The sequence below is a fragment of the Sphingobium sp. KCTC 72723 genome, assembly GCF_014280435.1.
Classification (GTDB): domain Bacteria; phylum Pseudomonadota; class Alphaproteobacteria; order Sphingomonadales; family Sphingomonadaceae; genus Sphingobium.
Genome location: NZ_CP060388.1, coordinates 3,690,001 through 3,746,323 on the forward strand (window position 1 = coordinate 3,690,001; position 56,323 = coordinate 3,746,323).

A 56,323-nucleotide genomic window follows, 5' to 3' on the forward strand; every position below is an offset into this window, starting at 1 on the left:
CGCTGCCGCGCCGGGTCTGGGTTGCGCCATATTGATGGCGGGCGTGGTGTTCATGGTGGGCAAAATCCTGCCGCCGATGCCCGCACCGGCACGCCTTGGCCTGCTGGTGCCGGTGGGGGGAATCGCGTTTCTGGCAGCACTGACATTGTGCGCGCGCGGGACGCTGATGGAACTGATCGGGTTGGTGGTGCGACGTAGGGCGCCGGTGCAGGCAGCCACCTGAACCGGCGCGACGGCGGGGTCAGGCCGTCTGGATATAGTCGCGGAGCGAACTGGCTTCCGATTCGATGGCGTCTATGCGGAATTTCACCAGATCGCCGATCGAGATCAGCCCGACCAGCGCGCCATCGACCACCACGGGCAGATGACGGATGCGCCGCTTGGTCATGAGTGACAGGCCGTGGATCACCGGCGTCTGATCGTCGATCGTGATCGGCGGGGTAGTCATCACATCGCCGACGCTATGGTCGAGCGCGGCTGCGCCATCGGTGGCCACGCGGTAGACGAGGTCGCGTTCGGAAAAAATGCCCACGACCTGCCCGTCGTCGACCACCGGCACGCAGCCGATTCGCTTGTCCGCCAGCAATTTGACCGCCGACAATATGCTGTCGGTCGATCGCACCTGAACGACTTGCCCCCCCTTGCCCTGCAATATCGCTGCAATGCTCATGGTCGCTCTCCTGTGTTGGACATTATGGCCTGGGCCTTGATGATCCCACTTTCGCGGCCCAAAGAAAAGGGATGACACGCAAACAAGCCCTAGACGATCCGCAGATTGCCGCAACCGCATGGGGCCGGTTCCGCCGCATCATGGCATGGATGGCCGTGGGGGGGGCGTTGTGCGTCATCCTGGCGCTGGGCTTCCTGCGATGGTGGGCCGGGCCGATGCCGATCCACATGATCATAGCGACTGTCATTGGCGTGTGGTTGACGTTCATGTTGGGAACGGGCCTGATGGCGCTGGTATTTTTGTCGAGCGGCACGGGGCATGACGAACAGGTGATGGACCGATTGAAGGACGAGGTGACGATAGATGACTGATCCGCGCGGTGACGTGGTGTTGCGGGTTGCCCCGCGTCCGGCCGACATCAACAGCAATGGCCATATTTTTGGCGGATGGGTGCTGAGCCAGATGGATATTGCCGGTGGCATCGTCGCCGGGCGAATCGCGCAGGGTGCGGTTGCGACAGTCGCGATCGAGGGGATGAAATTCATCACGCCCATCCTGTTGGGCGATGTCGTGTCCGTTTATGCCCAGGCGGAACGGCGTGGGCGCACGTCGGTAGCGATCCGTATCGACGTGGTGGCGACGCGCGGCGGGGGCGAGGAGCAGGTGGACCTGACCAGCGGGCTGTTTACTTTCGTGGCACTGGACGAGCATCACCGGCCGCGCCCGCTGCCCTGATAGCTTTTATTTGCGGGGCGCGCGCAGGCGATAGTCGAGGCGGGCCGTGCCGTTCGCCGGGACCGTGACGGTCCATAGCCACTGGCCATCGCGGCGGGTGAGGCGACGCGACGGCGACTTGATAGGCGCTGCCGGATCATCGGCAAGGGCGATTTCCGCCATCATTGGCGTGTCGGCAGCGTTGGTCAGGATGATATGTCGCCCTGCCCCATCCCCCGCCAGTTCGTAGCGCCGCTGCGGGCTGTCGCCTGCGGGCAATTCGACCTTTTCCCCTACCGCATGATCGCGCAGGCGAGCTTGGGCGAGCAGCAATTGTTCCACGCCATGATCGGCGAAAAGCGAGACGGCTCCGGCAGGCAGCGGCACGCCTGCGCCCGATTCGCGGCGGTTGGCAAAACGGATGATGCGGGTGAGCGCGCCGCTCTGCACGCCACTGGCCGCGACGCGCGCCCGATAATGAGTCGTCGTGGCGATCGATGCCTGATGCAGCAGCGCGACCTGCTTCTGTCCGCTGGCGCGGATGTCGACGGCCATGGGCACGCGGTAGAGTTTGACGTCGCCCAGTTCTTCCTGCTGCGCGATGCGGTGCGCCGTTACGACAATGTCCTGCCGCGCCATCATCGCCATCGGCGCGGGCGGCGGCGGTGGGGGCGGGGGTGGAGGAGGCGGCGCACCGGCATAATCGCCACCCTCCCCTTCATAGGTCGGGAGCGGCCAGCATTGCAGATAGAGCGGTGGCGCCTGGGGCGCCTGCGCCAGTGCGGCATAGTTGGACGTGCGGTTGATCCGTCCTGCCACCGCCGCCAGCCGGGCGTCGGAGAAGGAGATGCTGTTGGCGTTCGCGACGGTGAGCCAGCCGAACAGGTCCAGCCGGTCCGCGCCAAGATGCGCGACATAGCTGGCGCCCCAGTCGAACCCGGTGGCAAGATAAGTGAGCGTGACTGAAGCGCTGACCGCCCGGTCGCTGCGAGTCGTGACCGATAGGACGGGCGTGACCGACAGGTCGGGCGGCACGGCGTCCTGCAATATGGTTTCGGGCAGGCCCGAACAGCGCAGCGCCTCCACCCCTTGCGCGCTTTCGATCACCAGTGCGCCGTCGGGCGAGGAGCGGACGATGGCATCCTGTTCGATCACCTTGCCCGTCGCGGGGTTGGTGCGGCGCAGATGGACCGACTGGCCCAGCGCACTGAGCGCCAGCGATGCAGGGGAAAGCAGGCGGGCGTCGCGGTTTTTCTGGACGACACCGCCCGGCAGGCCCGTGACGACGGCGCTGACCGCGATCATGCCGTCGGCGACCCCTTCGAACCGGATCGTGGATTCGCCAGCGGGCAAGGCGATGCGCCGGGTTTCGGTGATGAGGGCAAAGCCGCGCGGAAAGCGGGGATTGATCGCGCCTTCCCCCCGGTCGGGATCGCGATAGACAGTGACAGACAGGCTGTCAGGCGCGGGCGATGTTACGACGCTTTGTGCCGACGCCGGAACGGGCGCGAGCGCGAGCAGCAGGATCAGCCAGCGGGGCATGGCAGGGCCGTCAGTAACGGGTTTCGAAAATGGCGGTCAGGGTCGCCGTTCCGTTGGCAGGGACCGTTACCGACCAGCGCGCCGCTGCGCTGTCCACCCGTTGCGAGGGCAGGCTTTCGCTGACGATGCGGGTGTCGTCATAGGCGAAATCGAGGCCCGCCTGCGTCAGTTCGACCGTGACTGGCTCCGCCTTTGCATTGGTGAGGTCGTAGCGCATGTGGCTGCGCCACTTTGCGCTCGACACCCGTTCGCGCTGTTCGACGACAGGCTTGACCTTCACATCGAAGGCATCGCCGGTAGCGAGCGCCAGATCGCTGCCCATCGGGGTATGATCGACGGCATTTTCGCCGATGAATTGCGGCGCGCCGGATGCATCCTTCATATAGAAGCGCACGGTGCCAGCGGGGAGCGCATCGCCCAGCCCCCCTGCCCGCGATGTCGAAAAACGGACGACGCTTTTGGCGCTTTGCGGTTCTTCGCTGCTGGCCAGCCAGCCATTGCGATAGGCATAGGCCGCCATGGCAGGCACGCCTTGCACGTCGAGGAAGCTGACCTGTTTGGTCTGGCGTTGCGCGATCGTGGTGCGGGCGGGCAAGGGATAGAGATAGAAGTCGCCCAATTGTTCGCGCGGCGCGGTTTCGGTGCCGGCGCGGCGAATATTCGCCGGGCGCGGCGGGGCATAGCCGCCACCATTGTTCTGGTTGACGCTGCCCGCCACCAGCAGGGTGCGGGCATTGCCATAGGTCGTGCCGCTATTGTTGGTCAGCGTTACCCAGCCCTGCACGTCGATTCGCCCGGCCTTTGCATCGAACAGAGCGACATAGTCGGCTGCCCAGCCAAGGCCCGGCGTCAAATAGCGGATCGCGGCGGCGCGGGTGCCTGCACGAGCGCTGTCGACCGTGACCGACAGGGTGGGGCGGGCGCGCAGATTGGCCGGCACCTTGTCGAAGATCACGCGCACGGGCAGGCCATCGTCGCGCAGCACTTCGATCCGCTGGCCGATTTGCAGCACGACGCCACCATTGACGCTCAACACCTTCGCCTGTTCGCGCAGTTCCGCGCCGGTCGCAGGGTTGGTGCGGACGATGGTGACGGTGCGCCCTATCGCCTTTTCCATCAGTTTGGCAGGCGACAGCAGGTCGAAGTCGAAATTCTGTTCGACGATCGAGGCGGCATCGGCAGCAAAGGACAGGGTTTCAGGGCGAATCTGCGCCGATACGTCGGGAAATTCGATGCGGCTGATCCCGGCGGAAATCGCTACCTGCCGCACATCCTGCACCAAAGCGAGATTGTCGTTGTAGATGGTTACGGCCACATCGCCCTGCGCCGATGCGCCGGTCGGATCGGCCACGCCCTGCGCCAGAGCGAGGGCGGGCAGCGCGCAGAGCAGGGTCGGCAGCAGGCGAAGCGCGATCATCAACCAGTCTCTCCCGTCATTTCGCCAGCCTTGTGCCGGATCGCGCCGGGATTGGGAAGCGGGCATGAAGAAGGGGACGGCGCACCGGGCGCCGTCCCCTTCTTCATGCAGCCGATGCCGGAGCGCTTATTCAGCCGCTTCGGTGGCAGGACGTGCGCGACGGGTGCGCTTCTTGGGCGCTTCCCCGGCAGTTTCGCCGCCCGCTTCGCTGTCATTGTCGGCGCGGGCAATCGACGGCGGCAGCAGGGATAGGTCAAGACCTTCGCTCGGTTCGGCAGCGGGAGCGGCATCCACCTTGCGCGGGCGGCCACGGCGCGGACGGGGCGCTTCGGCCTCGACCTGCGGAGCGGGCGCTTCGACCTGTGGCGCGGGCGCTGCTTGCGCGACGGGCGACGGCGGCGTCACGTCGGCCTGGGGCCGCGCTTCGTTTTCAGCATAGACCGGACGATCCGACTGGACGGGACGATCGCGACGCGGGCGGTCGCGGCGGATGCCCCGATCGTCCCGGCCTTCGCGCGGTTCGTCCTGCCGGCGATTCTGGTCGCGCGCGTTCTGGTCCCGACCATTTTGCTCACGGCCATTCTGTTCACGAGGCGCGCGATCATTATAGTCGCGGGGTGCGCGATCGCCCTGTTCACGCGGCGCACGGTCGTTTTGCTCACGGGGCGCACGGTCGGCCTGATCGCGCGGGGCGCGGTCATTATAGTCGCGCTGGGGGCGATCATATTGCGGCTGTTCGGCGCGGGGGGCTTCGTTGCCGCTGTCGTCATTGCCGTCGAAATCGTCGCTGCCATCATAGTCGAGCGATTCGTCGTTGCGGCGGAAGCGGGGCTGCTGACCCTGGGTCTGGCCCTGTTCTTCCTGACGGGCGCGATTGTCAGCCAGTACGCGGAAATAATGATCGGCGAACTGAAGATAATATTCGGCGTTCACCCGGTCGCCCGCCATCTGGGCATCGCGCGCCATGTTCCTGTATTTCTCAAGAAGCTGGGTCGCGTTGCCGCGTGCGCGGCTGTCGATACGGTTGCCGTTGTCGCCACCGCCCCGATTATTGCCGCTGGGACGTCCGTTGTTGTTATTGTTCCGGCCGCGATTGCGGCGACCGGCCTGCCGGTTGTTGATCAAGAGGTGATCCTTGCGTTCGCTGTCATCAAATTGGCTGAAAACACTGTTCCGTCGCCATCCCCAAGCACGGCCCGCACGTCAGGCCGGATACGGCTCCGCCGGGGATGGCCCTTAAAGAGCCATCGCCTCTAGCTGCCAGCGGCGTCTGCGCAGCAGCGCCGTCGTGACTTTCAGGAGCGTAGAAAACAGCCTTTTCCTCCAATGATCTAACCGATCATGTCGTCAGAGAGTGCCGTTCCTGCTGTCGATGTAGTGGCTTTCACAGGATAAACCAAGCCATTTTCGCTTATGGGCCAGCATTTCGCCGCTTTGGCCGGGTTCAGGCCAAAGTTGCGACCAGGCAACGATCATGCCCGGCCAGATCGCGCAGCACCCGGACGGCCAGTCCCGCATCATGCAGCAGGGCCGATACCGATGCCCTTTGGTCGTAGCCAATCTCTATCGCCGCCATGCCGCCCGGCGCGATCAGGCGCGGCAGATCCGGCGCGATGCGGCGATAATCGTCCAGTCCTTCGGCCCCGGCGAACAGCGCGCTGCCCGGTTCGGACAGCACATCGCCCGAAAGGGGTGCGGTGCTGGCGATATAGGGTGGGTTGATGAGCAGCAGGTCGAACTGGCCGTCGACCCCCTGCGCCCAATCGCCGGATTGAAAGGCCGCGCGGTCGGCCAAGCCAAGCCGCACGGCGTTGCCGCGTGCCACCGCCAGCGCGCCCGGCGACGCATCGACGCCAAGGCCGCGCGCATCGGGCCACTGGTCGAGCGCGGCGAGCAGCAGCGCGCCGGAGCCAGTGCCAAGGTCCAGCACAGTCGCGGGTGCGCGGTCGGCGAAATGGGCAAGCGCCGCTTCGATCAGCGTTTCGCTGTCGGGGCGGGGGATGAGGACGTCCGGCGTGACATCCAGGGCGATCGTCCAGAAATCGCGGGTGCCGGTGATATAGGCGACGGGTTCTCCGCCACGGCGACGGTCGAGCAGCGCAGCGAAGGCTGGCGGCACGGTCAGGTCGCGCTGGCGCAGGAGGAGGTCGTTGCGGGTCAGGCCCAGCGCATGGGCCATGAGCAATTCGGCGTCGAGGCGCGGCGTGTCGCTGGCGACAGCGAGATGGACAGTCGCGGCGCGTAATGCGTCGGCGATGGTCATGGCCATCGCCGCCGGATTTTCGCTCACCCTACCCCGTCCAGTTGGGCGAGGCGAGCGGCTTCGTCTTCGGCGATCAGAGCGTCTATGACTTCGGCCAGGCCCGGTCCTTCGAGGATTTCGGGCAGGCGGTGCAGGGTCAGGTTGATGCGATGATCGGTGACGCGGCCTTGTGGAAAATTATAGGTGCGGATGCGTTCGGAACGGTCGCCCGAACCCACCATCGCCTTGCGCGCGCCCGCCTGTTCGCTGTGGGTGCGTTGCCGTTCGGCTTCGTAGAGGCGGGCGCGCAGCACCTGCATCGCCTTGGCCTTGTTCTTGTGCTGCGAGCGTTCGTCCTGCTGGATCACCACCAGGCCGCTGGGCAGATGGGTGATGCGGACGGCGGAATCGGTTGTGTTGACGTGCTGGCCGCCAGCGCCGGACGCGCGATAAATATCGATCTTGAGGTCGCCATCGGCGATCTGGACGTCGACTTCCTCCGGTTCGGGGAGGACGGCTACAGTCGCGGCGCTGGTGTGGATGCGGCCGCCGCTTTCGGTGACGGGGACGCGCTGGACGCGGTGGACGCCGCTTTCGAATTTGAGTTTGGCGAACACGCCGGTGCCGGTGATCGAAGCGACGATTTCCTTGAAACCGCCCGCTTCGGACGCATTGGCCGACAGCGCCTCCAGCTTCCATCCGAGCGTGTCGGCATAGCGTTGGTACATGCGGAACAGGTCGCCTGCGAACAGAGCCGCTTCGTCGCCGCCGGTGCCAGCGCGGATTTCCAGCATGGCGGGGCGCGCGTCGGCGGAATCGCGGGGCAGCAATTGCAGCGCCAGCGCGCGTTCGGCGGCGGGCAACTGGCTCTTGAGGTGCTGCATTTCCTCCTGCGCCATTTCGCGCATGAGGGGGTCTGCTTCTTCGCCCCCGGTCATGGTTTCTAACGCGGACAGTTCCTGCCGCAGGCGGCGCACTTCATGCGCGGCGCGGGCGACCGGTTCGATCTCGGCATATTCCTTCGACAGGCGCACGAACATGTCGGGCGCCAGATCGGCGCGCGTCATCGACGCCTGCACCTCATCCCGGCGCGCTTCGATCTGCGCAATGCGTTCGGGGGAGATGTGCATTAGGCGTTTGGCAACTTTATCACTGCGTCAAACTGGCTCCCTTGCGGTTTCAGCAAATGACTATCTATTACGAAATTATCCTTAAGGATTTCTAGGAGCTTAAGCACTATGCCATCACCAGCTTCATGATCTTGATTAGCTCTGATGGATATACCAACATTTAAGCCGCCATCTCCTAGCTGTCGTTCGGCAGTAACAACAATCCGGCTTCTAGACCTAGTCCTAGTAGCCAACTCAAAGCGTCTTTTAGTATTCCCCCTGAATGCCATATCAGAACGCAAGCCGGCACGCCTTAAAGCTGCGATAATCCCTGTTGCATATGCCTCTGCCCCGATATTTTCAGGAATGATCGTGACATCTGGCCGCTCTACCTCCGGCGCATCCACCAGCATCGCCAGCCGTTCGATCCCCGCTGCCCAGCCGACCGCAGGCGTGGCGGGGCCGCCGAGATTTTCGATCAGGCCGTCGTAGCGGCCACCGCCCAGCACGGTGCCTTGCGCGCCGAGGCGGTCGGTGATGAATTCAAAGGCGGTGTGGCGGTAATAATCGAGGCCGCGCACCAGCCTGTCATTGCGGTGATAATCGACGCCAGCCGCCCTGAGGCCGCTCGTCACCTTGTCGAAGAACAGGTGCGCTTCGTCGGTCAGATATGCGTCGATGCCGGGCGCGCTGTCCGCGATGGGGCGGTCGCGGGGATCCTTGCTGTCGAGGATGCGGAGCGGGTTGCGGTCGAGTCGGGCGCGGCTATCTTCGCTAAGTTCGTCCATATGGGCCGTGAAATGTTGGATCAGCGCGGCGCGCCAGGCGTCGCGGCTGGCGGCGTCGCCCAGCGTGTTGAGCGTCAGCGTCACGCCGTCATTGATGCCCAGTTCGCGCAGTAATTGGTCAGCAAAAACAAGGAGTTCCACATCCGCGCTCGGCTCGCCCGCGCCGATGATCTCCGCGTCGAGCTGATGGAATTGGCGGAAGCGGCCCTTTTGCGGGCGCTCGTACCGGAACAGCGGGCCGTGGGTCGCCACTTTCAGCGGCGCATATTGCTGCCAGCCTTCGGTAATGTAGGCGCGGCTGATACCGGCGGTAAATTCGGGGCGCAGGGTCAGCGAATCCCCGCCGCGATCCTCGAACGTGTACATTTCCTTGGACACGACATCGGTGGATTCGCCCAGCGAACGGGCGAACACGGCGGTGGATTCGAACACGGGGACTTCGACCCGCTGAAAGCCGTAGAGTTTGCGCACCCTGTCGAAGGTTGCCACTACATGCGCGAAGCGTTCCGCAAACGCATCGGGCGTGCCGCCCAGCATATCCTGCGTGCCGCGAACAGGACGCGGCGTTTCGATTTTGGCCATGGGGTTGGGCCTTTAGCGATGTTTGTTCCCTAAGGAAACGCGCTTTTTACGGGCGTGCATCAAGGGGTGGACGCGCGCCGTGCATCGCGCCATGCTGAACCCATGCGGGCCGTCCGGCCCAGACCAAATTTTCGGAGACGTTCATGATCCGCAGCCTTGCTGCCGCCCTTTTCCTGTCCACCGCGATTGCCAGCCCGTTGCTGGCGCAGGAGGCCATCCGGTCCAGGCCCACCGCCCTGCCCGTCAATGACGCGACCCCCGCGCCACAGGACGCGCCCTATCCCGGCGGCACGATAAAGCTGGAGGTCGATGCGAGCGACACGACCCAGCGCATCTTCCGCGTGAAGGAGACGATCCCGGTCGCAACGAGTGGTCCGATGACGCTGCTGATGCCGCAATGGCTGCCGGGCAATCATGCGCCGCGCGGGCAGATCGAGAAGCTGACGGGATTGACGATCACCGCCAATGGCCAGAGCGTGCCGTGGAAGCGCGATCCCCTGAACGTCTTTGGCTTTGTCATCGACGTGCCGCAGGGGGCGAAGAATATCGTCGCACAGTTCCAGTTTCTGTCGGCGACTCAGCCCAATCAGGGCCGGGTCGTGGTGACGCCCAAGATGCTGAACATTCAGTGGGAAAGCGTCTCGCTCTATCCGGCGGGCTATTATACGCGGCAGATTCCGGTGCAGGCGACCGTGACCTATCCCGCCGGGTGGCAGGCCGCGACCGCGCTGCGTGGGCGTCGGATGGGCAATGCGATCGCCTATGACGTGATCGATTATGAAGCGTTGCAGGATTCGCCGGTCTTTGCGGGCAGCCATTTCAAGGCGGTCGATCTGGGCCATAATGTCACGCTGAACATCGTGGCGGACGATGCCGATGAGCTGGATTACAAGCCGGAGCAGATGGCAAAGCACAAGAAGCTGGTCGATGAAGCCGGCGCTTTGTTCGGCGCCTATCATTTCGACCATTATGATTTCCTGCTGGCGCTGACCGACGAGATGGGCGGCATTGGCCTGGAGCATCACCGCAGTTCGGAAAATCAGGTCGAGCCGGGCTATTTCAAGAAATGGGAGTCGGGCGAGGCGTTGCTGCACCGCAACCTGTTGCCGCATGAATTCACCCATAGCTGGGACGGCAAGTTCCGCCGCCCCGATTTGCTGTGGACGCCCGATTTCAACGTGCCGATGCAGGATAATCTGTTGTGGGTGTATGAAGGGCAGACGCAGTTCTGGGGCTATGTGCTGGGCGCGCGGTCGGGCCTGTTTTCCAAGGCGGAGACGCTGGACGCCTATGCGCAGATCGCCGCCAAGCTGGACACGGCGGTCGGTCGCCAGTGGCGCGCGATGGAGGACACCACCCATGACCCGATCATGTCGGCGCGGCGACCCAAGGGATGGAGCAGCCAGCAGCGGTCGGAGGATTATTATAATGAAGGGCTGATGATCTGGCTGGAGGCCGACGCGATCATCGCCAAAGCGACGGCGGGCAAGAAGGGTCTGGACGATTTCGCCAAGGCTTTCTTTGGCGTGAAGCCGGGCGATTGGGGCCAGATGATCTATAATCGTCAGGATGTGATCGACACGCTGAACGGCGTTGCGCCCTATGACTGGGCAGGATTTTTCCGCACCTATGTCGACAGCCCGACCAAGGAAACGCCCAAGGGCGGCTTCACCATGGGCGGATACAAGCTGGTCTATGGCGACACGCCCAATGCCATCACCAAGGCAGCCGAGGGCGCGAACAAGATGGTCGACCAGAGTTTCGGCCTGGGCCTGATCGTCAAGAATGACGGCGAGATTTCGGGCGTCGTGTGGGACAGTGCGGCGTTCAAGGCAGGGTTGGCCGTTGGATCCAAGATTTTGGCGATCAACGGCGACGAATATTCGGGCGATGTTCTTAAAGCGGCGGTCACGCAGGCCAAGGAAGCCAAGAAGCCGATGCAGATCATCCTAAAGCAGGATAAATATTACCGCACTTTGACTCTCGATTATTCCGGCGGGCTGCGCTATCCGCGCCTTGAAAAGACGGGAGAGGGTGAAGGCAGCCTCGATAAGCTGCTCAAGCCAAGAACATAATCACCCATAGCGTAACGTGTAGCAAAAGGCGTTTCCATGAATATCGAACTGATCCCGGTCGGCGACGATCCGCCAAACAGCCTGAACGTCATCATCGAAGTGCCGGTCGGTGGCGAACCTGTGAAATATGAGTTCGACAAGGCGTCCGGCGCGCTGTTCGTGGACCGCATTTTGCACACGCCGATGCGCTACCCGGCCAATTATGGATTTGTGCCGCACACGCTGTCGCCCGATGGCGATCCGCTGGACGCGCTGGTCATCGCGCGTTCGCCCTTCGTCCCCGGCTCCGTCGTGCGCGCGCGCCCGATCGCGGTGCTGAACCTGGAAGACGAAGCGGGCGGCGATGAAAAGCTGGTCTGCGTGCCGGACAACAAGACCTTCCCTTATTATGCCGACATCAGCGAGAAGGACGACCTGCCCGGCATCGTGATGGAGCAGATCGAGCATTTCTTCACCCACTATAAGGATCTGGAAAAGACCAAGTGGGTGCGCGTCGGAACGTGGGGCGGGGCGGAAGACGCCAAGCAGATCACGCTGGAAGCGATTGCCCGCTATCAGGCGAGCAAGAAGGCCTGAAGCCAGGCGTTCGAACGAATCAGGAGGCCGCGCAGGGTGACTTGCGCGGCCTTCTTTGTTGGGCCGCACCGGCCCGCACCCCCACCCCTTTTAAGATTGCCATTCGTTGAACAGGATGTGTTCCCGCGCAGGCGGGAACCCAGTTCGGAGCGTGGGACTGGATTCCCGCCTGCGCGGGAACACGGTGCATAAACTCAGATCAGCCGATCGGCTTCCAGCGCGAAGGCGAGCGAATCGCGGCCGCGCGGGTTGCGGGCGTGGAGTTGGGCGTCGGCCTGGGCGAGGCGCTCCACCCCCATGGTCAGTTGTTCCTCCGGCAGCGTGAAAGGCAGGCGCAGGAAGCGTTCGAACGCCCCGGATACGCCGAAACGCGGGCCGGGAGCGACGCGCACGCCCAGGCTTTCGGCGAGCGCCGCCAGCGCAGTCGCTTCCCCGCGTGGCAGTTGCGCCCAGAGCGACAGGCCCCCGGTCGGCGATTCGACATGCCAGTGGGGCAGGTGGGTTTCGATAAGGCCCAGCAAATGGTCGCGCCGCCCCCGCAGCATGTCCGCACGCGCGCCAAGCCCCTCCCCTGCCTCGATCAGCCGGGCGACGGCGAGTTGTTCGAGGACCGGGCTGGCCATGTCCATCGTGGTGCGCAGGCGACCGAGCGCGGCGACCGTCTGCGGATCGGCGCGAATCCAGCCGGAGCGCAGGCCGCCCCAGTAGATTTTGCTGGCCGATCCCAGCGTGATGACCTGCCGCCCCGACGGGTCGTGCAGCGCGACCGGCGGCGGCGAGGCGAAATCCAGCCCCATAGCCACCATGGTTTCGTCGATCACCAGCGGCGTGTGGCTGCGCGTGGCGGCAGCGACCAGCGCGCGCCGTGTCGCCGGGTCCATGCTGCGCCCGGTGGGATTGTGGAAATCGGCGATGACATAGGCAAAGCGCGGGGACGTCTGGCGGAAGGCCGCGTCCATGGCGTCGATGTCCCAGCCATGGGTCGGCAGGCCGACGGGGACAGGGACGACATGGGCGCGCTGCAACGCCTGAATCGCGTTATGATAGGTCGGGTGATCGATCACGACCCGGTCGCCCGGCCCGGCCAGCAGCTTGAGCAGGAGCGAAAAGCCCTGCTGCGCGCCATTGGTGACGATGATCTGGTCGGGACTGGTGGGACAGCCGCGCCGTTCATAATGGACGGCGATGGCGCGGCGCAGGACAGGCAGGCCCAGCGGATCATAGCCAAGGTCGCCCAGATAGGAGGGCAGCGCATCCACCGCCGCCGCGATGGCGGGGGCGACGCCGGGTGCGGCGGGCAGCGCGGCATGGGTCCAGTTGAGGAGGTTGCCGCCGGGCGTCATGTCCAGGTCCGCCGGTGCCGACGCAGCGCCGCCGGGCGGCAGGCGCGTGACGCTGCCCGAACCCTGACGGCTTTCCAGATAGCCTTCGTCCCGCAGCCGGTCGAACGCAGCAGCAATGGTGGTGCGCGACAGGCCGAGCGCGGCGGCCAGTTCCCGTTCCCCCGGCAAGCGCACGTCCAGGCCGATCCGCCCGTCCAGCACCAGCATCCGTAGCGCCTGCGCCAGCTGGCGATAGGCGGGCTGCGCGCTGTCCTGCGCGCGCCATGCGCCCAGCAGGCGGAGAAGCGAAGGGGGACGAAGCAGGGAAGTGGACATGGGCATGGCATCCGCATTGGGGCAAGATACAGGCCAGTTAGCCGATATTGGTCCTTTTGGAAAAGGCCAGTTGCGCCGCAAAAGCCCTGTCATGATGAAGATGACGCACCGCCGCCTGTTCCAGTTGTTCTGGGGTCTTTGCCTCTATGGCTTTTCCATGGCGCTGATGTTGCGCGCACAATTGGGGCTGGACCCGTGGGATGTGCTGCATCAGGGGCTGGCCCCGCGCCTGGGGCTGAGTTTCGGCATGACGGTCAATGTCATCGGCGCGGTCGTGTTGCTGCTGTGGTGGCCATTGCGACAGCGGCCGGGGGTCGGCACGCTGGCCAATATCGTAGTGATCGGGACGGCGGTGGACGTGAGCCTGGCGTTGCTGCCGACGCCGGAGGGGTTTGCGATGCAGGCCACATGGCTGATGGCGGGGATTGTCCTGAATGGTATTGCCGGGGGTGCCTATATCGGCGCGGGGCTGGGTCCGGGGCCGCGCGACGGGTTGATGACCGGGCTGTGCCGCCGCACGGGGTGGCCGGTCAAATGGGTGCGCATGGGGATTGAGATTGGCGTGCTGGCGATCGGGTGGATGCTGGGCGGGACCGTAGGGGTCGGCACCATCCTCTACGCTGCGAGCATCGGGTGGATCGTGCATCATGCTTTGCCTTTCTTTCGCATCGTAACGGTTGAAAAGGCAGCGTAAAGATTGACCCGGCGGGGCAGACGGGCATGATCGGACGATCCGTTCGATCCGTCCGTTTCAGGAGCCTGTTCCCATGCGCCCCTTCCTTGCCGCCGCCCTGTTTGCGACGCTGACTGCTGCTGCCGAGCCGCCGGCTTTGGCCCCGCTCGCTTTCGAGCAGATTGCCCCTGCCGGCACGAAGATGCCGCGTTTCAAGGTGGACGCGGCCTGGCCGCAGATGCCCGGCGACCTGCTGCTGGGGCAGGTCAGCGGCGTGGCGGTGGGACCGGACGATAGCGTGTGGGCAGTCCACCGGCCCCATTCGCTGACCGGGACCGACACGGGATTGGCCGAAACACCGCCAAGCGCGGTCTGTTGCAAGCCCGCGCCGCCGGTCGTGCATTTCGCCAGCGATGGCCACTATCTGGGCGGCTGGGGCGGCGCGGCGAGCGCGCCCAAGGTGGATGACGTGACGCAATGGCCATCCAGCCTACATGGCATCTTCGTCGACAAGGCAGGCACCGTCTGGTTCGGCGGCAATGGCAAGGACGATCATGTCGTGCTGAACTACAGCGCGGACGGCACCTATCTGCGCGGCTTTGGCAAGCGGGGCGAGACGAAGGGCAATGACGCGACCGACCGGCTGGGCAATCCGTCCGACGTCAATCATAGCGACGGCATGGTGCTGGTGTCCGACGGCTATGTGAACCGGCGCGTGATCGGTTTCGACGCGAAAACCAATGCGTATAAGGGCCGCTGGGGTGCCTATGCCAAGCCGCCGATCGCGCCCACCCGCGCCGGAGCTTTCGACCAGAGCCATGCAGTCGATCCCAGCAAGGTCGCCAATCCCAAGTCCGATATATTTGCCGACATCGTCCATTGCGTGGTGCCGACGAAGGACGGCCATGTCTATGTGTGCGACCGCAACAACAACCGGGCGCAGCTGTTCAAACGCCGCAAGGACGGATCGCTCAGCTTCGTGCGCGACCTGGTGATCGCGGGCGAGACGGGCGGCACGCACACGGTGACGGACATCGCCTTTTCCCCCGACCCGGACCAGACCTACCTCTATGTCGCGGACATGATGAACGGGCGGATATGGATCTTGCGGCGCAAGACGCATGAAATATTGGGCGCAGTCGGGCGGATCGGGCGGCAGGCGGGGCAATTTACCTGGCTGCACAGCATTGATACCGACAGCCAAGGCAATATCTATACGACCGAGGTCAATACCGGCCGTCGCATACAAAAGCTGGTCTTTACCGGCGTCGAATGAGGAAATGGCCGATGGCGACCGAATTATATGACCTGACCGTGCCCGTGTTCGTGCGCGGGTTGCGCGCTTTGTCCGGCTTGCTGGACAAGGGCGCGGCCTTTGCGGGAGAGAAGGGCGTCGATCCGCTGACGCTGACCGGCGCGCAGTTGATCGCGGACATGAAGCCGCTGACTGCGCAGGTGCAGTTCGCGTGCGATACGGCCAAGGGAGCGGTAACGCGACTGGGCGATCTGGAGCCGGTGGCGATGGCCGACACCGAACAGAGTTTTGCCGATTTGCAGGATCGGATCGCGCGCACAATCGCGCTGCTGGAGGCAGTGCCGCGCGAAAAGATCGACGGGCGCGAGGATGCGGCGGTGGTACTCAAAGTGCCAGGCGGCGAGATTCCCTTTACCGGGCGCAGCCATGTGCTGACCTTTTCCCTGCCCAATTTCTATTTTCATATCACGACTGCCTATGCGCTGTTGCGGCAGGCGGGGGTTCCGGTCGGCAAGATGGACTATCTGGGCGGGGTCTAGAGCGGTTTGCGATCCGATTGCATCGGATCAACCGCTCTAGGATTTTGTTTTGACGCGGTTTAGCTGCGCTGGCCTACGGCTCCGAGTCATCAGATGATTCCATCTGATTAGAAACCGCTCTAACCCGCGATCAGCCGGACAAAGGCGCTCGATACCCAGCCGCTGACGCAGGGGCCGTCATAGGCCTGTTTGCGTTCCACGGGCGCGGTTACGCCGCAATCGGGCGCTTCCGCCGCATTGTCGGGGGCTGAGTCAGGGGCAGCTTCCGGCAACAGCACGACGCCCAGCCATTTCTGGTCGATGCTGCGGGTGCAGACGAACGCGCGTTGGCCCACCGCCAGTTGCGCCAATATCCTGGCGTCGCCAAAGGGAGCCGCGCGCAGCGGCAAGCCCCCCGCCCCGCCGCGCGTCACCTGCCCCAACGTGCCGCAGGCGTCCATCCTTGGTCCGTCCTCCCCGATGATGACGGGCCGGGCAAGTGGCGTGTCCATGCGCGTTTCCGGGGCCGGGGCGTTCGGCCTGTCGGCCAGCGAGCTGTTGGGCAATTCGTCCAGCACCTCGCGGCTGTCGGAACAGGCGGCCAGCATCAGGACGAGAGCGAGGGAACGGATCATGGGCCATGGGATAGACCCCCGCAGCGGCGCGGGGAAGGGGCCATGTTTCGCTTTAGTTTCAGGCCACCTTTCCCTATAGGCTGGGCTATGAGCGATGAACCCGTAAACACCCCCAATAATAACGAATATGGCGCCGACAGCATCAAGGTGCTGAAAGGTCTGGACGCCGTGCGCAAGCGGCCCGGCATGTATATCGGCGACACCGACGATGGCAGCGGCCTGCACCATATGGTGTTCGAGGTTTCGGACAATGCGATCGACGAGGCGCTGGCCGGGCATTGCGACAAGATTTACATCACGTTGAACCCCGACGGGTCGGTGAGCGTCGAGGATAATGGACGCGGCATCCCGACCGGCATCCACACCGAAGAAGGCGTGTCGGCGGCCGAGGTCATCATGACCCAGCTTCATGCGGGGGGCAAGTTCGAGAATACCAGCGACGACAATGCGTACAAGGTATCGGGCGGCCTGCATGGCGTGGGCGTTTCGGTGGTCAATGCGCTGTCCGAATGGCTGGACCTGCACATCTGGCGCGAGGGCAAGGAGCATTATATGCGCTTTGCCTATGGCGATGCGGTCGAGCCGCTGATCGTCACCGGCGATGCGCCGGAAGGCAAGAAGGGGACGCGCGTCACCTTCCTGGCGTCGATGGAAAAGGCACCGGGCGACGGCGCGACGTTCAAGAATCACACCGAATATGATTTCGAGAAGTTGGAGCATCGCTATCGCGAACTGGCGTTCCTCAATAGCGGCGTGCGGCTGTTCCTGGTCGATGCGCGGCATGAGGAAAAGCGCGAGATCGAGCTGTTCTATGAAGGCGGTATCGCCGCGTTCGTGAAATATCTGGATCGCAACAAGACCGCGATGATGCCCGATCCGATCGCGATTTCCGGCACCCGCGACGACGTGACCATCGACGTCGCGCTGGAGTGGAACGACAGCTATTATGAAAATGTGCTGTGTTTCACGAACAACATTCCGCAGCGCGACGGCGGCACGCACCTTGCCGCGTTCCGCGCCGCGTTGACGCGGACGCTCAACAATTATGCGGAAAAATCGGGCGCGCTGAAGAAGGAAAAGGTCAGCCTGACCGGCGAGGATATGCGCGAAGGGCTGACCGCGATCGTATCGGTCAAGCTGCCCGATCCCAAATTTTCGTCGCAGACCAAGGACAAGCTGGTGTCGTCCGAAGTGCGCCAGCCGCTGGAAAGCCTGATGGCCGACAAGATGGCCGAGTGGCTGGAAGAAAATCCCGGCTTCGGCAAGATGATCGTGCAGAAGGTGATTGACGCCGCTGCCGCGCGGGAGGCCGCCAAGAAAGCGCGCGAACTGACCCGGCGCAAGGGCGTGCTGGATATTGCCAGCCTGCCCGGCAAGCTGGCCGATTGTCAGGAGCGCGACCCGGCCAAGTCCGAACTGTTCCTGGTCGAAGGCGATTCGGCCGGCGGATCGGCCAAGCAGGGGCGCAACCGGCATAATCAGGCGATTTTGCCGTTGAAGGGCAAAATTTTGAACGTCGAGCGCGCGCGGTTCGACAAGATGCTGTCGTCCAAGGAAGTCGGCACGCTGATCCAGGCGATGGGTACCGGCATCCGCGACGATTTCAACATCGAAAAGCTGCGCTACCACAAGATCGTCATCATGACCGACGCGGACGTCGACGGCGCGCATATCCGCACGCTGCTCCTGACCTTCTTCTATCGGCAGATGCCGCAGATCATCGATGGCGGTCATCTCTATATCGCCCAGCCGCCGCTCTATAAGGCGACGCGGGGCCGGTCCGAGGTTTACCTCAAGAATGAAGCGGCGCTGGAGCAATATCTGGTCGATAATGGCGTCGATTCGATGGCGCTGGAAACGGCGCAGGGTCCGCGCACGGGCGACGACCTGCGCAGCCTGATCGAACATGCACGGCGGATGCGCGCAGTGATGCGCTATGTGCCGCGCCGTTATAATCCGGGGATTATCGAAGCGCTGAGCCTCAATGGCGCGCTCGATCCCGAACTGTCGAACGAAGCGCAAGCCGAGCGGCTGGCCGCGACCGTCACATGGATGGGGGCGCAGGATGTCGAGGGCCGGTGGAGCGGCAGCGTCGCCGAAGAAGGCGGATTCCACTTCCAGCGCGCATGGCGCGGCGTGACCGACCATCATGTCATAGAGGCCGGGTTCGTCGGTTCGGCCGAGGCACGCAAGCTGCACAGCATCGCGGCGGAAGATGCGGGCAGTTACCTGACACCTGCCCGCCTGATTTCGGTCAAGGCTGCCCAAAATGCGCAGGCTTCAGCGGAGGACACGAGCGCGGACGACTTGCCCGCTGCGCCGGTCAAGGGCGCGATGGTCACGCGGCCGAGCGAATTGCTGGACGCTGTCCTGTCCGCCGGGCGCAAGGGGCTGGCGATCCAGCGTTATAAGGGGCTGGGCGAAATGAACGCGGAACAGCTGTGGGAAACCACGCTGGACCCGGACAATCGCTCCATGTTGCGCGTCGAGGTCGAACAGGCGGATGTCGCGGACGAAATATTTAGCCGCCTGATGGGTGAAGTGGTCGAACCGCGCCGCGAGTTCATTCAGGACAATGCGCTGAACGTCGCCAATCTGGACGTGTGATGCAGCTGATCGGCATCGCGCTGCTGGGCGGGATGCTGGTCGGCTGTGCGCCGGAACCGGCGCAGAATGAAGCCGATAACGCCGCGCCCATGAACCGGGCAGCGCCGTTGGCGGTGGCGATTCGCGATGCGCCTGCCGCTCCGGCGAAGGTGGCGTCGCGCAACGAGCGGAAGATTTTGAAAAGCGACGGTTTTCCCGTTCCACGTGGAACAGCCCCCGCGCCGCGCCCTGCCCCGGCACGGTCCGACACCCCCGCTTATCGCGCGATCGGCACGGAGCCTTTCTGGGCCGTGACGGTGCGCGGGACGACGGCAACGCTGGAGCGGCCGGGCGTGGTGGCGATACCCTTTACGGTGGTGCGCGACACGGATGGCTATCGTGGTGACGGCTTTGCCATGACGATCAGTCAGGGGCCGTGCAGCGACGGCATGAGCGATGCGCTATGGTCCGACCGGGTCGCTATTGCCTTTGGCGAGGGCGTGTTGAAGGGCTGCGGCGGGGCGCGGGAGGATGAAGGCGCGCGCGCGCCCTAATTGCGCCCGTCAAGTTGTTGGACCATCGCGTCATTGCCCTGCGCCTGTGCGACGGCTTTGGCGGTGCGGCCGGATGCGTCGGCCAAGGCCGGATCAGCGCCCGCCTTCACCAGCATCGCGACCTGCACGCTGCGGCCGAACAAAGCCGCCATCATCAGCGCGGTTTGCCCGGCATTGTTGCGCGCGTTTACATCACATCCCGCAGCAAGCAGACGCGCGGCGATGGCGTCATTGCCCTTGAACGCCACGCCCATTTGCGCGGTGTTGCCCTGTGATCCATCCGGCTTGCAGGCGTCGGCACCGGCGTCGATCAGCGCATCTAATGTAGCCGCCTGCCCATTATAGGCAGCCAGAATCAGCGGCGTGAAGCCGCGCGCGTCTGTGGCGTTCAGATTTACGCCAGCCTTCACGAGCGGAGCGATCATGTCGCTGCGGCCAAGGCGCGCGGCGTCGAACAGGAGTTCCTGCCGTCGTTCGGGCGTGGGGAGCGCTTCGGCGGCGGGGGACGCTGCGGCGAGCGTGGTGGCGAGGAGGAGAGCGAGCATCATGGGTCGGCCTTGTTGCAACAATGATCGGTTCGTCCTGAGCCTGCCGAAGAAGGCAAGTCCTTCGACAAGCTCAGGACGAACGGTGTTTGGCTACGCCCTCAGCGCACGGTCAGGCGCTGTTGCGGATAGGCGGCTTCATATTCCGACACCGCTTTGGTCACGTCCGCCATCGGTACGTTCACGGCCTTGGCGATACGAGTGCCGTAATCCTTGTCGGCCTGATAGAAGTAGCTGACCATGATCGTGCGGGTGCGGTCGGACTTTACCTGACCCAGATCGCCGGCGAGGTTGGCGATCAGGTCCGCCTTGTCCTTGGCCGAGAGGGAGCGGTAGAAAATGCCCGCCTGCGCGAAATTATTGGTCTTTTCGATTGGCTTGGCATCGACCGTGGCATTCACTTCATAGGTCGACTGGCCAAATTCCGCTGCGGCCTGCTTTTGCACCGTGGCGGGGAAGTAATTGACGTTGGAGGTCGACCCCGTCCCGTCCATCACCCCGTCCTGATAATTGTTTACGACCGGGGTCAGCGGCTTGTTGACTGGCAACGACATCACGTTCGCGCCGATGCGATAGCGCTGGGTGTCCGAATAGCTGAACAGGCGGCCCTGCAACATGCGGTCGGGCGATGCTTCGATGCCCGGCACCATATTGGCAGGGGCAAAGGCGGACTGTTCGGTGAATTCGAAATAGTTGGCGGGCATCTTGTTCAACGTCATTTCGCCGATCTTGCGGAAGGAGACGTTGAGCCACTCCTTGGTATCGTCGAACGGGTTGTAGTCGAGGCCCGCAAACTGATCCGGCGACATGGTCTGGATCATCAGATCCCAGGTCGGGAAATTGCCCTTGCCCACTTCCCGATAGAGATCGTCGGTCATGAAGTTGAACTGCGCCGCGCCCGCATCCTTGCCGGTCAGGTTCTTCACGCCCTGACGGCTGATCCAGCGGAACTTGGCGAACGTCACCTTGCCCTGGCCGTTCACCAGCTTGAAGGCATGGACGCCATTGCCGTCCATCGTGCGGTAGGAGGATGGCGTGCCGAGATTCGAAAACAGCTGAGTCAGCATGTTGGTCGATTCAGGCGTGTTCGAGAAGAAGTCGAACAGGCGGTTGGGATCCTGCTTGTTGGTGATCGGCGAGGGTTTCAGGCTATGCACCATGTCAGGGAACTGCATCGCGTCGCGGATGAAGAAGATCGGCAGGTTGTTGCCGACCAGATCCCAATTGCCCTGATCGGTGTAGAATTTGGTGGCGAAGCCGCGTGGATCGCGCAGGCCTTCTGGGCTGCCCGATGGGTGGATGACGCTGGAAAAGCGCACGAATACCGGGGTTTCCTTGCCCGACGCGAACAGCGAGGCGCGGGTCAGGTCGCTGATGTCGGCAGTTGCGCGGAACACGCCATGCGCGCCGGTGCCGCGGGCATGGACGACGCGCTCAGGGATGCGTTCGCGGTCGAAGCGCGACAGCTTTTCAATGAGGGTCGTATCCTCCAGCAGCACCGGGCCAAGGTCGCCTGCGGTCTTGCTGTTGCGGTTGGCACCGATCGGCGCGCCATTGTCGCGGGTCAGGTTGGGTACGACGGCGGGTGCGGCTTCGACCGGAGTCGCCATCGTTTGGCCAGCATCGGTCGGGAGCGTCACGGTCGCCATGCGCGGTGCGACCTGCGCGTCGTTCTGGGCCGATGCCTGCGCGCCGACGAGCGCGGACAGGCTGACGGCAGCCAGCGTCAGGCCGCGCAGGGGCGCGGCCGAAATTGGAGAGTTCGGCATGATCTGGTTCCTCTGTTGTTCCGTCGATCTTGGCGACCGACGACCCGTTCAGGCCGGGAAACGTGGGATGCACCCGTGCGACAATTTAGAGAAACGGCTTATTCTGTTTTCAGATAGTGGCGTTTTCGATCATTGCTGAGGAAACATATGGAGACGGCGATCAGTCCGGCTGCATCGCCAGTGTGACCAGCGCCTCCGCTTCGATCAGCAGCGCATCCTCCGCCGCGCTTTGCGCCACATGTTCGCGACCGATGAGGATCAGCACCGGCACGGCCAGCGGGCTGACCCGGTCGAGCGTGACATGCAGCATGGTCGTGGCCGCACGGTCGATCAGATCGCCCAAGCGGCCCACATCGGTCATGCGCGCGCGCGCATCGGCCCAGGCGGCCTTGAGCAGCAGATGGTCGGGCTGATATTTGCGCAGCACGTCGTAGATGAGGTCGGTGGAGAAAGTGACTTGCCGCCCGGTCTTGCGCTTGCCGGGATGCTGACGCTCGATCAGGCCGGAAATCACTGCCACATCGCGGAACGCGCGCTTGAGCAGGCTCGACTGTTCGACCCAGTCGACAAATTCATGGTCCAATATGTCGGCGGAAAACAGGCTTTGCGGGTCAGTGACGGGTTTGAGGCCATAGACCGCCAGCGCATAATCATTGGCGACGAAGCCGAGCGGCAATAGTCCCTGACTTTCCATCCGGCGGGTGAGCAACATGCCGAGCGACTGGTGCGCGTTCCAGCCTTCAAAACTGTAGCAGACAAGATAATGGCGTCCTTCATGCGGGAAGGTTTCGATCAATAGCTGGCCCGGTTGCGGCAGGACGGACCGCAGTTTCTGCATATCCAGCCATTCGCGCACGTCGGGCGGGAAGCGGTGCCATTCGTCAGGGCTGGCGAGAAAGGCGCGGACCCGGTCGGCCAGCCGCGTGGACATGGCCATGCGACTGCCGCCCCAACTGGGGATGCGCGCCTGTTTGGAAGTGGCGCGGACGATGAGGTCGGTCGTGTCCATCTTCACCACTTCCAGCGCGGTGCCGGAAAAGAAGAAGCTGTCGCCCGGTGCAAGCTGGGCGGCAAACCCCTCCTCCACCGTGCCGAGTTTGCGGCCATTGGCGAAGCGCACGGACAGCGCAGGCTGATCGACGATGATGCCCGCGTTCAGGCGGTGCTGCTGAATGAAACGGGGGTGGGAGACGCGCCACATGCCGTCTGCATCCTGTGTCAGGCGTTTGAAGCGGTCATAGGCGCGCAGGGCGTAACCGCCGCCTTCGATGAAGTGGAGGACGGAGGCGAAGCCTTCGGGGGTCAGCGCGCTATAAGGAGTGGCGGACTGAATTTCGGCGAGCATCGTTTCTTCGCGAAATGGCCCGGCGCAGGCGAGGCCCATGACATGCTGGGCCAATACGTCGAGGCTGCCCGCGCGAAAGTCATCGGCGTCGCGTTCGCCCGCTTCCACTGCGTCCAGCGCGGCGCGCGCTTCGAGATATTCGAAACGGTTGCCGGGGATGAGGATGGCTTCGCTGGCCTGATCGAGCCGGTGGTTGGCGCGGCCGATCCGCTGAAGCAGGCGGGAGGAGCCTTTGGGTGCGCCCATCTGGATCACGCAATCGACATTGCCCCAATCGACGCCAAGGTCGAGCGACGCGGTAGCGACGAGCGCGCGCAGCTTGCCGGCGGCCATGGCATTTTCCACCTTGCGCCGTGCTTCGATCGACAGGCTGCCATGGTGGATGGCGATCGGCAGATTGGCGTCGTTGGCCGACCATAATGACTGGAAAATGAGTTCGGCCAGACCGCGCGTGTTGCAGAATACCAGCGTGGTTTGATGCGCAGCGATTTCCGCCATCACCTGATGCGCGGCATATTTGCCCGAATGGCCCGACCACGGGACACGGCCTTCGGGGATCAGGATGGTGACATTGGGTTCGGCCCCCGCCTCCCCTAGTACTGCGGCGACCGTGTCGATATCGCCATCGGGCGCGAGCCAGGCGCGATAGGCATCGACGTCCGCGACCGTGGCGGAAAGGGCGACGCGGCGCAGGCCGGGATTGATCGCCTGAAGCCGCGCCATCGACAGGCTGAACAGATCGCCGCGTTTCTGGGTGGCGAAGGCGTGGACTTCGTCGATGATGACGGTTTGCAGGTCCGCGAACATCAAGGCCGCATCGGGATAGCTGAGCAGCAGCGAGAGCGATTCGGGCGTGGTGAGGAGAATGTGGGGCGGCTTGACCCGCTGGCGCGCCTTGCGGTCCGACGGGGTGTCGCCGGTGCGGGTTTCGACGCGGATGGGGAGGTCCATCTCCTCGACCGGAGTCAGGAGGTTGCGGCGGACATCGACGGCGAGCGCCTTCAAGGGCGAGACATAGAGCGTGTGGAGGCGGTCGGTCGGGCGTTCGATAAGGTCGCTCAGTGTCGGCAGGAACCCCGCCAGCGTCTTGCCCGCGCCGGTGGGGGCGACGAGCAGCGCATGGTCGCCCCGGCGCGCGGCGGCGAGCATCGCGCGCTGATGGGCGCGCGGCGACCACTCGCGCGCAGCGAACCAGTCTTCCAGCACAGGGGGGAGGACATCCATGGGACGGATGTAGGGACGATCCCGTCGATGCGAAAGCGCAAGTAGGGGCGCGTAACATTCATATGATCGTGCGAAATATTATGTCGCACCCCTCTGGCCCTGCCCCCCGTCCCTGCGTTACCATCGCATCATCAACAGCGGCGCAAAGATGCCGCATTGTGCAGGAGATGAGAGATATGACCGGCGAAACCGAAGCCGACCTGACCGGCGTACCAGCGAGCGGCAACCGCCGCCGTCCCAAGCCACCGATCATGGAAATTGACGGCCGCAAGCTGCGCCCCGCCACGCTCATGATGGGCCATGGCTATGACCCGACCCTGTCCGAAGGATCGCTCAAACCCCCAATCTTCCTGACATCGACTTTTGCGTTTGAAAGCGCGGCGGCGGGCAAGCGCCATTTCGAGGGGGTGACGGGCATCCGTCCGGGCGGATCGGAAGGGCTGGTCTATTCGCGCTTCAACGGTCCCAATCAGGAAATTGCCGAGGATCGGCTGGCCGTATGGGAGGAGGCGGAGGATGCACTGCTGTTTTCCAGCGGCATGTCGGCCATTGCCACCACGTTGCTGGCGATGGTCCAGCCGGGCGACGTGATCGTCCACTCCGCCCCGCTCTATGCTGCGACCGAATCGCTGATCGGGCGGATATTGGGCAAGTTCGGGGTCCAATGGCTCGATTTCCCCGCTGGCGCGAGCGCGGACGAAATTGGCGCTGTGATCGACAAGGCCAAGGGGCTGGGCCGCGTGGCGATGATCTATTTGGAAAGCCCGGCCAATCCGACCAATGTGCTGGTCGATATCGAAGCGGTGGTCGCCCGGCGAAACGCCGCCTTTGCGGGCGCAGACCATGTGCCGCCGATCGCCATCGACAATACGTTTCTGGGACCATTATGGTTGAAGCCGCTGAGCCATGGCGCAGATCTGGTGATCTACAGCCTGACCAAATATGCCGGTGGGCATAGCGATCTGGTCGCAGGCGGCGTGCTGGGGTCGCAGGCTTTGATCACCACGATCCGCCTGATGCGCAATACGATCGGCACCATCCTGGACCCGCACAGCGCATGGATGCTGTTGCGCAGCCTGGAGACGCTGGAATTGCGGATGAGCCGGGCGGGCGACAATGCGGCGAAGGTGTGCGCGTGGTTGAAGGACCAGCCGCAGGTGGAGAAGATCGTCTATCTGGGCTTTCCCGAAACCGAGCGCCAGGCGGACATTTATAATCGCCATTGCACCGGGGCGGGATCGACCTTCTCGCTCTATCTGAACGGCGGCGAAGCGGAGGCGTTCGCCTTTCTCGACGCGCTCAAGATCGCCAAGCTGGCGGTCAGCCTGGGCGGGACCGAGACGCTGGCGAGTCATCCCGCCGCGATGACCCATTTGTCGGTGCCAGCCGCGCGCAAGGCGGCACTGGGTATCGGCGACAACATGGTGCGCATCTCGATTGGGTGTGAGGATGCCGATGACCTGATCGCCGATTTCACCCAGGCGTTGCGGGCAATCGGGTAAGATGGCGCGTCCGATGCTGTTGGTGGGTCAGCCTTTGCTGGCCCCCATCATTCCTTTGCTGGCGGCCCGTTACGATGTCATCGCGCTGTGGGAACGGCCCGATGCCAATGCGCTGGCGCGGGTCGATGCGGTCATATGGGCAGGCGAATTCGTGCTGGAGCGCGCATTGGTCGACGCGATGCCGCGCCTGTCGCTGATCGCTTGTTTCACCGTGGGCTATGACGGGGTGGACCTGTCGCTGGCAAAGGCGCGGGGCATTGCCGTAACCCATGCGGGCGACGCCAATGCACAGGATGTCGCCGACCATGCGATCGGCCTGATGATCGCGCATCGGCGCTGGAAAGTGGGTGGGGACAGGCATTTACGCGCGGGGCTTTGGACGATCGAGGCCAAGACGCGCACCGCGTCGATGGGCAGCGCGCGGTTGGGCATCGTGGGCATGGGCGCGATCGGCGTGGCCGTGGCGGAACGGGCAATGGCGATGCGGATGGCGGTCCGTTGGTGGGGGCCGCGCGAGAAGCCTGCTTTGCCCTGGCAAAGGGCGGAAAGCCTGATGACGCTGGCGCAGGACAGCGACATCCTGCTGGTTGCGGCGCGTGCGGACGCGCGCAACCGGGGGATGATTTCCGCCGCGATTCTGGATGCGCTTGGTCCCGATGGCCTGCTGGTCAATGTCGCGCGCGGGCAGTTGGTGGATGAAGATGCGCTGATCGCCGCGCTTCGCGCCGGCAAGTTGGGTGGCGCTGCGATCGACGTGTTCGATCCTGAACCGACCGATCCGGCGCGCTGGGTCGATATACCCAATGTCGTGCTGACCCCGCATACCGGCGGGGCGACGCATGAGGCGGTGGCACAGATGGCGCAGATGCTGTTGGCGAACCTGACCGCCCATTTTGCCGGGGCAGCGCTGCCCTCCCCTGTGACTTAGGTCCAGTCCACCCGCGTCCAGCCGCGCGCCGCCGCCAGCCGAGCCAGCGGCTTGTGCGGGTTGGATGCGAAAGGAATGTCGGCAAATTCCAGCATCGGCGCGTCCGACACATGGTCGGAATAGGCGCGGATATGCGCCTGGGTCCGGTCGATCGCTTCGGCCGCCATCCATGCCTTGATCATCCGCAACTTGCCGGTGTCATAGCAATTTTCGCCCGCGATTCTGGCACGGACATAGCGCAGATCCTGGCTGAGATGATCGGTTGCGATCACTGCGTCAAAGCCCAGCCGCCGGGCGATCGGCTCGACATAAAGGCGATAGGAGGCAGTGGCGAGGACGAGGCGATAGCCATCGGCCCGGTCCTGCGCGATCTGCGCCACGGCACCGCTGCGCAGATTGGTCGCCACCACCTTGTCGGCATAGCTTTCGATATGCGGCATCAACCTGGCGCGTTCGACATGATAGCCGATCATCAGCGTCTGGTTGATTTCCTTGAGCCGCTGTCGCGAAAACAGCTTCAGCACATAGGCCAGCATCGCCAGCCCCACGACGGGCAGCAGCGCCAGTCGCCACGGCGCCATTGCGCGCGCGACATGGATCAGGAATCCGGTATAGGTGCCGCTGAACGTGACCGTGCGGTCCATGTCGTATATCGCCAGCCTGTGCGTCGTCATGCCGTATCCGAAACTTTTCCGCTCGCGCTTCGTTCTGTCCGGGCGATGGGCCGTTTCGGCTTGCCGTGCAACCGATATTGGATCAGTAATTCCATCGCATGAATAAAGCCGCCAATCTTGCTGAAGAAATGCGCGATGACGGCACGGTGATCCGGCTTTCCGGGTCGCTGGCGATTGCCTGTTTGCATGACCTTCCCGACCGTCTGGATGCCGTGCAGGGTCCGGTGCAGTCTATCGACCTGACCGATGTGGATCATATCGATACCATCGGCGCATGGACCGTGCATCGCACCGCAAAACGGCTGGGCTGCACCATCAGCGGGGGCAGCGGCGACGCGACTCGCCTGGTGGAAGCAGTCGGTGCGCTGGATGAACCTGTGCCGATCCGCCCTGACCATGTCCCGGCGCTCAGCCGCGTCGTCGGCCAGATCGGCGAAGCGGTGGTGGCATCGGCCAATACGATGATGGGGCTGCTCGGCTTTTTCGGCAGCACATTGGTGGCGAGTTGGAGCGTCATGCGCCATCCCAGCCGTTTCCGCTGGAACGCGGTGGTGCAACGGTTCGAGGTCGTGGGCGTCGCGGCGCTGGGCATTATCGGCCTGATGAGTTTCCTGATCGGCATCGTCATCGCCCAACAGGGTTCGGTGCAGTTGCGCCAGTTCGGCATGGAAATGCTGACCATCAATCTGGTCGGCCGCCTGACATTCCGCGAACTGGGCGTGCTGATGACCGCGATCATGGTCGCCGGTCGTTCCGGTTCCGCCTTCGCGGCGCAGCTCGGCACGATGAAGCTGACCGAGGAAATCGATGCGATGCGCACCATCGGCGTGTCGCCGATGGAAGCGCTGGTGCTGCCGCGCACGCTGGCCGTGGTCATCATGATGCCGTTGCTGGGCTTTTATGCGTCGATCCTGTCGGTCATCGGCGGCGGGTTTCTGTGCTGGATCGCGCTAGACATTCCCCCCATCACCTTCCTGCAACGATTGCGCGAAGTCGTGCCGATCACCGACCTGTGGGTGGGCCTGATCAAGGCGCCGGTATTCGGCCTGATCATTGCCATTTCAGGCTGTTTTCAGGGGATGCAGGTCAAGGGAAATGCCGAGGAAGTGGGCCTGCGCACGACGGCCGCCGTGGTGCAGGCGATTTTCCTCGTCATCGTGATCGACGCTTTCTTTGCGGTGTTCTTTACCTGGATCGGATGGAATTGATGGCGGACGACACCATCACCGACGAAGAAGCCCGCATCGAAAGCGCGATGCAAAGCAGCGAATTTGCGATTTCGGTGCGCGGCATTCGCAACAGTTTTGGCGATCAGGTGATCCACGACAATCTGGACCTGGACGTGCGCAAGGGCGAGATTTTGGGCGTGGTCGGCGGATCCGGCACCGGCAAATCGGTGCTGATGCGGTCCATCATCGGATTGCAGACGCCCGACGCGGGCGAAATCCACGTCTTTGGCGAATCCATGGTCGGGCGACTGGATGATGAGGCATTGGCCATTCGCAAGCGATGGGGCGTGCTGTTTCAGGGCGGGGCGTTGTTTTCAACGCTGACCGTCGCCGAAAATGTCGAAGTGCCGATCCGCGAATATTATCCCAATATCAATGCGCAGTTGCGTGACGAAATTGCCGCCTACAAGATCCGCCTGACCGGATTGCCGAGCGAGGCTGGTCCCAAATATCCGTCCGAACTGTCGGGCGGCATGAAGAAGCGGGCGGGCCTGGCCCGTGCGCTGGCGCTGGACCCGGACCTGCTGTTTCTGGATGAACCGACGGCGGGGTTGGACCCCATCGGCGCAGCGGCGTTCGACGACCAGACCCGCAAGTTGCAGGAGACGCTGGGACTGACGGTGTTTCTCATCACCCATGATCTCGACACGCTCTATTCTATTTGCGACCGGGTGGCGGTGCTGGCGGACAAGCATGTAATTGCGGTCGGCACGATCGACGAATTGCTGGCGCTCGACCATCCCTGGATTCAGGAATATTTCAACGGTCCGCGCGGCCGCGCCGCAACGGCAGCGGTTGCCCGCGCCAAGGATCGCGAACAAGATAAGGCGGCGCTCAGCCCGCCGGACGGAAGGCAATAGGATATGGAAACCCGCTCCAACCATGTGCTGGTCGGCACGGTCACGCTGCTGTTGCTGGCGGCGATCATCGCTGCGGCCTTCTGGTTCTCCCGCCTGTCGGAGGGCGACAACAAGCAGTTCGACATCTTCTTCAAACAGTCGGTCAGCGGCCTGGCGAAGGGATCGAGCGTCAATTACGCCGGCGTCCCTTCGGGACAGGTCGAGGCGATCGAATTGTGGAAGCGCGACCCCAGTTTCGTAAAGGTTCGCATTTCCGTGAAGGACGGCACACCCGTCCTGCAAGGCACGACCGCGACGATCGCGGGGGTGGGCTTTACCGGGGTTAGCGAAGTGGTGCTGGACGGCGCGGTCAAGGGCGCGCCGCCGATCGTTTGCCCGGCGGAAAATCCGCTGACCGCCTGCCCCGATGGCGTGGCGGTGATCCCTACCAAGCCCGGCGCGCTGGGCGAGTTGCTTAACAATGCCCCGCAATTGCTGGAACGGCTGTCGACCCTGACCGAACGATTGACCGAAGTGTTGAGCGACAAGAATCAACAATCGATCGCGGGCATCCTTGCCAATGTCGAGCGGGTGTCGGGTGCATTGGCCGACCGCAGCCCGGAAATCGCGGCCACGCTGGCCGAAGCGCGCATCGCCGTGCAGCGCACCGGGGTCGCCGTCGAACAGATCGGCAAGCTGGCCGCCACGACCGATATGATGCTGAACGAGGAAGGCAGGCCGCTGATGGCCGACCTGCGCAAGAGCGTGCAGGCCGCAACGCGCAGCATCGAGACGTTGGACAAGACGATCGGCGAAGCACAGCCGGGCGTGAAGGCATTCAGCACCCAGACCATGCCGGAAGTGAACCAGTTGGTCCGCGACCTGCGCGAAATGTCCCGGTCTTTCCGGGGGGTAGCGGAGAAACTGGACCAGCAGGGCGCCGGGTCGATCGTAGGATCGCCGCCGCTGCCGGACTATAAACCATGATGATTTTGATGAGAGGGAAGCGGAGCATGTTCCACCCCAAGATGACGGGCATTGCGCTGGCACTGAGCGCTGCCGTCCTGCTGCCCGGATGCGTGTCCTTCGGGGGCAAGCCGCCGCAGCAGTTGCTGACGCTGGACGCTGCGCAAAAGGTGCCTGCGGGCGCGGCGCGGGTCGCCGGGTCCGGGCGCACGCTGATCGTCGCCGACCCCGAAGCGCCCAAGATGATCGACAATGTCCGCGTCCCGGTGCAGGTCGGGCCGACATCGGTCGCTTATGTGACCAAGGTGCAATGGGCCGACACGCCCCGGCACCTGTTCCGGCGGTTACTAGCCGAAACCATTTCCGCGACCACTGACCGGGTCGTGCTGGATAGCGGGCAGTTTTCGGGCGATGGCGGCCAACGGCTGGACGGCGAAATCGTCGCTTTCGGTCTGGATGCGCCCGGCAATCAGGCGGTAGTGACGTTCGACGCGGTGCTGGCAACGCCCGAAGGCGTAGCGATCGCGCGGCAGCGCTTTACTGCCAGCCAGCCAGTGGGTGCCAAAATCGACGCGGCAACCGTCGGTGCGCCGTTGAACGCGGCGGCGAACAAGGTTGCGGCCGAGGTCGCGGCATGGGTGGCGCAGGCGCGGTAGGCGCGCACTGGCGGGCGTAGAAAGCTCTACGCCCGCTCCAGCGCGTCACTGACTTCGCCGCCAGCCGCTTCCAGCAAGCGACGCTCCAGCGTCTGGAGCCGGGCCTTGCTCTCTATCTTGCCGCCGAACAGGTCGGTGACGTAAAAAGTATCGACCGCGCGTTCGCCATAGGTGGCGACATGGGCGCTGTGGACCGTGACTTTGGACTGGAACAGCGCATTGGCGAGGCTGAACAGCAGCGCCGGGCGGTCGCGCGCATTGACTTCGACCACGGTGAAGCGGTTCGACGCCTTGTTGTCGATCAGCACATTAGGTTCGATGCGGAACGCTTCGGCGCGGGTGCGGGTCAGCGGGCGCGCCGACAGCTTGGTGATCATCCGGTGGCGGTTCGACAGCGAATCCTCGATCGCGCCCCGGATGCGGGCCAGCTGTTCGGGGCTGTGGAATGCGCCGCCCATCGGATCTTGCACCAGGAAATTGTCGATCGCCATGCCATCGCGCGTTGTGTGGATACGCGCGTCGATGATGTTGCCGCCGGCCAGATGGATGGCACCCGCAATGCGGTAGAACAGCCCCGGATGATCGGCGGCATAGACGGTCACTAACGTCGCACCGCGTTGTGGATAATATTGCGCAGCAATCGCCAGCTGCGATTCGCCCGATGCCAATATATGCTGCGCGTTGTGGAACAATATGTCTTCGGGTTCGGCGATCCAGTAGGATTCGGGCATCCGTTTGCACAGAGCATCGAAATCCGCATCGGGCAGGCCCAGTGCCGCCCGCAACCCCGCCTGCTTGGCCGTGACACGCTCGCCCCGACCCTTTTGCTTATGGCCAAGACGCAGCAGTTCTTCAGCCGAATCATAGAGGTCGCCCAGCAACTGCCGTTTCCAGCTGTTCCAGACACCGGGGCCAACGGCGCGAATATCCACCACCGTCAGGCACAGCAGCAGTCGCAGACGTTCCGGGCTTTGGACCACTTCGACGAAATCGATGATGGTCTTGTAATCGGCCAGATCGCGCTTGAACGCGGTGGCGGACATCAACAGATGATAGCGCACCAGCCAGGCGACGGTTTCGGTTTCAGCAGGCGTCAGGCCCAGACGGGGGCAAAGATGTTCCGCGACTTCCGCGCCCAATATGCTGTGGTCGCCGCCGCGCCCCTTGGCAATGTCATGCAGCAGGACCGAGACATAGAGCGCGCGCCGCGACAGCAGCTTGCCCATCAGTTCGCTGGCGAGCGGATGATCCTCGCCAAGCTCTCCCTTTTCGATCCGCGACAGCAGGCCGACGGCGCGGATCGTATGTTCGTCCACCGTGTAATGATGATACATGTCGAATTGCATCTGCGCGACGACGCGACGGAAATCGGGGACGAAGCGGCCAAACACCGTCGATTCGTTCATCCAGCGCAACACCGTTTCGGGGTCGCGCGGGGACGTCAGCACGTCCATGAAGGCCGCGTTGGCGCGCGGATCCTTACGCACTTTCGCGTTGATCAGCCCGGCGTCGCGGCTGGCGGCACGGATTGCGCTGGGGTGGATGGACAGGCCATGGCGGTCGGCCACGGCGAAAATCTCGATCAGGCGAACGGGGTCGGCCTGAAAGAAATCATCGCTGGGCAATGACAGGCGGCCCCGTTCCAGCACGAAGCCGTCCAGCTTCTTGGGCCGCCGGAACATGGCGGGAATATAACGCCGCCCCTTGGCCGCCATCTGATCGTCCAGATGGGCCAGGAACATGGCAGTCAGGTCGCCGACAATCTTTGCGTTGAGGAAATAATAGCGCATGAAGCGCTCCACCCCCGACTGGCCAAGGCGGCCGGTAAAGTGCATCCGGGTCGCGGTTTCCAGCTGAAGGTCGAAGGTCAGGCGGTCCTCCGCCCTGCCCGTGATGGTGTGGAGGTGGCATCGCACTGCCCACAGGAAATCCTCCGCCTTTTGAAACTGGCGCAATTCCGCCTGAGTCAACAATCCGACATCGACCAGTTCGGCGACCGACCGCACCCGATTTACATATTTGCCGATCCAGAACAGCGTGTGCAGGTCGCGCAGACCGCCTTTGCCTTCCTTCACATTGGGTTCGACGACATAGCGGCTGTCACCCATCCGCTTGTGCCGGTCTTCCCGCTCGGCCAGCTTGTCGGTGACGAAGGCGCGGGCCGTCCCTTGCATCACTTCTGCGTCGAAACGGGTCGATGTTTCCTCATAGAGCGCGCGATCGCCCCAGACATAGCGCGCCTCCAGCAAAGCCGTGCGCACGGTAAGGTCTGCCTTGGCCATGCGCATCGTTTCGTCGATCGAACGACTGCTATGACCGACCTTCAGCCCCAGATCCCAGAGCGAATAGAGCATGGATTCGATGACCTGCTCGGTCCAGCCGGTCGGTTTCCATGGCGTGATGAACCCTATGTCCACGTCGCTGTGCGGTGCCATTTCCCCACGGCCATAACCACCCACGGCCATCAGCGCGATTCGTTCCCCCGTGCTACGGTTGCCCGATGGGTAGAGATGGTGCGTCGTCGCGTCATAAAGCAGGCGTATGATCTGATCGATCAGGAAGGCGAAGGCGGTTACGGACTCCCGCCCGCGCGTGGGCTTTGCCTCCAGGCGGCGCGCGACTTCCAGCCGCCCTTCGTCCAGCGCTGCTTTCAATTCCTTGACGATCAGGCCGCGCAACCGAACGGGATCGCCCCGATGCTCGTGCGCCAGGGCGTTTATGCTGTCGGATATCGCGCGCCGGTCGATGATCGCACGGCGCGATCCCAGCGCGGGGAACTGCATGACCATGGGCGTGTCCTAGTCCGCCTTTAGCCCCGCTACCAGTTGTTTAAGCCGATATATGTGATCGAGTGCGTCACGCGGGGACAGCGCGTCGGCGTCGATCCCGTCGAGCGCCGCGCGCAGCGGATCGACGGCCTCCTCCGGCTGAGCCGCGAGGGCGGCAAATAGCGGCAGGTCGTCCAGCCCCGCCGCGATGCCGCCGGTCTTTGCCTTGCCCGCTTCCAGCCGCGCCAGCACATCTTTCGCGCGCTTCAATACAGCGGACGGCAAGCCTGCCAGCCGAGCGACGGCCAGACCATAGCTGCGGTCCGCCGGACCGTCGCTCAGTTCATGCAGCAGCACCAGATCGCCCTTCCATTCACGCGCCCGGACATGGTGGAGCGAGAGCGCGTTCAAGCTTTCGGCAAGGCGGGTCAGTTCGTGATAATGGGTGGCGAACAGGCAGCGGCACCGGTTTACCTCATGCACCGCTTCCACCACCGCCCATGCCAGCGCCAGCCCGTCATAGGTGGACGTGCCGCGCCCGACTTCATCGAGGATGACGAAGCTGCGTTCCGTCGCCTGGCTCAGGATCGCCGCCGTCTCCACCATTTCGACCATGAAGGTCGAGCGCCCCTTGGCCAGATTGTCCGACGCGCCGACCCGGCTGAACAGTCGATCCACGAGGCTAAGCGTCGCGGATTGGGCAGGAACATAAGCGCCCGCCTGCGCCAGGATGACGATGAGCGCATTTTGTCGCAGGAAGGTGGACTTGCCGCCCATGTTCGGGCCGGTGACCAGCCACAGCCGGTCATCCTGCACCAGACGGCAATCATTGGCGACGAAGGGCTGGCCATTGCGGCGCAGCGCATCTTCCACCACCGGATGCCGCCCGCCTGTGATGGCCAGGCAGGGACCGGCGCTATCGTCAGCGACGAAGCGGGGCCGCTGCCAGCCACCCTCCGCCGCGCGCTCGGCCAGCGCTGCTGCCACGTCCAGCCGGGCGAGCGCATCGGCGGCACGAGCGATGTCGGCCTTGCGATCCAGCACGGCAGCGATCAGTTCTTCAAGATGGGCCGCTTCGGCGACCAGCGCATGACCGCCTGCCTGTGCCACGCGCCCCGCTTCTTCATGCAAATCGACCGAATTGAAGCGCACCACGCCGGCCAGCGTCTGGCGATGGGTGAAGCCGCTGTCAGGCTGCATCAGTGCATCGGCGGCGCGGGCAGGCACTTCGACATGATAGCCCAGCACGCCATTATGGCGGATTTTGAGGGTGGATATGCCAGTCTGCGCCCGATATTTCGCCTCCAGCGCGGCAATCGCCCGCCGCCCGTCACCCGCCATGCGGCGCAGCTCGTCCAGCGCCGGGTCATAGCCATCGGCGATATAGCCGCCGCTTGCCGTCTCGGTCGGCGGGGCAGGTACCAGCGCGCGGGCAAGGCTGTCGACCAGCGCGCCATGGCCATCCAGCGCAGGCAGCAATTGCGCCAGCAGCAGCGGTTGCGCAGGCAATCGTCCCAGCCGTTCGCGCAGCAATCGCGCTTCGCCAAGGCCATCGCGCAACTGGCCCAAGTCACGCGGGCTACCCCGGCCCAGCGCCACCCGGCCCAGCGCCCGGCCAATGTCTGGGAGCGCGCGTAACGCGGCACGCAACTGGTCGCGCAGTCCGGCATCGTCATGGAACATTTCCACAAGGCCAAGCCGCGCCTCGATCAACGCTGCGTCCATCAGTGGCGCGGACAAATCCTGCGCCAGCAGCCGCGCGCCTGCGCCTGTGACGGTGCGATCGACCGCGCCCAGCAGGCTGCCCGCACGCGCGCCGCTCATCGTTGCGACGATTTCCAGACTTTCGCGCGTGGCGGCGTCAATTGCGACATGACCGCCGCTGGTCTTGCGCAGCGGTGGGGCGAGGAAGGGCAGCTTCCCCTTACCCGCATGGTCGAGATAAGCGATCAGCCCGCCCATCGCGGCCAGCTCCGCCCGACCGAACTGGCCAAAGCCATCGAGCGTCGCGACGCCGAACAGATGTTTGAGCTGATCCTGCGCACGGGTGCTGGAAAAAGCGGCGCGATCGAAACTATGCGCGTCGGGCAGATCAAGCGACGCCCCCTCCGCCACGACCGTCTCGCTGGGGCGCAACCGCGCGAGTTCGGCGGGCAGGTCAGCGGCGCGCAATGTCATCGTTTCGAACCGGCCGGTGGAAATATCGGCAGCAGCCAAACCGATCTCGCCTTCACCGCCCACCATCGCCAATGCGACCAGCATATTGTCGCGCCGGGAATCGAGCAGCGTTTCCTCGGTCAGCGTGCCAGCCGTCACATAGCGCACGATGTCGCGCGCCACGAGCGTCTTGCCACCCCGCGCCTTGGCCTGCGCCGGGGTTTCGGTCTGTTCGGCGATTGCCACGCGATGCCCCGCGCGGATCAACCGCGCCAGATAGCCTTCCGCGCTATGCACCGGCACGCCGCACATCGGGATCGGCGCGCCGCCATGTTCGCCCCGGCTGGTCAGCGCGATGTCGAGCGTTGCCGCTGCGGCCTTGGCATCGTCGAAAAACAGTTCGAAGAAATCGCCCATGCGGTAGAATAGCAGGCAGTCGCTCGCCTGGGCCTTGAGCGCCAGATATTGCGCCATCATGGGCGTGAGGGCGGTTTGGGTTGTGGTGTCGTTCGGGGCGCTGGGCATGATGGTGCGATAGCGCCAAGCCGCAGCGCAGGAAAGAAGCCTTCTCGCACTTGCCCACAAGGCGCGGTTACCGCTAGGGCCAGCGCAACAGGCAGCAAAGGCGGGTAAGTGATGACCGACAAGTCGAGTGTGGAATTTTCCGAGCGCGAGGCGCTGTTCTTCCATTCGACCGGTCGCCCCGGCAAGATCGAGATCATCGCGTCCAAACCAATGGCGACGCAGCGCGACCTGTCCCTGGCCTATTCGCCGGGCGTCGCGGTGCCGGTGCTGGCGATCGCGAAAGATCCGGCGCTGGCTTATGACTATACGGCCAAGGGCAATCTGGTCGCGGTCATCACCAATGGCACGGCGATTCTAGGCCTGGGCAATCTGGGTGCGCTGGCGTCCAAGCCGGTGATGGAAGGCAAGGCGGTGCTGTTCAAGCGCTTCGCCGACGTGGACAGTATCGACATCGAATTGAAGACCGAAGATGTCGATCGTTTCATCGACGCGGTCGAATTGATGGAGCCGACCTTTGGCGGCATCAACCTTGAGGATATCAAGGCGCCTGAGTGCTTCATCATCGAACAGATGCTCAAAGAACGGATGAACATCCCGGTTTTCCATGACGACCAGCATGGCACTGCGATCATCGCAGCGGCGGGCGTCATCAACGCCGCGATGCTGACCGGGCGCGAACTGAAAGACCTCAAAGTCGTGGTCAATGGCGCGGGCGCGGCGTCGATCGCCTGCACCGAACTCATCAAGGCGCTGGGCGTGGCAGGTGACAATGTCATCATGTGCGACAGCAAGGGCGTGATCTATCAGGGTCGCACCGAGGGCATGAACCAGTGGAAGTCGGCCCATGCGGTCAAGACCGACGCCCGCACGCTGAAAGAAGCGATGAAGGGCGCGGACGTGTTCCTTGGCCTGTCGGTCAAGGGCGCGGTGACGCCGGACATGGTCAAGGATATGGGCGAAAAGCCGATCATCTTCGCCATGGCCAATCCCGACCCGGAAATCACCCCGCCCGATGCCAAGTCCGTGCGTCCCGAAGCGATCGTGGCAACCGGCCGGTCGGATTATCCCAATCAGGTCAATAATGTCATCGGCTTCCCCTTCATCTTCCGCGGCGCACTCGACGTGCGGGCGACGACGATCAACGAAGCGATGAAGGTCGCCGCCGCTCATGCCATTGCCGAACTGGCGCGCGAACAGGTGCCGGAGGAAGTGGCCAAAGCCTATGGCCGGTCGCACAGTTTCGGGCCGGACTATATCATCCCCGCCCCGTTCGACCCGCGCCTGATGGAAGTGGTGCCTTCCGCCGTGGCGCAGGCCGCTATGGACACCGGCGTCGCGCAAAAGCCGATCGCCGACATGGCTGCCTATCGCCAGTCGCTCAAGGCCCGGCTGAACCCGACCACCTCGGTCCTCAATTCCGCCTATGAAATGGCAAAGGCCAATCCCAAGCGTGTCGTCTTTGCCGAAGCGGAGGAGGAAGTGGTGCTGCGCGCCGCGATCCAGTTCCGCGACCTCGGCTATGGCGTGCCGGTGCTGGTCGGACGCGGCGATGTGGTCGACAAGCTCAAGGCGCTGGGCGTGCGCGACCCGGAAAGTTTCGAGCTGCACAACAGCGTCAATTCGCCGCTGGTCCCCGACATGGTCGACCTGCTCTACGGCCGCCTCCAGCGGCGCGGCTATCTGCGCCGGGATTGCGAGCGGATGGTGAACCGGGATCGCAACATATTCGGCACGCTGCTCGTCAAGATGGGCGTGGCCGACGCGATGATCACTGGCATGACCCGCCCCTATGCGCAGACGTTGCGCGAAGTGAAACGGGTGATGGACCCGGCGGCCGGGCGCACGCCCTTTGGCATCCATGTCATGGTGGCCAAGGACAAGACCGTGTTCCTGGCCGACACCACGGTCAACGAACGCCCCACCGCCAGCGAACTGGCCGATATTGCGGAAGGCACGGTCGCGGTCGCCCGTCGCATGGGCCACGACCCGCGCGTCGCTTTCCTGTCTTACTCCAATTTCGGCAACCCGCCCGGCGCGTTTCTGGAAAATGTGCGCGGCGCGGTGAAGCTGCTCGACGAACGCAATGTCGATTTCGAATATGAAGGCGAAATGTCGGCCGACGTGGCGCTCAATCCCGCCGTCATGAAAAGCTATCCGTTCAGCCGCCTGTCCGGTCCCGCCAATGTGCTGGTGATGCCCGGCCTGCAATCGGCCAATATATCGGCCAAGCTGCTGCGCGAACTGGGCGGCACGTCGATGATCGGGCCGGTGCTGGTGGGCATGGAAAAATCGGTGCAGATCGCCACGATGGCGTCCAATGCGTCGGAACTGCTAACGCTGGCGGTGCTGGCGGCGGGCGGCATCGCGCTTTGACGATGGCGGCCTGACAATCGCTGCATGGCCTATGCGTATCGCGCATCGGTCATCCAGCGTTTTTCACTTGTCATTCCCCGTCCCTGCCCGACAGGGATGGACTGTCCCGTTCGCTGACTATTTTCGCGGACGATATAATGCGGGAGCCAGGGCATGAGTGCGACGATCAGTTTCGACAGCGCAACCTTTCGGCGCGTGCTGGGCCATTATCCCACCGGCGTATGTGTGGTCACCGCAGTAGAAGCGGATGGCGCGCCGATCGGCATGGTCGTCGGCTCCTTCACGTCAGTCTCGCTCGACCCGCCGCTGGTCGCTTTCTTCCCGGCCAAGACGTCGAGCAGCTGGCCCCGCATTGCGGCGGTCGGCAAATTCTGCGTCAATGTGCTGGCCAGCGACCAGCAGCCACTGTGCCGTCAACTGGCTGCGCCCGGCACCGACAAATTTGCAGGGGTCGCGCATCGCGTATCCGCCAACGGATCGCCGATACTGGACGATGTGGTCGCCTGGATCGACTGCACGCTCGATGCGGTTCACGAAGCGGGCGACCATTATATCGTGCTGGGCCAGGTCGTGGCGCTGGAAGTCGACCGGCCCGAACGCCCGCTGCTGTTCTTCCAGGGCAATTATGGCGAATTTGCCCTGATGGCGTGACGGCGAGCGTGGGGCTGCGTCGTCTGGTGAAGGGGTGTATGGGAATTTGAGGGGTCGGAAATGCCTTTCCAATATGTGGCTGATCAGACATTTGTTGGAAACATTACGCCTCCTTAATATCTGCTGCCCTATTCTTGCCGCTCGTCGCCTACCGGATCGCCCATGACTGCGCTGCTCATCACCGTCGACACGGAATTATCCTCCTCGCTCCAGCAGCGGGGCGTGTCGCTGGACGACAATGTGCGTCGGTCGATATGGGCGGAAGCGGGCGGGCAAGCGCATGGCATCGGCTGGCAGATGGAAGTGCTGGACCGACACGGGCTGACCGGCATATTCTTTGTCGACCCCATGCCTGCGCTGGTCCATGGCCCCGATTTTCTGGTGCCGATCGTGCAGGCCATCGTTACGCGCGGCCATGAAGTGCAGATGCACATCCATACAGAATGGCTGGCCTGGGCGAAGGATTCGCCGGTCGGCGGGCGGCAGGGGCGCAATATCGGCGATTTCACCCTGAACGACCAGATGCTGCTGCTGGGCCGGGCAAAGGCGCTGCTGGAACAGGCCGGAGCGCCGCCCATCACTGCCTTTCGCGCGGGCAATTTCGGCGCGAATGACGACACGCTGCGCGCGCTCGCGGCCATCGGCGTGACATGGGACAGCAGCGTTAATCCTGCCTATCTCAATGGAGAATGCCATATTTCCGCCGATCCGCACATGATCGCGGCCAGCCACATGCTGGGCGTCGTGGAAGTGCCGGTGTCGGGCATCATCGACCGTCCCGGCGGCTTTCGCCCCGCGCAGGTGTGCGCCATGTCATCGGCCGAAATGCGCGCCGGGCTATGCCATGCCGCGCATGAGGGGCATGGTGCCTACATGGTCGTTACCCATAGTTTCGAAATGCTCTCACGCGACCGGCAGCGGCCCAATGGCGCGGTGAAAGCCCGGTTCGAGGCATTATGCGCGCAGGCCGCCCGCCTGCCGCAGGTGCGTGGCGCGGGCTTCCGCGACCTTGACCCCGCCATCGCCGACCGCCCGGCCGCCATGCTGACCCGTGTACCGCCCAACGCACTGCGCACCGGCATCCGTCAGGCGCAGCAGGCTTGGGCGACCTGGCGCTATGAACATCGACTGGTGCCTGCGTGACCGGGCTTCCCGGTGCGCTGGTTCTGGGTCTGGAAAGCGCGATCGGCCTGACGGTCGTGCGCGAACTGGGCGAACGGGGCGTCCGGGTGCATGGCGTGGCGCGCGACATCACCGCCATCGCCGCCGCGTCGCGCTATTGCCATGACATGATCGCGCGACCCGATGGTCCCGCTGCGCAATGGTTGCCGGCGATGATCGCGCAAACGGGCGCGAAGGCCGTACTGGCCATTTCGGAAAACGACCTGCTCGAATTGGCGCAACTGCCAGCGCAGATCGGCGATTGCCACATATTGGTCCCGCGCCCGGACCGCTTGGCCCGCGCCATCGACAAAAAGCACACGCTGGAAATTGCGGCGCAGGCCGGATTGCGCGTGCCGCAGACATGGCAACCCCAGGCAGGCGAGGATTTCGCCGCCCGCGCAGCGACGCTGGATTATCCGCTGGTGGCGAAATGGGCCAATCCGCCCGAAATCATGCCGGTGCTGGAACAGGCCGGGCTGGAATGGATCAAGACCGACTATATCCGCACGCGCGACGAATTGATGGCGCTGCTGGATCGCTATGCCGGGATCGGGCGCTGGCCGCTGATCCAGCAATATTGCCGGGGCGTGGGACTGGGCCAGATGCTTTATATGGAGGCCGGGCAGGCGACTCTGCGCTTCCAGCATCGCCGCCTGCACGAATGGCCGCCCGAAGGGGGCGTGTCGAGCCTGTGCCGCGCCGAACCGGCCACCCTGCATAGCGATCAGATGGCACTTTCCCAAGCACTGCTGCGCGCGCTGGATTGGGAAGGGCAGGCCATGGTTGAATATCGCTATGAGGCGGATAGCGGGCGATATTGGCTGATGGAAGTCAATGGCCGCTTCTGGGGCAGCCTGCCGCTGGCGCGCCATTGCGGCGCGCATTTCGCATGGGAAGCCTATCGCCGCACGGTGCTGGGCCAAAGCGACAGCGCTCCAGCGCCCCGCGACGATCTGCGTGCGCGCTATATGGTGCCGGAAACCAAGCGGCTGGCGCGGGTGCTGCTGGCGCGGGGACGGATTGGCGATCCTTTCTTCGTGGCACGGCCGTTGACCGACCTGATCGCCTATGTGCTGGGCTTTTTCGACCCACGCACGCGCTATTATGTGCTGACCCTGTCCGATCCACGGCCATGGATCCGCGACATGGGACAGATGTTCAGGAAAGCCGTGCGCCGGGAAAAGCGCTGACCAGCCCCCCCACCGCCTGTTCGACGCGGCGCAGGCAGGTCGCCATATAGGCGTCGTCCAGTTCATATGGGTCGTGCAGATGCGGCATCATCGGCCGCGTCCACTGCCCCAGCAACAGCCGGGGCGTATCGCCAAGACGCGGATCGGCGGCCAGTCGATGCAATTGCCGCACCTCCATCGCCAGCAGCAGATCCCCCTGCTGCGGCGTATAGTCGGCCAGGTCCAGGGCGCGATGGTCCGACAGGTCATGGCCCAGCCCGTGCGCCGCAACGATCGCAGGGCCATGCGCCGCTCGCCCGGTAGTGGTCGAAAGGCCAAAGGACGCGGCGCGCATCCCCAACCGTCGCGCAGCGACATCGGCAAAGGCGCTACGGCAAATATTGCCCTGACACACGAACACCAGCCGCCGAACCTGCGCCGGATCGGGTTGGCGACGGGCTGACAGGCCGAACGCAAGTTGCGGATAGGACAGCATCAGACGGACCAATCCGCGCAAAGTGCCGAAACGGGCGCGGATCATCGGTTCAATCCCGAAAAGGGTGGCGGAGACGGAGGGATTCGAACCCTCGGTAAGGAGTTATCCCTACGACGGTTTAGCAAACCGTTGGTTTCAGCCACTCACCCACGTCTCCCAACATGGCCTGAACGCCCGCTTGGGGCGGGGCTGCGGCTAGGCGACGTGTCCTATAGCGGCGGCTTTGCTGCATGGCAACGGTCGAATTTGGCGAATTTGCTACAAGGTTCCCACCCTGGATTCATTCCGGCGCGGAATCGACTCAGGCTGGCTTTCGTTCATTGGCCTTTCAGCTTGAAAGCCGATAATCAGGCGAATGGACATGGTACGAATTTACGGGGAGCAGCGGGCATGATCGGCACTAAAGGGCGGACGGGTATCCGATTCGTGCGGGCAGGCGCGCTGCTGTTGGCGATTACGGGATTGGCGCTGACACCGGGCGTATCGGCGCAGGTGCGCACGATCGACCCCAACAGCGCGATCGATGCCGATCTGGCACCGCCTCCCGCACAGCGCAGCGCACCGACCGAACCGGGAGTGGATGCCAGCGTCAAGGCAGATAGCAGCGTCTACAGCAATCAGGCTGACAGCGCCGTTACGTCCGGCACCACCGCGACCGGCGCGCCGGTCACGGCCGGTTCGCCACCGGCGGCGATCGCGCCGGGCGATTCCTATCAGCAGGACGACCTGATCGGCGCAGCCGAAGGCGTGTTCGGCAAAGGCGCGGAAGGGCTGGCCGGATTGATCGAAAAAGTGCTGAAGGATCAGGGTCGCCCCAACGCCTATATCGCCGGGCGGGAGGCATCGGGCGCGTTCGTCGTTGGCCTGCGCTATGGGTCCGGCACGCTGAACCACAAGGTGGAGGGCAAACGCGAAGTCTATTGGACCGGCCCGTCTGTCGGCTTCGACGTCGGTGGCAATGCCGCCAACAGCTTCGTCCTTGTCTATAATCTCTATGACACGCAGGATCTCTATCATCGTTTCCCGGCGGCCGAAGGCACCGCCTATCTGGTGGGCGGTTTCACGGCCAGCTATATGCGCTGGGGCAATGTCGTGCTGATCCCCATCCGGCTGGGTGTCGGTTATAGGTTGGGCGTCAATGCCGGTTACATGAAGTTCAGCGAGAAGCGGACCTGGTTGCCGTTCTGAGTTCCTATAACGACAGGGCGAATTGTTCGCCCTGTTCCCCCTCCTCGTCCGATTCCAGATTGTGGACGCCCAGCCCCAGCAGTCGCGCGCCCATGCGTAGCGGCAGTTGGGCGCACAGCAATTCCCGCGCTGCCTGCGCCAGTTGATCGGGCGATCGCACCGGCGCGGTAAAGCTTTTCGAGCGGGTGATGATGCGGAAGTCAGCAAACTTCACCTTCAACACGACCGTTCGGCCCCAGGCCTGCGCCTTTTCGATCCGGGTCCACAGGCTGGCGGCGATCCGCTCTATTTCGGCGAGCAGTGCGTCCCGGTCGCTCAGGTCGTCGAAAAAAGTATCCTCGACGCTGACCGACTTGCGCCCCTGCCGGTCGTGGACCGGCCGGTCGTCTTGCCCCCTCGCCGCGCGATAATAATAATCCGCCGCGCTGCCGAAATGCGCGTGGAGAAAGGGCAGGTCGCGGGCGCGCAGGTCTGCGCCGGTTTCGATCCCCAGTTCGTGCATCCGCCGCGCCGTCACCGGACCCACCCCGTGAATGCGGCGGACCGGCATGGCGGCGATAAACGCCGCGCCTTCGCTGGGGCGGACAATGCACATGCCGTCGGGTTTGTTCTGGTCCGACGCGAGTTTCGCGATCAGTTTGTTGTAGGATACGCCCGCCGACGCGGTCAGCCCGGTTTCGGCCTCAATCATCCGCCGAATCTCCGCCGCGACCTGCGTGGCCGATGCGATGCCGGGCTTGTTCACGGTCACGTCCAGATAGGCTTCGTCCAGCGACAAGGGCTGGATGACATCGGTAAAATGCGCGAAGATCGCCCGTATCTGGCCCGACACGGCGCGATAGACGTCGAATCGCGGCGGCACAAAGATAAGGCCGGGGCAGAGCCGTCGTGCGCGTGCGCCCGGCATGGCGGACTTCACGCCGAATGTGCGGGCTTCGTAGCTGGCGGTCGCCACCACGCCGCGCGGCCCCCCGCCACCGACCGCGATCGGCTGACCGCGCAATGAAGGATCGTCGCGCTGCTCCACCGACGCATAAAAGGCGTCCATGTCGATATGGATAATTTTGCGCAGGGGTGGCGACGCGGCGTCCATGGCACAGGCTTATGCCATAGCAGGAACGAAAGGGAAACATGGGACGCACAAGCCCCCCTGTTTCTCTTGCCCTATTGCTTGTCCTTGAGCGCCAGCAGCGCGGCGAAGGGACCGGCATGTTCCTCGCTCAACACCCCCGCTTCACGCAGCACGACGTCGGCATCGGGCGCACGGGGATAGGGGGTCATTGCCAGCGCGACCGTTTCCGCCATCGCTTCGCCCATGTCGATGATCTGGCCGTCATAGCCGATCGTATCGCAATCTTCCGCGTCCAGTTCCAGTTCTTCGGTGTCGGACACATCGCTCCCGTCCACCACGAAGCGGAGGATGAAGTCGCTGTCGATCCGTTCGGGGACAGGCGTGCCGGTTGCGACGCAGGGCTGCGCCAGTGCAGCGCGGACGTGGCCCCGCGCGACGATGAAGCCATTTTCCGTGTCGATGCTATAATCCGCCTCCAGCCTGTCGAGCGCGAGCAGGCCAAATCGCTGCATCAATGCTGCGCGTTCCACGGCATTGGCGGCGATCGGGTTGCTGATCCCCATCTTGCCGATCTGGTCGACGCGGATGGGGCGGGAAAATTCCGGCGTAGCACTCATCCCAGATCCCCCGACAGCAAAGCATCGCGCGTCAGGCAGCCCAGCCGGGTCCAGCGCTGGCGCAGCCCCCCTTCGACATGGGCGATCGCCGCGTCGGTCACCGGCGCGCCGCGATAGAGGTTGCGCCGCAGGGCTTCGGTCAGATCCCCTTGTCCGGTCAAGGCATCGCGATAGGCGCTGATGCGTCCGCCCAGCGCGCTCATCATCCGGCCGATATGCTTGCCCACGACGACATCGCCGATACCCTCCTGCCGCAATTGCCCATCCATATCGTCGATGAAGGTTTCGGTCAGCCAGACACTGTCCTGCGTACCGCCCTGCGCTTCCAGCCGGATCAGCACTTGCGCCAGAACAGCGACGATCATGTCGAACCGGCCATCCAGCGTATCCGGCACTGCGCCGTCGATATACCAGTGCGGCTGACGCCCTTCCGCGACCACGGCATTGTAGAGCGGCAGCAGGCCGACTTTGGGGTCGGCGCGGCCCCCGAACAGGCGCTGAAGGAAGGAAGGGGATGCGGTAGACATGACAGGATGACTTTTCGTGACGGATCGTTGGACGGAGCGCCGTCCTGGCAAGCGTCGCCCCTTGCCGGGAGCCGAGCATTTCCATATTGATCGACCGGCCGCCCAATGCAATGGCGGCTTTATGTTTATTGGGTTCGCGGGTGCGTTCCGCCAGGAGAAGTCCATGCTTCAGTTCAGCCATCAATCGCCAGGCGGGCGTATCCTGCTCGCCCTGGGCCTCAGCGCGCTGGTGCTGGGGGCGTCGGGCTGCACCCGCATCCGCACGCATCAGGGCTATCAGGTCGACAAGCTGCTGGTCGATTCGGTCCAGCCGGGCATCGACAACCGCGCGTCGGTGGAAGGGACGCTGGGACGCCCCAGCTTCGCGTCGCAATTTGGCGAGCAGGACTGGTATTATGTGTCGCGCGAAATGCGCGCGCTGGCCTTTTCCACGCCCAAGCCTGCCGAACAGACCGTGCTGCATGTCCGCTTCGATCCCGCTGGCAATGTCGTTGCGGTCGATCGCATGGGGCTGGATCAGGTGGCGCGCATTTCGCCGGTGGGGGACAAGACCCCGACGCTGGGCCGCAACCGCAGCCTGTTCGACGAAATCTTTGGCAATATCGGCGCTGTGGGTGCCGGCGGCATGGGCGGTCAGGGCGGCGGCAGCGGTCCGGGTGGCGGCCCCAACGGCAGCTAAAGGGCGATAGGGGCAGGCGACGCGCCTGCCCTGCCCTCTCCGGTCAATCCAGGCTCTTGCCAGCCTGTTCCGTCACATCCTTCGACAGGCCCGGCTGGGCCAGGATGCGTTCCAGTTCACCGCGCATCGATGCCGCGCGTGCCGGGTCGAACCGTTTCCAGCGGCCAAGCGGCGGCACCAGCCGCGCTGCGGTCTGCGGGTTCAGCCGGTCGAGCGCGATGATGCAGTCCGCCACCAGTCGGTATCCCTTGCCCGACCCGTGGTGAAACGCCCACTGATTGCCCGCAAACGCCCCATAGAGCGATCGGACACGATTGGGGTTGGCCAGGGTGAAGTCCTTGTGCCGCCCCAGTTCCTCGACCAGTTCCACCGTGTCGGGATGCACGGCAAAGGCCTGCGTCTGAAACCATTTGTCGAGCGTCAGGGCGTCGCCGCCATAGCGGTGATGGAAGATGTCGAGCGCGGCCTCACGTTCGGGGCTGGTCCCGTTCGCCAGCGTGGCCAGCGCCGCCTGACGCTCGGTCATATTGTCCGCATCGTGGAACTGGGCGAATGCGATGGCCGGGCCGTCGGATGCGCCTGATGCGACGAGATAATGGAGCGCGACGTTGCGCAACTTGCGCGCGCCCTTCGCCGCCGGGGACAAGGCAAAGCCGTCGGCCTTTGTCGCGGCATGGATGGCGCGCCATTGCGGTTCGAGGTCCGCGCCGATCCGCTGTTGCAGGGCATCGCGCACGGCATGGATGGCATCAGGATCGACCTGCGCCATCTGATCGCCGAGATAGGCTTCGCTGGGCAGACGCGCGGCTTCGGCAATGAAAGCGGGATCGAGCGTCGAATCGGCAATCATCGTGGCGATGGCGGCGATGACCGCGTCCTCATCCACCGCCTGCCCGGCGATACGGCCGATCAGCACATTGACCATGAGTTGCTGCACCGCTTCATAGCGGGCGAACGGATCATCATCATGCGCGGACAGGAAGGCCAGATCCTGCTGGCTGCGATTGGTTTCCACGATCACGGGTGCGGAAAAACCGCGATTGATCGACAGGATCGGAGCGGTGGCAAAGCCGGTAAAGCGGAACGTCTGGCGCGCTTGGGTCAGCATCAGCAATTCGTCGCCATGATGGGCGCGCGTTGCGGGATCGAACAGGGCGACGCGCAGGGGGATAGCCATGGGCTGCTTGCCCCCCTGCCCCGGCGTGGGCGGCACGGCCTGTTCCAGATGCAGTTCTACGCTCTGGGTCGCCGGGTCATGATGCAGCAACGCGCGGACATGGGGGGTGCCTGCCTGTTCGTACCAGAGACGGAACTGGGACAGGTCGATGCCCCCGCCCTCCTCCATGGCCCGGACGAAATCCTCGCACGTGGCTGCCTGCCCATCGTGGCGGTCGAAATAGAGATTGGTCGCCGCGCGGAACCGATCCGGTCCCAGCATCAGCGCAATCATGCGGATCAGCTCCGCGCCCTTGTTATAGATGGTCGCGGTGTAGAAGTTGCTGATTTCCATGTAGGATTCGGGACGCACCGGATGGGCGAGCGGTCCCTGATCTTCCTGAAACTGGGCCGCGCGCAGGATGCGGACATCCTCGATCCGCTTGACCGCTGCGCTGCCCATGTCGGCGGAGAAGCTCTGGTCGCGAAAGACAGTGAAGCCTTCCTTGAGGCTCAGTTGGAACCAGTCGCGGCAGGTGACGCGATTGCCTGACCAGTTGTGGAAATATTCATGCGCGACGACCGCTTCGACGCCGTCATAGTCTATATCGGTCGCGGTTTCCGGGTCGGCCAATATGTAGCGCGAATTGAAGATGTTAAGCCCTTTATTCTCCATCGCGCCAAAGTTGAAATCGGCAACGGCAACGATGTTGAACACGTCCAGATCATATTCGCGGCCATAGACGCGCTCGTCCCAGGCCATGCTGTTGCGCAGCGCCTCCATTGCATGGCCGGTGCGGGGCAAATCGGCTTCGCGTACCCAGATGCCCAGGCGCACGGCCCGCCCGCTCATCGTCACGAAACGATCGGCATTGCAGGCCAGGTCGCCTGCAACCAGCGCGAACAGATAGCAGGGTTTGGGGAAGGGATCGGTCCATTGCGCCCAGTGGCGGCCATCGGGCAAATCGCCAGTGTCGCCCGGATCGCCATTGGCCAGCAGCACGGGGAAGCGCACCTTGTCCGCGACCATCCGCACGCTGTAGCGGGACAGGACATCGGGTCGATCGGGGAAGAAAGTGATGCGGCGGAATCCTTCCGCTTCGCATTGGGTGCAGAGCAGACCGCCGCTGGCGTAGAGGCCCATTAGCTTGCTATTGCTTTGGGGCGCAAGTTCGACCAGCGTTTCGACGTCATGCGCATCGCCAGGCAGGCTTATGATCAGTGCGCCCGCTTCCAGATGCCATGCGTCCGCGTCGAGCAGGTGGCCATCTACACGCACTTCAAGCGGGACGATGCCGTCGCCATCCAGATGCAGCGGACGGGTGTGCGCGCCGTTGCGCGTTACGGTCAACGTGGCGCGGACGGTCGTGAGCGCGGGGTCAAGATCGAAATTCAGCGCCACGTCCGGCACCAGCCAGTCGGGCGGTCGATAGTCGGTGCGGCGGATGACGGCGGGGGAAGCGGCATTTGTGGAGAGCATGTCGGCCATGCCCGCAATCTAGGGAGCGGGTCAGGAAAAGGCCAGCAGCCTTCTGGGGCAGCGGCAAACTTCGCTAAAGTCGTCCATAACGGGTATGATGAGTCACGTTCCGCCCGCTATGGCTAGATCCGTTCGCCCGACAGGCGCTGGCACAGCATATCGAGCTGGTCGAGCGTCGAATAGCGCAGGGTCAGCGTGCCGCCCGCGCCGCTTTGATGATCGATGTCGACCTTCAGACCCAATATGTCGGCCAGATGCTGTTCGAGCGCAGCAATGTCAGGGTCTTTTTCGGAACCGCCGCCGTTCGCGCGGCGCGACGCAGGCGCATCCGCGCCGGTCTTGACGCGGCGCACAAGCTGTTCCGTGTCGCGCACCGACAGCGATTTATCCTCAACCTGCCGCGCCAGCCGCTCGCAATCGGGCGCACCGATCAGTGCGCGGGCATGACCCATGCTCAGCTTCTTTTCGACAACCTGCTGCTGCACCGGGGCGGGCAGTTCGAGCAGGCGCATCAGGTTGGCGACATGGCTGCGCGATTTACCCACGATGCGGCCCAGCGCATCCTGACTGTGGTGAAATTCGGCGATCAGCTTGCGATAGGCTTCCGCTTCCTCGATCGGGTTCAGATCTTCGCGCTGGATATTTTCGATGAGCGCGATTTCGAGCGTTTCCTGCTCGTCAAAATCGCGCACGATGGCGGGGATGCGGTGGAGATGCGCCCGCTGCGCCGCGCGCCAGCGCCGTTCACCCGCGACGATCTGAAACCCGCCGCCATGGGGGCGGACGATGATCGGCTGGATCACGCCGCGCTTGGCGATGCTTTCCGCCAGTTCGGACAGCGCGCCTTCATCGAAATGGCGGCGCGGCTGTTCGGGATGGGGCTGGATCAGCGCGACTTCTATGCTTTGCACCGCCTTGCCATTGGCGGGCATGACCGCAGGCGCAACGGGCTCTTCGCGCGCCACATCGCCCAGCAATGCGGACAGGCCACGGCCCAGCCCATGGGGGCGCTTGATCACCTTGGGCTTGTCCGCCGTGTCATCGCTCATGCCGCGACCTCCTGCCGGGGCAGGCGGGCGATCAGTTCACGGGCAAGGCGCATATAGGCTTCAGATCCTGAACAGCGGAAATCATAGATAAGGGCCGGCACGCCATGGCTGGGCGCTTCGGAGAGGCGAACATTGCGCGGAATGACCGTGGTGAAAACCAGATCGCCAAGGCAGGCGCGCACATCGTCCGCCACCTGATCGGTCAGGCGGTTGCGGCGATCATACATGGTCAGCGCTACGCCCATGATCGATAGCACCGGATTGAAGCGGCCACGAATCCGCTCGACCGTCTGGAGCAATTGCGACAGCCCTTCGAGCGCAAAAAATTCGCATTGCAACGGCACGAGCAGCGATTGCGCCGCAACCATGGCGTTGATCGTCAACAGGCCAAGCGAAGGCGGACAGTCGATCAGGCAGATGTCCCAGCGGCCCGGCGTCGCTTCGGCCAGCACCCGTTCCAGTCGGTGGGTGCGTTCTTCATATTCGATCAGTTCGATTTCGCACCCCGACAGATCCTGCGTCGCGGGAACCAGGTCCAGTTTCGGCACGCGGGTCGCGACGATGGCGTCGTCCAGCGCGCAATTGCCGACCAGCAGATCATAGCTGGACTGGGCGCGATCCGCTTGTCCCACCCCAAGCCCGGTCGATGCGTTTCCCTGCGGATCGAGATCGACCAGCAGCACGCGCAGGCCCGTCGCGGCCAGCCCCGTGGCGAGGTTGATCGCGGTCGTGGTCTTGCCCACGCCACCTTTTTGATTGGCGATGGCAATGCAGATCATGCGCGACCTTTCCTTCTGGCGACGGGTTGGACAGCCCGCGCGACGATGATGGCGCTTTCGCCATCCGTTACGCTGGGTTCGACCTTGGCCTTAGCTTGCCATGTCGGACGCGCCGCCTCCAGTTCATTCTGCGCATTTCGCCCCTTTGGCAGCACCCAGAGGGTATTTTTATCCGACAGATGCAGCGCGGACGAAAAGAGTTTGGGCAAGGGTGCATAGGCACGCGCGCTGATGATGGCGGCGGCTGTTGCGGGGACGGACTCCACGCGACCGCCAAAGACGCGCGCGTTGGCGACACCGACATGGACAATGGCATCGTTCAGAAAGTCGATCCGCTTGCGGCGGGATTCCACCATCAGCACCGGGCGATCGGACAGGCAGGCGACAACTATGCCGGGCAGACCCGCGCCGGAACCCAGGTCGATCCACTCGCCTTCCCCCGCCGAAGTTGCGTGCATCAAAAGCTGCGCTGAATCCACGATATGGCGCGCCCAGACATGCGGCCTTGTCGATTCCGCGATCAAGTTTTGCTCATCCATTGCGCTTAAAAGAATGGCGACATAGCGTTCCAGCCGGTCCCATGTTTCACGTGGAACAGCAAAATGCGCGTCGATCCAGCCACGCGCTTCCTTTTCCGTCATGCCGCCACCCGACGAACATGGACGAGGATAGCGGCCAGCGCCGCCGGAGTAATGCCGCGAATTCTGCTGGCCGCCGCCAGCGTGTCGGGTCGGGCCGCCTCAAGCCGCTCGATCATTTCGGCGGACAATCCACCGATGCTGCGGAACGCGAAATCGGCGGGGATATAGATGCGTTCATTGCGGCGCAGGTCGGCAATTTCGGCGTCCTGCCGGTCGAGATAGGGAGCATAATGCGTATCCTCCAATATTTCGGCGCGCAGGTCAGCGGGCGCATTGGCCAGTTCGGGGGCAAGGGTCAGAAGCAGGGCACGATCGACTTCCGGGAAGCGCGCCCAGTCGAACAGGCTGCGGCGCACGCCGTCCTGCCGCACGGTTGCACCCGCACGGGCCATTTCGGTCGCCGTCAGTTCACGCGCAAGAGCCGCCTCGATAGCTACGTGTTGCTGCTGCCGGGCCATAAGGCGCGCGGCGCGTTCCGGCCCGATGATGCCATGGGTGATGCCAATGGGACCAAGGCGGCTTTCGGCATTGTCGGCCCGCAGGCGCAGGCGATATTCCGCGCGCGCCGTGAGCATCCGATAGGGTTCCGTGACGCCTTGCAGTACGAGGTCGTCGATCATGACGCCGATGTAGGAACTGGCGCGATCAAGGATCAGCGGCGCATCACGCCGCGCATGGGCAGCGGCATTGACGCCTGCTACCAGTCCCTGTGCGGCGGCCTCCTCATAACCAGTGGTGCCATTGATCTGACCCGCGCAGAACAGGCCGGTCAGCGCGCGCACCGCCAGCGTCGAATCCAGTGCGCGCGGGTCGATATGATCATATTCGACGGCATAGCCCGGCACGGCAATGACCGCCTGCTCCAGCCCCGCCATGCTGCGCACCATTGCCGCCTGCACATCGGTGGGGAGCGACGTGCTGATGCCGTTGGGGTACACGAGCGGATCGTCCAGCCCCTCCGGCTCCAGAAAAATCTGATGCCCGTCACGGTCGCCGAAGCGCAGGATCTTGTCCTCTATCGACGGGCAATAGCGCGGACCGCGCCCCTCGATCGCGCCGCTGAATAAAGGCGAGCGATCCAGCCCTTCGCGGATGATGCGGTGGGTTTCGGCATTGGTGCGCGTGATCGCGCAATCCAGTTGCGGCAAAGGGCGGCCGTCCGACAGCGGCGACATGGTCCAGCCGCTGGCGTCGGAGGGCTGGGTTTCCAGCCGCGCCCAGTCGATCGTCCGCCCGTCGATGCGCGGCGGCGTGCCGGTCTTGAGCCGCCCGATCGGCAGGTCAAGGTCGCGCAGTTGAACGCCCAATGCAGTGGCGGCGCGCTCCCCCACCCTGCCCCCGGCTTCGCGCTCCTCACCCCGGAACAGGCGGCCGCCCAGGAACGTGCCAGTGGCGAGGACGACCGCGCTTGCCGTCAGCCGGCGACCATCGGCCAGCGCCAGGCCGACGACGACATCCCCGTCGATCAGCAGCGCATGGGCTTCGCCTTCGACAATTTCCAGCCCCGCCTGCGCGTCGAGCATGGTGTGGATGGCCGCGCGATAGCGCTTGCGGTCCGCCTGCACGCGCGGTCCCTGCACCGCTGCGCCCTTGCTGCTGTTGAGCATCCGATAGTGAATCGCGGCAGCATCGGCAGCGCGACCGATCAGGCCGTCGAGCGCATCGACTTCGCGCACGAGATGGCCCTTGCCCAATCCGCCGATCGCCGGGTTGCAGGACATGGCACCGACAGTCGCCCGCTCGAAAGTGAGCAGCGCAACCGACGCACCCTTGCGCGCTGCCGCAGCAGCGGCCTCACAACCGGCATGGCCGCCGCCGACCACAATCACATCATAGCTTGTTCGCATGGCCCGCCCTTACCAGACGGGGCCGTGAGCGTCAAAAGCGTTCCACGTGGAACATCGGATCATTTGCCGATGCAGAAGCCCGCAAACAGGCGGTCGAGCATATCTTCCGTCCCGGCCCGCCCGGTGAGCGCGTCAATGGCGCGGCGGGCAAGGCGCAATTCCTCCGCCGTGACGAGCAGGTCATGGGCATGGGCAGCGGCGTGAAGATGATCGAGCAGTGCGGCGCTATGTCGCCGCTGCCGCGCATGGAGGGCAAAATCGCCTTCGCCCGGTAACAGCGTGGCAGCGTGCGTTCGCAGGGCTGCAAGCAATGCGTCCATCCCCTGCCCCGTTTGCGCGGACAGCGAAAGGCCGGGGCGGGCCTCCTCCACCCGGTCGGATTGCGCGGCGATGAGAATGGCGTCGGCACGGGGCAGATCGCCTGCATCGCCCAGCCACAGGATGATGTCGGCAGCATCCAGCGCCGCGCGCGCACGGTCGATGCCAATCGCTTCGATCGCGTCGTCAGTCGCCTCACGCAGGCCAGCGGTATCGGTGAACAGATAGGCGATGCCATCGATCGCGGCAGGCACTTCGATCCGGTCGCGGGTCGTCCCCGCGATGGCCGACACGATCGCCGCGTCCCGACCGACCAGTGCGTTGAGCAGCGTGGACTTGCCCGCATTGGGCGGCCCGGCCAGCACAACACGGATGCCATCATGCAATCGCTCGGCGACAGGCGCGGCGAGGATGGCAGCGACGTCCTGCGCCAGCGTGGCGATGCCCGCGCCGATCTGCGCCTCTATGCTGGCGTCCGGCACATCATCCTCGTCAGAGAAATCCAGCGCCGCTTCGGCCATGGCCGACAGGTCGAGCAGGCGCGTGCGCCATATGTCGATGCGGCGGGAAAAATGCCCCTCCGCCATCATCAGCGCGGCGCGACGTTGCGCCTGGGTCTGCGCAGCGAGCAGGTCCGACAGGCCTTCGACGGCGTTGAGGTCCATGCGGCCATTGGCGAAGGCGCGGCGAGTAAACTCCCCCGCTTCGGCGCGGCGCAGGCCGGGCAAGGCGGACAGCGCATCCTCCACCGCCGCCACGACAGCGCGGCCACCATGGCAATGCAATTCGGCCAAATCCTCGCCCGTCACCGTGGCGGGACCGGGGAACCAGAGCAGCAGCGCGCGATCGAGCGGCGCATCATCGCGCGGGTCTTTGAGCAAGGCGAGGCTGGCGGTGCGCGGCGGCGGCAACCGCCCGGCCAGCGCCATCATCGCGGCGCGGGCCTGCGCGCCGCTCACCCGGATGATGGCAATGCCTGCGGGGGGTGCGCCGCTCGACAGGGCAAAGATAGTATCGGCGTCGGTCGTCTGCACGAAAACTATTTCTTGTCACCCGCCATGCCCGACAGGCCAATGTCCATCATCTGGCGGAACAGGCGCACGCCCGCATCCCCCATGGGCGACATGCTTTTGAACAGCGTTTCCATCTGTTCGGCGCTGCCGACGCCATCGAAGCTGTCGAGCATCGTCTTGATATATTTGTCGTGGATGGGCGTGACGTCGGGCAGGCCCAGAAAGGCGCGCGCCTCTGCCGGGGTGCAATCCACATCGACGGTTACCTTCATATCAACAAGCCCTTGCCGCGCGGAAAAGTCCGTGGCCTCCGTCATGCCGCAAACAGGCCACCCATGGCAAATTTTTTGGGATACAGGCCGTTGCGTCCCTGCCCGCCACGGCCAATATGCGCGACATCATCAGGCGGAAAGGATCTTCTATCATGGCTGACTTCACCCCCATCGCGACATTGGAGGGCGACGCCCGGTTCGACGCCTATGTCGCCCGACCCGAAGGAGATGAGGCTAAGGCCGCCATCATCGTGATTCAGGAAATTTTCGGCGTCAATGCGGGCATCCGCACCAAATGCGACAATTGGGCAAAGGCAGGCTATATCGCCTATGCGCCCGACCTGTTCTGGCGCGAACAGCCGCATATCGAACTGGACGCCGACGTGCCGGAAGATTTCCAGCAAGCGTTGGGGCATATGCAAAAGCTCAATCAGGATCAGGCGATCCGCGACATCGAAGCAACGATCAAGGCCGCGCGCGTGGCCGTGAATGGTGGCAAGGTCGGGCTGGTCGGCTATTGCCTGGGCGGGCGATTGGCGTTCATGGCGGCGTGCCGGACCGATGGCGATGCGTTCGTGGCCTATTATGGCGTGGGCATCGACGGATTGCTGGGTGAACAACATGCAATCGGCAAGCCGGTGCTGCTCCATGTCCCGACCGCCGACCATTTCGTCGGGCCGGATGCGCAAAAGGCGATGCATGACGGGATGGCCGACAACCGCCATGTTACGTTGCACGATTATGACGGGCTGGACCATGGCTTTGCTGCCGAACTGGGCGCACGGCGTGACGAGGATGGCGCGCAACTCGCGGACGGTCGCACCGCCGCCTTCTTTGCCGCGCATCTCGCCTGATGGCGGGGGTCAACGGCGCGTGGCGGATGGTCGCGCGCAGCCATGGCGGGCCGGATGTGATCGCGCGCGAGAATTTCGACCCCGGCGTGCCGGGTGAGGGCGAAGTGCTGGTGGCGCAGGACGCGATCGGCCTGAACTTCATCGACACCTATTATCGCACCGGCCTCTATCCCGCGCCCCTGCCCACGCCGCTGGGGTCGGAGGGTGCAGGGCATGTCGTTGCGGTGGGGCCGGCCGTGACCGGCTTTGCCGTGGGCG

General features: G+C 64.0%; 50 protein-coding genes and 1 tRNA gene (2 of these 51 running past the window's edge). 24 read left to right on the forward strand and 27 right to left on the reverse strand.

All coding sequences use genetic code 11. The features are described 5' to 3' along the window. Positions 1-223 carry the 3' end of a lipopolysaccharide biosynthesis protein gene (locus tag SPBM01_RS17810; protein ID WP_188062851.1) on the forward strand. It extends 1,265 nt beyond the left edge of the window, so 223 of the gene's 1,488 nt are visible here — the last part of the coding sequence; the start codon falls outside the window, past its left edge; it ends in the stop codon at positions 221-223. A gap of 18 nt (positions 224-241) precedes the next feature. Here the strand turns inward: SPBM01_RS17810 and SPBM01_RS17815 are convergent, their stop codons facing one another. Beyond that, complete coding sequence (locus SPBM01_RS17815; protein WP_188062852.1) at positions 242-670, reverse strand: CBS domain-containing protein; 429 nt, start codon at positions 668-670, stop codon at positions 242-244. Between the two features lie 71 nt (positions 671-741). Between SPBM01_RS17815 and SPBM01_RS17820 the strand changes: the two genes are divergently transcribed. After that, complete coding sequence (locus tag SPBM01_RS17820) at positions 742-1,041, forward strand: hypothetical protein (protein ID WP_188062853.1); 300 nt, start codon at positions 742-744, stop codon at positions 1,039-1,041. Continuing rightward, positions 1,034-1,405, forward strand: coding sequence for an acyl-CoA thioesterase (locus SPBM01_RS17825; protein WP_188062854.1), 372 nt, complete (start codon positions 1,034-1,036; stop codon positions 1,403-1,405). The genes SPBM01_RS17820 and SPBM01_RS17825 overlap by 8 nt, the downstream gene beginning before the upstream one ends. Positions 1,406-1,411: 6 nt before the next feature. On the opposite strand, the gene SPBM01_RS17830 is transcribed toward SPBM01_RS17825, so the two are convergent. The 6 genes from SPBM01_RS17830 to hisS all read right to left on the reverse strand — a co-directional run bounded on the left by SPBM01_RS17830 (position 1,412) and on the right by hisS (position 9,064). Beyond that, positions 1,412-2,926 (reverse strand): DUF4139 domain-containing protein, encoded by a 1,515-nt coding sequence (locus tag SPBM01_RS17830; RefSeq protein ID WP_188062855.1) that lies wholly within the window; start codon positions 2,924-2,926, stop codon positions 1,412-1,414. Positions 2,927-2,936: 10 nt separating this feature from the next. Then, positions 2,937-4,343: a DUF4139 domain-containing protein gene (locus SPBM01_RS17835; RefSeq protein ID WP_188062856.1), complete on the reverse strand. Its 1,407-nt coding sequence runs from the start codon at positions 4,341-4,343 to the stop codon at positions 2,937-2,939. Between the two features lie 126 nt (positions 4,344-4,469). Beyond that, entirely contained in the window at positions 4,470-5,468 is a 999-nt protein-coding gene (locus SPBM01_RS17840) for a DUF4167 domain-containing protein (protein WP_188062857.1), read from the reverse strand. A 319-nt stretch (positions 5,469-5,787) separates the two neighbouring features. Then, positions 5,788-6,606, reverse strand: a complete 819-nt coding sequence (prmC, locus tag SPBM01_RS17845; protein ID WP_188065805.1) for a peptide chain release factor N(5)-glutamine methyltransferase — start codon at positions 6,604-6,606, stop codon at positions 5,788-5,790. A 23-nt stretch (positions 6,607-6,629) separates the two neighbouring features. After that, entirely contained in the window at positions 6,630-7,715 is a 1,086-nt protein-coding gene (gene prfA, locus SPBM01_RS17850) for a peptide chain release factor 1 (protein WP_188062858.1), read from the reverse strand. Beyond that, a complete protein-coding gene (gene hisS / locus SPBM01_RS17855) occupies positions 7,715-9,064 on the reverse strand; it encodes a histidine--tRNA ligase (RefSeq protein WP_188062859.1) in 1,350 nt (449 codons plus the stop codon). The genes prfA and hisS overlap by 1 nt, the downstream gene beginning before the upstream one ends. 143 nt (positions 9,065-9,207) lie before the next feature. Between hisS and SPBM01_RS17860 the strand changes: the two genes are divergently transcribed. Next, on the forward strand, positions 9,208-11,139 hold the full coding sequence (locus tag SPBM01_RS17860) for a M61 family metallopeptidase (protein ID WP_188062860.1): 1,932 nt from the start codon (positions 9,208-9,210) through the stop codon (positions 11,137-11,139). Between the two features lie 36 nt (positions 11,140-11,175). Continuing rightward, on the forward strand, positions 11,176-11,715 hold the full coding sequence (gene ppa / locus SPBM01_RS17865) for an inorganic diphosphatase (protein WP_188062861.1): 540 nt from the start codon (positions 11,176-11,178) through the stop codon (positions 11,713-11,715). Positions 11,716-11,909: 194 nt separating this feature from the next. On the opposite strand, the gene SPBM01_RS17870 is transcribed toward ppa, so the two are convergent. Continuing rightward, a complete protein-coding gene (locus SPBM01_RS17870) occupies positions 11,910-13,373 on the reverse strand; it encodes a PLP-dependent aminotransferase family protein (RefSeq protein ID WP_188062862.1) in 1,464 nt (487 codons plus the stop codon). Positions 13,374-13,464: 91 nt separating this feature from the next. Here SPBM01_RS17870 and SPBM01_RS17875 point away from each other — a divergent pair, with 91 nt between their 5' ends. From SPBM01_RS17875 to SPBM01_RS17885, 3 genes are all read left to right on the forward strand, one after another. Continuing rightward, entirely contained in the window at positions 13,465-14,067 is a 603-nt protein-coding gene (locus tag SPBM01_RS17875) for a YczE/YyaS/YitT family protein (protein WP_410483007.1), read from the forward strand. Positions 14,068-14,140: 73 nt separating this feature from the next. Continuing rightward, positions 14,141-15,322, forward strand: coding sequence for a hypothetical protein (locus SPBM01_RS17880; RefSeq protein WP_188062863.1), 1,182 nt, complete (start codon positions 14,141-14,143; stop codon positions 15,320-15,322). Positions 15,323-15,333: 11 nt separating this feature from the next. Then, complete coding sequence (locus SPBM01_RS17885; RefSeq protein WP_188062864.1) at positions 15,334-15,840, forward strand: DUF1993 family protein; 507 nt, start codon at positions 15,334-15,336, stop codon at positions 15,838-15,840. 119 nt (positions 15,841-15,959) lie between these two features. Here SPBM01_RS17885 and SPBM01_RS17890 read toward each other — a convergent pair whose 3' ends face one another. Beyond that, a complete protein-coding gene (locus tag SPBM01_RS17890; RefSeq protein WP_188062865.1) occupies positions 15,960-16,454 on the reverse strand; it encodes a hypothetical protein in 495 nt (164 codons plus the stop codon). 87 nt (positions 16,455-16,541) lie between these two features. Here SPBM01_RS17890 and gyrB point away from each other — a divergent pair, with 87 nt between their 5' ends. Both gyrB and SPBM01_RS17900 read left to right on the forward strand, forming a co-directional pair. Then, on the forward strand, positions 16,542-19,061 hold the full coding sequence (gene gyrB, locus SPBM01_RS17895; protein WP_188062866.1) for a DNA topoisomerase (ATP-hydrolyzing) subunit B: 2,520 nt from the start codon (positions 16,542-16,544) through the stop codon (positions 19,059-19,061). After that, a complete protein-coding gene (locus SPBM01_RS17900) occupies positions 19,061-19,594 on the forward strand; it encodes a membrane-like protein (RefSeq protein WP_188062867.1) in 534 nt (177 codons plus the stop codon). Before gyrB ends, SPBM01_RS17900 begins: the two co-directional genes overlap by 1 nt. On the opposite strand, the gene SPBM01_RS17905 is transcribed toward SPBM01_RS17900, so the two are convergent. The 3 genes from SPBM01_RS17905 to SPBM01_RS17915 form a co-directional block, all read right to left on the reverse strand. Next, complete coding sequence (locus SPBM01_RS17905; RefSeq protein WP_188065807.1) at positions 19,591-20,139, reverse strand: ankyrin repeat domain-containing protein; 549 nt, start codon at positions 20,137-20,139, stop codon at positions 19,591-19,593. The two genes, SPBM01_RS17900 and SPBM01_RS17905, sit on opposite strands and share 4 nt — an antisense overlap. 101 nt (positions 20,140-20,240) lie before the next feature. Next, positions 20,241-21,908, reverse strand: a complete 1,668-nt coding sequence (locus tag SPBM01_RS17910; protein WP_316724504.1) for a catalase — start codon at positions 21,906-21,908, stop codon at positions 20,241-20,243. A gap of 160 nt (positions 21,909-22,068) precedes the next feature. Continuing rightward, positions 22,069-24,477, reverse strand: a complete 2,409-nt coding sequence (locus tag SPBM01_RS17915) for a ligase-associated DNA damage response DEXH box helicase (protein ID WP_188062868.1) — start codon at positions 24,475-24,477, stop codon at positions 22,069-22,071. 176 nt (positions 24,478-24,653) lie between these two features. On the opposite strand from SPBM01_RS17915, the gene SPBM01_RS17920 reads away from it, so the two are divergent. Both SPBM01_RS17920 and SPBM01_RS17925 read left to right on the forward strand, forming a co-directional pair. Next, positions 24,654-25,979: a cystathionine gamma-synthase family protein gene (locus tag SPBM01_RS17920; protein ID WP_188062869.1), complete on the forward strand. Its 1,326-nt coding sequence runs from the start codon at positions 24,654-24,656 to the stop codon at positions 25,977-25,979. A 1-nt stretch (position 25,980) separates the two neighbouring features. Continuing rightward, positions 25,981-26,907 (forward strand): 2-hydroxyacid dehydrogenase, encoded by a 927-nt coding sequence (locus tag SPBM01_RS17925; RefSeq protein ID WP_188062870.1) that lies wholly within the window; start codon positions 25,981-25,983, stop codon positions 26,905-26,907. Here the strand turns inward: SPBM01_RS17925 and SPBM01_RS17930 are convergent. After that, entirely contained in the window at positions 26,904-27,551 is a 648-nt protein-coding gene (locus SPBM01_RS17930; protein ID WP_188065809.1) for an HAD family hydrolase, read from the reverse strand. The genes SPBM01_RS17925 and SPBM01_RS17930 overlap by 4 nt on opposite strands. 128 nt (positions 27,552-27,679) lie before the next feature. Between SPBM01_RS17930 and SPBM01_RS17935 the strand changes: the two genes are divergently transcribed. The 4 genes from SPBM01_RS17935 to SPBM01_RS17950 are packed head-to-tail and all read left to right on the forward strand — an operon-like array spanning position 27,680 to position 31,271. Further along, positions 27,680-28,789: an ABC transporter permease gene (locus SPBM01_RS17935; RefSeq protein WP_188062871.1), complete on the forward strand. Its 1,110-nt coding sequence runs from the start codon at positions 27,680-27,682 to the stop codon at positions 28,787-28,789. Next, positions 28,789-29,670: an ABC transporter ATP-binding protein gene (locus tag SPBM01_RS17940; RefSeq protein WP_188062872.1), complete on the forward strand. Its 882-nt coding sequence runs from the start codon at positions 28,789-28,791 to the stop codon at positions 29,668-29,670. The genes SPBM01_RS17935 and SPBM01_RS17940 overlap by 1 nt, the downstream gene beginning before the upstream one ends. Before the next feature lie 3 nt (positions 29,671-29,673). Next, complete coding sequence (locus SPBM01_RS17945) at positions 29,674-30,636, forward strand: MlaD family protein (RefSeq protein WP_188062873.1); 963 nt, start codon at positions 29,674-29,676, stop codon at positions 30,634-30,636. A 26-nt stretch (positions 30,637-30,662) separates the two neighbouring features. Continuing rightward, complete coding sequence (locus tag SPBM01_RS17950; protein ID WP_188062874.1) at positions 30,663-31,271, forward strand: ABC-type transport auxiliary lipoprotein family protein; 609 nt, start codon at positions 30,663-30,665, stop codon at positions 31,269-31,271. Positions 31,272-31,297: 26 nt separating this feature from the next. Here SPBM01_RS17950 and SPBM01_RS17955 read toward each other — a convergent pair whose 3' ends face one another. Continuing rightward, a complete protein-coding gene (locus SPBM01_RS17955; protein WP_188062875.1) occupies positions 31,298-34,060 on the reverse strand; it encodes a [protein-PII] uridylyltransferase in 2,763 nt (920 codons plus the stop codon). Between the two features lie 9 nt (positions 34,061-34,069). Next, the gene (gene mutS / locus SPBM01_RS17960; protein ID WP_188062876.1) at positions 34,070-36,721 is read right to left on the reverse strand and encodes a DNA mismatch repair protein MutS; all 2,652 of its coding nucleotides are present in this window, start codon (positions 36,719-36,721) and stop codon (positions 34,070-34,072) included. Positions 36,722-36,832: 111 nt separating this feature from the next. Here mutS and SPBM01_RS17965 point away from each other — a divergent pair, with 111 nt between their 5' ends. From SPBM01_RS17965 to SPBM01_RS17980, 4 genes are all read left to right on the forward strand, one after another. Then, positions 36,833-39,094: an NADP-dependent malic enzyme gene (locus SPBM01_RS17965; RefSeq protein WP_188062877.1), complete on the forward strand. Its 2,262-nt coding sequence runs from the start codon at positions 36,833-36,835 to the stop codon at positions 39,092-39,094. Positions 39,095-39,247: 153 nt separating this feature from the next. Beyond that, positions 39,248-39,745 carry a flavin reductase family protein gene (locus SPBM01_RS17970; protein WP_188062878.1) on the forward strand — a complete coding sequence of 166 codons (498 nt, stop codon included), beginning with the start codon at positions 39,248-39,250 and terminating at the stop codon, positions 39,743-39,745. Between the two features lie 162 nt (positions 39,746-39,907). After that, positions 39,908-40,888 carry a polysaccharide deacetylase family protein gene (locus SPBM01_RS17975; RefSeq protein ID WP_188062879.1) on the forward strand — a complete coding sequence of 327 codons (981 nt, stop codon included), beginning with the start codon at positions 39,908-39,910 and terminating at the stop codon, positions 40,886-40,888. Further along, the gene (locus SPBM01_RS17980) at positions 40,885-42,099 is read left to right on the forward strand and encodes a carboxylate--amine ligase (RefSeq protein ID WP_188062880.1); all 1,215 of its coding nucleotides are present in this window, start codon (positions 40,885-40,887) and stop codon (positions 42,097-42,099) included. The genes SPBM01_RS17975 and SPBM01_RS17980 overlap by 4 nt, the downstream gene beginning before the upstream one ends. On the opposite strand, the gene SPBM01_RS17985 is transcribed toward SPBM01_RS17980, so the two are convergent. Beyond that, positions 42,068-42,619, reverse strand: coding sequence for a low molecular weight phosphatase family protein (locus tag SPBM01_RS17985; RefSeq protein WP_188062881.1), 552 nt, complete (start codon positions 42,617-42,619; stop codon positions 42,068-42,070). The genes SPBM01_RS17980 and SPBM01_RS17985 overlap by 32 nt on opposite strands. A gap of 20 nt (positions 42,620-42,639) precedes the next feature. Beyond that, positions 42,640-42,731, reverse strand: a tRNA-Ser gene (locus SPBM01_RS17990). A 233-nt stretch (positions 42,732-42,964) separates the two neighbouring features. Between SPBM01_RS17990 and SPBM01_RS17995 the strand changes: the two genes are divergently transcribed. Next, on the forward strand, positions 42,965-43,762 hold the full coding sequence (locus SPBM01_RS17995) for a DUF1134 domain-containing protein (RefSeq protein WP_188062882.1): 798 nt from the start codon (positions 42,965-42,967) through the stop codon (positions 43,760-43,762). A 4-nt stretch (positions 43,763-43,766) separates the two neighbouring features. Here the strand turns inward: SPBM01_RS17995 and dinB are convergent, their stop codons facing one another. From dinB to SPBM01_RS18010, 3 genes are all read right to left on the reverse strand, one after another. Then, entirely contained in the window at positions 43,767-44,855 is a 1,089-nt protein-coding gene (gene dinB, locus SPBM01_RS18000) for a DNA polymerase IV (RefSeq protein ID WP_188062883.1), read from the reverse strand. Between the two features lie 71 nt (positions 44,856-44,926). Further along, positions 44,927-45,451 carry a YceD family protein gene (locus SPBM01_RS18005; protein ID WP_188062884.1) on the reverse strand — a complete coding sequence of 175 codons (525 nt, stop codon included), beginning with the start codon at positions 45,449-45,451 and terminating at the stop codon, positions 44,927-44,929. Next, on the reverse strand, positions 45,448-45,978 hold the full coding sequence (locus SPBM01_RS18010; protein WP_188062885.1) for a ubiquinol-cytochrome C chaperone family protein: 531 nt from the start codon (positions 45,976-45,978) through the stop codon (positions 45,448-45,450). The genes SPBM01_RS18005 and SPBM01_RS18010 overlap by 4 nt, the downstream gene beginning before the upstream one ends. A gap of 163 nt (positions 45,979-46,141) precedes the next feature. Between SPBM01_RS18010 and SPBM01_RS18015 the strand changes: the two genes are divergently transcribed. Further along, the gene (locus SPBM01_RS18015) at positions 46,142-46,657 is read left to right on the forward strand and encodes an outer membrane protein assembly factor BamE (protein WP_188062886.1); all 516 of its coding nucleotides are present in this window, start codon (positions 46,142-46,144) and stop codon (positions 46,655-46,657) included. Positions 46,658-46,700: 43 nt separating this feature from the next. Here the strand turns inward: SPBM01_RS18015 and pepN are convergent, their stop codons facing one another. From pepN to SPBM01_RS18050, 7 genes are all read right to left on the reverse strand, one after another. Then, complete coding sequence (gene pepN, locus SPBM01_RS18020; RefSeq protein WP_188062887.1) at positions 46,701-49,301, reverse strand: aminopeptidase N; 2,601 nt, start codon at positions 49,299-49,301, stop codon at positions 46,701-46,703. Between the two features lie 113 nt (positions 49,302-49,414). After that, positions 49,415-50,341 (reverse strand): ParB/RepB/Spo0J family partition protein, encoded by a 927-nt coding sequence (locus tag SPBM01_RS18025; protein ID WP_188062888.1) that lies wholly within the window; start codon positions 50,339-50,341, stop codon positions 49,415-49,417. Further along, positions 50,338-51,120: a ParA family protein gene (locus tag SPBM01_RS18030; RefSeq protein ID WP_188062889.1), complete on the reverse strand. Its 783-nt coding sequence runs from the start codon at positions 51,118-51,120 to the stop codon at positions 50,338-50,340. Before SPBM01_RS18030 ends, SPBM01_RS18025 begins: the two co-directional genes overlap by 4 nt. Further along, positions 51,117-51,761 carry a 16S rRNA (guanine(527)-N(7))-methyltransferase RsmG gene (gene rsmG, locus SPBM01_RS18035; protein WP_188062890.1) on the reverse strand — a complete coding sequence of 215 codons (645 nt, stop codon included), beginning with the start codon at positions 51,759-51,761 and terminating at the stop codon, positions 51,117-51,119. The genes SPBM01_RS18030 and rsmG overlap by 4 nt, the downstream gene beginning before the upstream one ends. Further along, on the reverse strand, positions 51,758-53,608 hold the full coding sequence (gene mnmG / locus SPBM01_RS18040) for a tRNA uridine-5-carboxymethylaminomethyl(34) synthesis enzyme MnmG (RefSeq protein WP_188062891.1): 1,851 nt from the start codon (positions 53,606-53,608) through the stop codon (positions 51,758-51,760). Before mnmG ends, rsmG begins: the two co-directional genes overlap by 4 nt. A 59-nt stretch (positions 53,609-53,667) precedes the next feature. Further along, positions 53,668-54,960 carry a tRNA uridine-5-carboxymethylaminomethyl(34) synthesis GTPase MnmE gene (mnmE, locus tag SPBM01_RS18045; RefSeq protein ID WP_188062892.1) on the reverse strand — a complete coding sequence of 431 codons (1,293 nt, stop codon included), beginning with the start codon at positions 54,958-54,960 and terminating at the stop codon, positions 53,668-53,670. 5 nt (positions 54,961-54,965) lie between these two features. Continuing rightward, positions 54,966-55,211, reverse strand: a complete 246-nt coding sequence (locus tag SPBM01_RS18050; protein WP_188062893.1) for a DUF6489 family protein — start codon at positions 55,209-55,211, stop codon at positions 54,966-54,968. Positions 55,212-55,363: 152 nt separating this feature from the next. Between SPBM01_RS18050 and SPBM01_RS18055 the strand changes: the two genes are divergently transcribed. After that, entirely contained in the window at positions 55,364-56,065 is a 702-nt protein-coding gene (locus tag SPBM01_RS18055) for a dienelactone hydrolase family protein (RefSeq protein ID WP_188062894.1), read from the forward strand. Positions 56,066-56,091: 26 nt separating this feature from the next. Beyond that, positions 56,092-56,323: the beginning of a quinone oxidoreductase family protein gene (locus SPBM01_RS18060; RefSeq protein ID WP_188065810.1), read on the forward strand. 719 nt of this gene lie beyond the right edge of the window; 232 of the gene's 951 nt are visible here — the first part of the coding sequence; it begins with the start codon at positions 56,092-56,094; its stop codon lies beyond the right edge, outside the window.

Excerpts from the sequence above, each read along its gene's own strand:
- SPBM01_RS17815 (WP_188062852.1), bottom strand. The coding sequence starts at position 670 with ATGAGCATTGCAGCGATATTGCAGGGCAAGGGGGGGCAAGTCGTTCAG.
- SPBM01_RS17820 (WP_188062853.1), top strand. The coding sequence starts at position 742 with ATGACACGCAAACAAGCCCTAGACGATCCGCAGATTGCCGCAACCGCA.
- SPBM01_RS17825 (WP_188062854.1), top strand. The coding sequence starts at position 1,034 with ATGACTGATCCGCGCGGTGACGTGGTGTTGCGGGTTGCCCCGCGTCCG.
- SPBM01_RS17830 (WP_188062855.1), bottom strand. The coding sequence starts at position 2,926 with ATGCCCCGCTGGCTGATCCTGCTGCTCGCGCTCGCGCCCGTTCCGGCG.
- SPBM01_RS17835 (WP_188062856.1), bottom strand. The coding sequence starts at position 4,343 with ATGATCGCGCTTCGCCTGCTGCCGACCCTGCTCTGCGCGCTGCCCGCC.
- prmC (WP_188065805.1), bottom strand. The coding sequence starts at position 6,606 with ATGACCATCGCCGACGCATTACGCGCCGCGACTGTCCATCTCGCTGTC.
- prfA (WP_188062858.1), bottom strand. The coding sequence starts at position 7,715 with ATGCACATCTCCCCCGAACGCATTGCGCAGATCGAAGCGCGCCGGGAT.
- hisS (WP_188062859.1), bottom strand. The coding sequence starts at position 9,064 with ATGGCCAAAATCGAAACGCCGCGTCCTGTTCGCGGCACGCAGGATATG.
- SPBM01_RS17860 (WP_188062860.1), top strand. The coding sequence starts at position 9,208 with ATGATCCGCAGCCTTGCTGCCGCCCTTTTCCTGTCCACCGCGATTGCC.
- ppa (WP_188062861.1), top strand. The coding sequence starts at position 11,176 with ATGAATATCGAACTGATCCCGGTCGGCGACGATCCGCCAAACAGCCTG.
- SPBM01_RS17870 (WP_188062862.1), bottom strand. The coding sequence starts at position 13,373 with ATGTCCACTTCCCTGCTTCGTCCCCCTTCGCTTCTCCGCCTGCTGGGC.
- SPBM01_RS17875 (WP_410483007.1), top strand. The coding sequence starts at position 13,465 with ATGATGAAGATGACGCACCGCCGCCTGTTCCAGTTGTTCTGGGGTCTT.
- SPBM01_RS17880 (WP_188062863.1), top strand. The coding sequence starts at position 14,141 with ATGCGCCCCTTCCTTGCCGCCGCCCTGTTTGCGACGCTGACTGCTGCT.
- SPBM01_RS17885 (WP_188062864.1), top strand. The coding sequence starts at position 15,334 with ATGGCGACCGAATTATATGACCTGACCGTGCCCGTGTTCGTGCGCGGG.
- SPBM01_RS17890 (WP_188062865.1), bottom strand. The coding sequence starts at position 16,454 with ATGATCCGTTCCCTCGCTCTCGTCCTGATGCTGGCCGCCTGTTCCGAC.
- gyrB (WP_188062866.1), top strand. The coding sequence starts at position 16,542 with ATGAGCGATGAACCCGTAAACACCCCCAATAATAACGAATATGGCGCC.
- SPBM01_RS17900 (WP_188062867.1), top strand. The coding sequence starts at position 19,061 with ATGCAGCTGATCGGCATCGCGCTGCTGGGCGGGATGCTGGTCGGCTGT.
- SPBM01_RS17905 (WP_188065807.1), bottom strand. The coding sequence starts at position 20,139 with ATGCTCGCTCTCCTCCTCGCCACCACGCTCGCCGCAGCGTCCCCCGCC.
- SPBM01_RS17910 (WP_316724504.1), bottom strand. The coding sequence starts at position 21,908 with ATGCCGAACTCTCCAATTTCGGCCGCGCCCCTGCGCGGCCTGACGCTG.
- SPBM01_RS17915 (WP_188062868.1), bottom strand. The coding sequence starts at position 24,477 with ATGGATGTCCTCCCCCCTGTGCTGGAAGACTGGTTCGCTGCGCGCGAG.
- SPBM01_RS17920 (WP_188062869.1), top strand. The coding sequence starts at position 24,654 with ATGACCGGCGAAACCGAAGCCGACCTGACCGGCGTACCAGCGAGCGGC.
- SPBM01_RS17925 (WP_188062870.1), top strand. The coding sequence starts at position 25,981 with ATGGCGCGTCCGATGCTGTTGGTGGGTCAGCCTTTGCTGGCCCCCATC.
- SPBM01_RS17930 (WP_188065809.1), bottom strand. The coding sequence starts at position 27,551 with ATGGACCGCACGGTCACGTTCAGCGGCACCTATACCGGATTCCTGATC.
- SPBM01_RS17935 (WP_188062871.1), top strand. The coding sequence starts at position 27,680 with ATGAATAAAGCCGCCAATCTTGCTGAAGAAATGCGCGATGACGGCACG.
- SPBM01_RS17940 (WP_188062872.1), top strand. The coding sequence starts at position 28,789 with ATGGCGGACGACACCATCACCGACGAAGAAGCCCGCATCGAAAGCGCG.
- SPBM01_RS17945 (WP_188062873.1), top strand. The coding sequence starts at position 29,674 with ATGGAAACCCGCTCCAACCATGTGCTGGTCGGCACGGTCACGCTGCTG.
- SPBM01_RS17950 (WP_188062874.1), top strand. The coding sequence starts at position 30,663 with ATGTTCCACCCCAAGATGACGGGCATTGCGCTGGCACTGAGCGCTGCC.
- SPBM01_RS17955 (WP_188062875.1), bottom strand. The coding sequence starts at position 34,060 with ATGGTCATGCAGTTCCCCGCGCTGGGATCGCGCCGTGCGATCATCGAC.
- mutS (WP_188062876.1), bottom strand. The coding sequence starts at position 36,721 with ATGCCCAGCGCCCCGAACGACACCACAACCCAAACCGCCCTCACGCCC.
- SPBM01_RS17965 (WP_188062877.1), top strand. The coding sequence starts at position 36,833 with ATGACCGACAAGTCGAGTGTGGAATTTTCCGAGCGCGAGGCGCTGTTC.
- SPBM01_RS17970 (WP_188062878.1), top strand. The coding sequence starts at position 39,248 with ATGAGTGCGACGATCAGTTTCGACAGCGCAACCTTTCGGCGCGTGCTG.
- SPBM01_RS17975 (WP_188062879.1), top strand. The coding sequence starts at position 39,908 with ATGACTGCGCTGCTCATCACCGTCGACACGGAATTATCCTCCTCGCTC.
- SPBM01_RS17985 (WP_188062881.1), bottom strand. The coding sequence starts at position 42,619 with ATGATCCGCGCCCGTTTCGGCACTTTGCGCGGATTGGTCCGTCTGATG.
- SPBM01_RS17995 (WP_188062882.1), top strand. The coding sequence starts at position 42,965 with ATGATCGGCACTAAAGGGCGGACGGGTATCCGATTCGTGCGGGCAGGC.
- dinB (WP_188062883.1), bottom strand. The coding sequence starts at position 44,855 with ATGGACGCCGCGTCGCCACCCCTGCGCAAAATTATCCATATCGACATG.
- SPBM01_RS18005 (WP_188062884.1), bottom strand. The coding sequence starts at position 45,451 with ATGAGTGCTACGCCGGAATTTTCCCGCCCCATCCGCGTCGACCAGATC.
- SPBM01_RS18010 (WP_188062885.1), bottom strand. The coding sequence starts at position 45,978 with ATGTCTACCGCATCCCCTTCCTTCCTTCAGCGCCTGTTCGGGGGCCGC.
- SPBM01_RS18015 (WP_188062886.1), top strand. The coding sequence starts at position 46,142 with ATGCTTCAGTTCAGCCATCAATCGCCAGGCGGGCGTATCCTGCTCGCC.
- pepN (WP_188062887.1), bottom strand. The coding sequence starts at position 49,301 with ATGGCCGACATGCTCTCCACAAATGCCGCTTCCCCCGCCGTCATCCGC.
- SPBM01_RS18025 (WP_188062888.1), bottom strand. The coding sequence starts at position 50,341 with ATGAGCGATGACACGGCGGACAAGCCCAAGGTGATCAAGCGCCCCCAT.
- SPBM01_RS18030 (WP_188062889.1), bottom strand. The coding sequence starts at position 51,120 with ATGATCTGCATTGCCATCGCCAATCAAAAAGGTGGCGTGGGCAAGACC.
- rsmG (WP_188062890.1), bottom strand. The coding sequence starts at position 51,761 with ATGACGGAAAAGGAAGCGCGTGGCTGGATCGACGCGCATTTTGCTGTT.
- mnmG (WP_188062891.1), bottom strand. The coding sequence starts at position 53,608 with ATGCGAACAAGCTATGATGTGATTGTGGTCGGCGGCGGCCATGCCGGT.
- SPBM01_RS18050 (WP_188062893.1), bottom strand. The coding sequence starts at position 55,211 with ATGAAGGTAACCGTCGATGTGGATTGCACCCCGGCAGAGGCGCGCGCC.
- SPBM01_RS18055 (WP_188062894.1), top strand. The coding sequence starts at position 55,364 with ATGGCTGACTTCACCCCCATCGCGACATTGGAGGGCGACGCCCGGTTC.